General features: G+C 59.3%; 46 protein-coding genes (2 of these 46 only partly in view). 23 read left to right on the top strand and 23 right to left on the bottom strand.

From position 1 onward, the window contains the following. Positions 1 to 1,104, top strand: the 3' portion of a protein-coding gene (locus AC1MEW_RS06330) for a peptidoglycan DD-metalloendopeptidase family protein (RefSeq protein ID WP_201198232.1). 315 nt of this gene lie to the left of the window's left edge; only the last 1,104 of its 1,419 coding nucleotides appear in the window; its start codon lies off the left edge, out of view; the stop codon is at positions 1,102 to 1,104. A gap of 3 nt (positions 1,105 to 1,107) precedes the next feature. Further along, positions 1,108 to 2,199: an anhydro-N-acetylmuramic acid kinase gene (locus AC1MEW_RS06325; protein ID WP_480425723.1), complete on the top strand. Its 1,092-nt coding sequence runs from the start codon at positions 1,108 to 1,110 to the stop codon at positions 2,197 to 2,199. 67 nt (positions 2,200 to 2,266) lie between these two features. On the opposite strand, the gene erpA is transcribed toward AC1MEW_RS06325, so the two are convergent. Continuing rightward, positions 2,267 to 2,617 (bottom strand): iron-sulfur cluster insertion protein ErpA, encoded by a 351-nt coding sequence (gene erpA, locus AC1MEW_RS06320; protein ID WP_007947969.1) that lies wholly within the window; start codon positions 2,615 to 2,617, stop codon positions 2,267 to 2,269. A 168-nt stretch (positions 2,618 to 2,785) separates the two neighbouring features. Further along, on the bottom strand, positions 2,786 to 3,820 hold the full coding sequence (gene argC, locus AC1MEW_RS06315; protein WP_201189644.1) for an N-acetyl-gamma-glutamyl-phosphate reductase: 1,035 nt from the start codon (positions 3,818 to 3,820) through the stop codon (positions 2,786 to 2,788). A gap of 135 nt (positions 3,821 to 3,955) precedes the next feature. Between argC and hemJ the strand changes: the two genes are divergently transcribed. The 6 genes from hemJ (at position 3,956) to coq7 (ending at position 8,565) form a co-directional block, all read left to right on the top strand. Further along, positions 3,956 to 4,384: a protoporphyrinogen oxidase HemJ gene (gene hemJ / locus AC1MEW_RS06310; RefSeq protein ID WP_201189646.1), complete on the top strand. Its 429-nt coding sequence runs from the start codon at positions 3,956 to 3,958 to the stop codon at positions 4,382 to 4,384. A 34-nt stretch (positions 4,385 to 4,418) separates the two neighbouring features. Then, positions 4,419 to 5,387, top strand: coding sequence for an NAD(P)H-dependent flavin oxidoreductase (locus tag AC1MEW_RS06305; RefSeq protein WP_201198234.1), 969 nt, complete (start codon positions 4,419 to 4,421; stop codon positions 5,385 to 5,387). Positions 5,388 to 5,479: 92 nt separating this feature from the next. Beyond that, positions 5,480 to 6,457, top strand: coding sequence for a DUF805 domain-containing protein (locus AC1MEW_RS06300; protein WP_480425720.1), 978 nt, complete (start codon positions 5,480 to 5,482; stop codon positions 6,455 to 6,457). 62 nt (positions 6,458 to 6,519) lie between these two features. Continuing rightward, a complete protein-coding gene (locus AC1MEW_RS06295) occupies positions 6,520 to 7,308 on the top strand; it encodes an SDR family NAD(P)-dependent oxidoreductase (RefSeq protein WP_201198236.1) in 789 nt (262 codons plus the stop codon). 81 nt (positions 7,309 to 7,389) lie between these two features. Then, positions 7,390 to 7,728 (top strand): histidine triad nucleotide-binding protein, encoded by a 339-nt coding sequence (locus AC1MEW_RS06290; RefSeq protein WP_166591544.1) that lies wholly within the window; start codon positions 7,390 to 7,392, stop codon positions 7,726 to 7,728. A gap of 189 nt (positions 7,729 to 7,917) precedes the next feature. Beyond that, positions 7,918 to 8,565 (top strand): 2-polyprenyl-3-methyl-6-methoxy-1,4-benzoquinone monooxygenase, encoded by a 648-nt coding sequence (gene coq7, locus AC1MEW_RS06285; RefSeq protein WP_201198238.1) that lies wholly within the window; start codon positions 7,918 to 7,920, stop codon positions 8,563 to 8,565. A gap of 103 nt (positions 8,566 to 8,668) precedes the next feature. Here the strand turns inward: coq7 and speD are convergent, their stop codons facing one another. Further along, positions 8,669 to 9,463 (bottom strand): adenosylmethionine decarboxylase, encoded by a 795-nt coding sequence (gene speD / locus AC1MEW_RS06280; RefSeq protein WP_201189656.1) that lies wholly within the window; start codon positions 9,461 to 9,463, stop codon positions 8,669 to 8,671. A gap of 239 nt (positions 9,464 to 9,702) precedes the next feature. Then, positions 9,703 to 10,125 carry an OsmC family protein gene (locus AC1MEW_RS06275; protein WP_003176451.1) on the bottom strand — a complete coding sequence of 141 codons (423 nt, stop codon included), beginning with the start codon at positions 10,123 to 10,125 and terminating at the stop codon, positions 9,703 to 9,705. 249 nt (positions 10,126 to 10,374) lie between these two features. On the opposite strand from AC1MEW_RS06275, the gene crp reads away from it, so the two are divergent. After that, positions 10,375 to 11,019, top strand: a complete 645-nt coding sequence (gene crp / locus AC1MEW_RS06270) for a cAMP-activated global transcriptional regulator CRP (RefSeq protein WP_201198239.1) — start codon at positions 10,375 to 10,377, stop codon at positions 11,017 to 11,019. Here crp and AC1MEW_RS06265 read toward each other — a convergent pair. The 4 genes from AC1MEW_RS06265 to AC1MEW_RS06250 form a co-directional block, all read right to left on the bottom strand. Further along, positions 11,016 to 11,717: a lipoate--protein ligase family protein gene (locus tag AC1MEW_RS06265; RefSeq protein ID WP_480425717.1), complete on the bottom strand. Its 702-nt coding sequence runs from the start codon at positions 11,715 to 11,717 to the stop codon at positions 11,016 to 11,018. The genes crp and AC1MEW_RS06265 overlap by 4 nt on opposite strands. A gap of 128 nt (positions 11,718 to 11,845) precedes the next feature. Beyond that, positions 11,846 to 12,682: an indole-3-glycerol phosphate synthase TrpC gene (gene trpC / locus AC1MEW_RS06260; RefSeq protein WP_480425715.1), complete on the bottom strand. Its 837-nt coding sequence runs from the start codon at positions 12,680 to 12,682 to the stop codon at positions 11,846 to 11,848. Further along, positions 12,679 to 13,728, bottom strand: coding sequence for an anthranilate phosphoribosyltransferase (gene trpD / locus AC1MEW_RS06255; RefSeq protein WP_201198242.1), 1,050 nt, complete (start codon positions 13,726 to 13,728; stop codon positions 12,679 to 12,681). Before trpD ends, trpC begins: the two co-directional genes overlap by 4 nt. Positions 13,729 to 13,737: 9 nt before the next feature. Continuing rightward, on the bottom strand, positions 13,738 to 14,331 hold the full coding sequence (locus AC1MEW_RS06250; RefSeq protein ID WP_157713839.1) for an aminodeoxychorismate/anthranilate synthase component II: 594 nt from the start codon (positions 14,329 to 14,331) through the stop codon (positions 13,738 to 13,740). A 408-nt stretch (positions 14,332 to 14,739) separates the two neighbouring features. Between AC1MEW_RS06250 and estP the strand changes: the two genes are divergently transcribed. Next, entirely contained in the window at positions 14,740 to 16,653 is a 1,914-nt protein-coding gene (gene estP, locus AC1MEW_RS06245; RefSeq protein ID WP_201256349.1) for an esterase EstP, read from the top strand. A 212-nt stretch (positions 16,654 to 16,865) separates the two neighbouring features. Here estP and trpE read toward each other — a convergent pair whose 3' ends face one another. From trpE to AC1MEW_RS06195, 10 genes are all read right to left on the bottom strand, one after another. Continuing rightward, positions 16,866 to 18,347, bottom strand: coding sequence for an anthranilate synthase component I (trpE, locus tag AC1MEW_RS06240; protein WP_201256350.1), 1,482 nt, complete (start codon positions 18,345 to 18,347; stop codon positions 16,866 to 16,868). A gap of 71 nt (positions 18,348 to 18,418) precedes the next feature. Then, a complete protein-coding gene (locus AC1MEW_RS06235; RefSeq protein ID WP_201198245.1) occupies positions 18,419 to 19,237 on the bottom strand; it encodes a phosphoglycolate phosphatase in 819 nt (272 codons plus the stop codon). After that, complete coding sequence (gene rpe / locus AC1MEW_RS06230; RefSeq protein ID WP_123410522.1) at positions 19,234 to 19,908, bottom strand: ribulose-phosphate 3-epimerase; 675 nt, start codon at positions 19,906 to 19,908, stop codon at positions 19,234 to 19,236. Before rpe ends, AC1MEW_RS06235 begins: the two co-directional genes overlap by 4 nt. Positions 19,909 to 20,023: 115 nt before the next feature. Further along, on the bottom strand, positions 20,024 to 21,172 hold the full coding sequence (locus AC1MEW_RS06225) for an iron-containing alcohol dehydrogenase (protein ID WP_201198246.1): 1,149 nt from the start codon (positions 21,170 to 21,172) through the stop codon (positions 20,024 to 20,026). Between the two features lie 221 nt (positions 21,173 to 21,393). Beyond that, entirely contained in the window at positions 21,394 to 22,218 is an 825-nt protein-coding gene (locus AC1MEW_RS06220) for an ABC transporter permease (protein ID WP_201198247.1), read from the bottom strand. A 12-nt stretch (positions 22,219 to 22,230) separates the two neighbouring features. After that, the gene (locus AC1MEW_RS06215; protein WP_201198248.1) at positions 22,231 to 23,478 is read right to left on the bottom strand and encodes an ABC transporter permease; all 1,248 of its coding nucleotides are present in this window, start codon (positions 23,476 to 23,478) and stop codon (positions 22,231 to 22,233) included. Between the two features lie 196 nt (positions 23,479 to 23,674). After that, a complete protein-coding gene (locus AC1MEW_RS06210) occupies positions 23,675 to 24,718 on the bottom strand; it encodes an ABC transporter substrate-binding protein (RefSeq protein ID WP_201198249.1) in 1,044 nt (347 codons plus the stop codon). Positions 24,719 to 24,767: 49 nt separating this feature from the next. After that, positions 24,768 to 25,892 carry an ABC transporter ATP-binding protein gene (locus AC1MEW_RS06205; protein WP_201256351.1) on the bottom strand — a complete coding sequence of 375 codons (1,125 nt, stop codon included), beginning with the start codon at positions 25,890 to 25,892 and terminating at the stop codon, positions 24,768 to 24,770. A 343-nt stretch (positions 25,893 to 26,235) separates the two neighbouring features. After that, entirely contained in the window at positions 26,236 to 26,877 is a 642-nt protein-coding gene (locus AC1MEW_RS06200) for a response regulator (protein WP_175479186.1), read from the bottom strand. A gap of 144 nt (positions 26,878 to 27,021) precedes the next feature. Beyond that, positions 27,022 to 29,418, bottom strand: coding sequence for a PAS domain-containing sensor histidine kinase (locus AC1MEW_RS06195; RefSeq protein WP_201198250.1), 2,397 nt, complete (start codon positions 29,416 to 29,418; stop codon positions 27,022 to 27,024). A 73-nt stretch (positions 29,419 to 29,491) separates the two neighbouring features. Between AC1MEW_RS06195 and AC1MEW_RS06190 the strand changes: the two genes are divergently transcribed. Further along, positions 29,492 to 30,484 (top strand): alpha/beta hydrolase family protein, encoded by a 993-nt coding sequence (locus AC1MEW_RS06190; RefSeq protein ID WP_201198251.1) that lies wholly within the window; start codon positions 29,492 to 29,494, stop codon positions 30,482 to 30,484. A gap of 131 nt (positions 30,485 to 30,615) precedes the next feature. Here AC1MEW_RS06190 and AC1MEW_RS06185 read toward each other — a convergent pair whose 3' ends face one another. From AC1MEW_RS06185 to AC1MEW_RS06175, 3 genes are read right to left on the bottom strand one after another with little or no spacing between them, the layout of a single operon-like run. Continuing rightward, a complete protein-coding gene (locus AC1MEW_RS06185) occupies positions 30,616 to 31,380 on the bottom strand; it encodes a TerB family tellurite resistance protein (protein WP_201198252.1) in 765 nt (254 codons plus the stop codon). 1 nt (position 31,381) lies between these two features. After that, positions 31,382 to 32,053 carry an N-acetylmuramate alpha-1-phosphate uridylyltransferase MurU gene (gene murU / locus AC1MEW_RS06180; RefSeq protein ID WP_480425709.1) on the bottom strand — a complete coding sequence of 224 codons (672 nt, stop codon included), beginning with the start codon at positions 32,051 to 32,053 and terminating at the stop codon, positions 31,382 to 31,384. Further along, complete coding sequence (locus AC1MEW_RS06175; protein ID WP_201198254.1) at positions 32,050 to 33,069, bottom strand: aminoglycoside phosphotransferase family protein; 1,020 nt, start codon at positions 33,067 to 33,069, stop codon at positions 32,050 to 32,052. Before AC1MEW_RS06175 ends, murU begins: the two co-directional genes overlap by 4 nt. Before the next feature lie 130 nt (positions 33,070 to 33,199). Between AC1MEW_RS06175 and AC1MEW_RS06170 the strand changes: the two genes are divergently transcribed. The 11 genes from AC1MEW_RS06170 (at position 33,200) to AC1MEW_RS06120 (ending at position 47,413) form a co-directional block, all read left to right on the top strand. Continuing rightward, positions 33,200 to 36,022 carry an LPS-assembly protein LptD gene (locus tag AC1MEW_RS06170; RefSeq protein WP_480425707.1) on the top strand — a complete coding sequence of 941 codons (2,823 nt, stop codon included), beginning with the start codon at positions 33,200 to 33,202 and terminating at the stop codon, positions 36,020 to 36,022. After that, positions 35,997 to 37,319, top strand: a complete 1,323-nt coding sequence (gene surA, locus AC1MEW_RS06165) for a peptidylprolyl isomerase SurA (RefSeq protein ID WP_201198256.1) — start codon at positions 35,997 to 35,999, stop codon at positions 37,317 to 37,319. The genes AC1MEW_RS06170 and surA overlap by 26 nt, the downstream gene beginning before the upstream one ends. Further along, entirely contained in the window at positions 37,316 to 38,305 is a 990-nt protein-coding gene (pdxA, locus tag AC1MEW_RS06160) for a 4-hydroxythreonine-4-phosphate dehydrogenase PdxA (protein ID WP_201198257.1), read from the top strand. The genes surA and pdxA overlap by 4 nt, the downstream gene beginning before the upstream one ends. Then, a complete protein-coding gene (rsmA, locus tag AC1MEW_RS06155) occupies positions 38,302 to 39,120 on the top strand; it encodes a 16S rRNA (adenine(1518)-N(6)/adenine(1519)-N(6))-dimethyltransferase RsmA (protein WP_480425705.1) in 819 nt (272 codons plus the stop codon). The genes pdxA and rsmA overlap by 4 nt, the downstream gene beginning before the upstream one ends. A gap of 123 nt (positions 39,121 to 39,243) precedes the next feature. Continuing rightward, positions 39,244 to 39,624, top strand: a complete 381-nt coding sequence (gene apaG, locus AC1MEW_RS06150; protein WP_201189707.1) for a Co2+/Mg2+ efflux protein ApaG — start codon at positions 39,244 to 39,246, stop codon at positions 39,622 to 39,624. Next, positions 39,624 to 40,505 (top strand): symmetrical bis(5'-nucleosyl)-tetraphosphatase, encoded by an 882-nt coding sequence (locus AC1MEW_RS06145; protein ID WP_480425703.1) that lies wholly within the window; start codon positions 39,624 to 39,626, stop codon positions 40,503 to 40,505. The genes apaG and AC1MEW_RS06145 overlap by 1 nt, the downstream gene beginning before the upstream one ends. A gap of 33 nt (positions 40,506 to 40,538) precedes the next feature. Further along, the gene (glpE, locus tag AC1MEW_RS06140; protein ID WP_323570272.1) at positions 40,539 to 40,868 is read left to right on the top strand and encodes a thiosulfate sulfurtransferase GlpE; all 330 of its coding nucleotides are present in this window, start codon (positions 40,539 to 40,541) and stop codon (positions 40,866 to 40,868) included. 296 nt (positions 40,869 to 41,164) lie between these two features. Next, positions 41,165 to 43,087 (top strand): PrkA family serine protein kinase, encoded by a 1,923-nt coding sequence (locus tag AC1MEW_RS06135; protein ID WP_201198261.1) that lies wholly within the window; start codon positions 41,165 to 41,167, stop codon positions 43,085 to 43,087. Between the two features lie 202 nt (positions 43,088 to 43,289). Next, positions 43,290 to 44,561 (top strand): YeaH/YhbH family protein, encoded by a 1,272-nt coding sequence (locus tag AC1MEW_RS06130; protein ID WP_480425701.1) that lies wholly within the window; start codon positions 43,290 to 43,292, stop codon positions 44,559 to 44,561. After that, positions 44,558 to 46,120, top strand: a complete 1,563-nt coding sequence (locus AC1MEW_RS06125) for a SpoVR family protein (RefSeq protein ID WP_201198263.1) — start codon at positions 44,558 to 44,560, stop codon at positions 46,118 to 46,120. The genes AC1MEW_RS06130 and AC1MEW_RS06125 overlap by 4 nt, the downstream gene beginning before the upstream one ends. Before the next feature lie 63 nt (positions 46,121 to 46,183). Beyond that, on the top strand, positions 46,184 to 47,413 hold the full coding sequence (locus AC1MEW_RS06120; RefSeq protein ID WP_322269810.1) for a multifunctional CCA addition/repair protein: 1,230 nt from the start codon (positions 46,184 to 46,186) through the stop codon (positions 47,411 to 47,413). Positions 47,414 to 47,451: 38 nt separating this feature from the next. On the opposite strand, the gene folK is transcribed toward AC1MEW_RS06120, so the two are convergent. Together folK and folB are read right to left on the bottom strand one after the other, a co-directional pair. Further along, positions 47,452 to 47,970 (bottom strand): 2-amino-4-hydroxy-6-hydroxymethyldihydropteridine diphosphokinase, encoded by a 519-nt coding sequence (gene folK / locus AC1MEW_RS06115; RefSeq protein ID WP_201198265.1) that lies wholly within the window; start codon positions 47,968 to 47,970, stop codon positions 47,452 to 47,454. Next, the gene (folB, locus tag AC1MEW_RS06110) at positions 47,961 to 48,317 is read right to left on the bottom strand and encodes a dihydroneopterin aldolase (protein WP_008051601.1); all 357 of its coding nucleotides are present in this window, start codon (positions 48,315 to 48,317) and stop codon (positions 47,961 to 47,963) included. The genes folK and folB overlap by 10 nt, the downstream gene beginning before the upstream one ends. A 74-nt stretch (positions 48,318 to 48,391) precedes the next feature. On the opposite strand from folB, the gene plsY reads away from it, so the two are divergent. Next, positions 48,392 to 48,504: the 5' end (the start) of a glycerol-3-phosphate 1-O-acyltransferase PlsY gene (gene plsY, locus AC1MEW_RS06105; protein ID WP_480425697.1), read on the top strand. It continues 457 nt past the right edge of the window; only the first 113 of its 570 coding nucleotides appear in the window; its start codon is at positions 48,392 to 48,394; its stop codon lies beyond the right edge, outside the window.

Here is a 48,504-nt window from a genome sequence, read left to right as displayed (position 1 = left end):
CCCAGCCACAAAGAAGTGATTGTTGGCAAAGGTGACACCCTTTCGACTCTGTTTGCAAAGGTCGGCCTTCCAGCCGCTTCAGTGCATGACGTGCTGGCCAGTGACAAGCAGGCCAAGCAATTCAGCCAACTAAAGCATGGCCAGAAACTTGAATTCGAACTGGGTCCCGATGGCCAGCTGACTAACCTGCACAGCAAAGTCAGCGACCTCGAAAGCATCACCCTGACCAAGAATGACAAGGGTTATGTGTTCAACCGCATTACCGCCAAACCGACCGTGCGCTCCGCCTATGTTCATGGCGTGATCAACAGTTCTCTGTCGCAGTCCGCCGCTCGCGCCGGTCTGTCCCACAGCCAGACCATGGACATGGCCAGCGTGTTTGGCTACGACGTCGACTTCGCCCAGGATATTCGCCAGGGTGACGAGTTCGACGTGATCTATGAGCAGAAAGTGGTCAACGGCAAGGCTGTCGGCAATGGTCCGATCCTCTCCGCACGCTTCACCAACCGGGGCAAGACCTACACCGCCGTGCGTTACACCAACAAACAAGGCAACAGCAGCTATTACACAGCTGATGGCAACAGCATGCGCAAGGCATTCATCCGCACCCCGGTAGATTTCGCCCGCATCAGCTCGAAATTCTCCATGGGCCGCAAACACCCGATTCTGAACAAGATCCGCGCCCACAAAGGCGTTGATTACGCCGCACCACGCGGTACACCGATCAAAGCGACCGGTGACGGCAAAGTGCTTTTGGCCGGTCGTCGTGGCGGCTACGGCAACACGATCATCATCCAGCACGGCAACACCTACCGTACGCTGTACGGCCACATGCAGGGCTTCGCCAAAGGTGTGCAAACTGGCGGCAACGTCAAGCAAGGCCAGGTGATTGGTTACATTGGCACCACTGGCCTGTCCACTGGCCCGCACTTGCACTATGAGTTTCAGGTCAACGGCGTGCATGTCGACCCACTGGGCCAGAAGCTACCAATGGCTGATCCGATTGCCAAAGCCGAGCGCGCACGTTTCCTGGCACAAAGTCAGCCGTTGATGGCGCGGATGGAACAAGAGAAGGCCACCTTGCTGGCCTCGAGCAAGCGCTAAGCCATGGCGCTCTATATAGGTGTGATGTCCGGGACCAGCCTCGATGGCCTGGACATTGCGCTGATCGAGCAAGCCCCGGCGATCAAGCTGATCGCCACGCACTACATTCCCATGCCTGAATCCCTGCGCGCCGAGCTGCTTGGCTTGTGCGCCAGCGGTCCGGACGAGATTGCCCGCTCCGCCATCGCCCAGCAGAACTGGGTGAAACTGGCCGCACAGGGTATCCACACGCTCCTTGATCAGCAGCAACTCAAACCCCACGACATTCGGGCGATTGGCAGCCACGGCCAGACCATTCGCCACGAGCCTGCACGCGGGTTTACCGTACAAATCGGCAACCCGGCGCTGCTGACCGAGCTGACCGGCATCACCGTGGTCAGCGATTTCCGCAGCCGCGACGTTGCCGCCGGCGGCCAGGGCGCGCCACTGGTTCCCGCCTTCCACGAAGCCTTGTTTGAGACTCAACCAGGCAACCGTGCAGTACTGAACGTCGGTGGCTTCAGCAACCTCAGCCTGATTGAACCTGGCAAACCTGTCGCCGGTTTCGATTGCGGCCCGGGGAATGTCCTGCTGGACGCCTGGATTCACCAACAACGGGGCGATAATTTCGATCGCGACGGCCAATGGGCGGCCAGCGGCAAGGTTGAGCCGACTCTGCTGAACGAGCTACTCAGCGATCCATTCTTCGTGACCAAGGGCCCCAAGAGCACCGGCCGCGAAGTGTTTAACCTGCCTTGGCTGACGCAGCACCTGTCGCACTTGCCCACCTTCGCTGCCGAAGATGTGCAGGCGACCCTGCTCGAACTGACAGCTTTGACCATCACCGAGTCGCTGCAAAGTGCTCAAACGGACACCCAGGAACTGCTGATCTGCGGAGGCGGCGCGCACAACGCCACGCTGATGGCCCGCTTGGCGAGTCTGCTACCGAGCGCCAAAGTCAGCAGCACCGCCGCTTACGGTGTCGACCCGGACTGGGTTGAAGCCATGGCCTTTGCCTGGATGGCCCATTGCTGCCTTGAAGGCATCGCCGCCAACCGCCCAAGCGTCACCGGTGCCCGCGGGTTGCGCATACTCGGCGCCATCTACCCAGCTTAAAGACCAGACAGCAAAACGCCGCAGGACTGTGAAGCCCTGCGGCGCTTTGTAATACGGTGAAGCGCGATCAGATCGAGAACGAAGAACCGCAGCCACAGGTCGTGCTGGCGTTCGGATTCTTGATCACGAAACGCGAACCTTCCAGACCTTCCTGATAATCCACCTCGGCACCTGCCAAGTATTGGAAGCTCATCGGATCGACGACCAGACTCACACCTTCGCGCTCAACGATGGTGTCGTCATCGGCCACTTCTTCATCGAAGGTGAAGCCGTACTGAAAACCTGAACAACCACCGCCCGTAACGAATACGCGCAGCTTCAAGCGATCATTCCCCTCTTCATCGACCAGGCTCTTCACCTTGTGCGCGGCACCGTGGGTGAATTGCAAAGCCGTGGGGGTGAAGGATTCGACGCTCATGCTGACTATCTCCCGGCGTTACGCCGCCATAATGCGTGATGACGGGCATTATCCGCTTCTCCTAGAAAATTGGTCAACTATTGTTACGGTATATCAATAAACCCGATCGCCAGTCCGAAATGCAAAAAGGCCCGCTTAACGGGCCTTTTTGCTGGGCGGGATAAGGCCCTACGGCAGCATGCCCGCGTGGGACAGTCCCAAGCGTTCATCCAGCCCGAACAGAATGTTCAGGTTCTGCACAGCCTGGCCCGACGCCCCCTTGACCAGGTTATCGATCACCGACAACACCACCACCAGGTCACCGTCCTGTGGACGATGCACGGCGATACGGCAAACGTTGGCACCGCGCACGCTACGGGTTTCCGGGTGGCTGCCAGCCGGCATCACATCGACGAACGGTTCGTTGGCGTAACGCTTTTCAAACAGCGCCTGCAGATCCACCGAACGATCCACGACGTTCGCGTACAGCGTCGAGTGAATGCCGCGAATCATCGGGATCAGGTGCGGAACGAAGGTCAGACCAACGTCCTTGCCCGATGCGCGACGCAGGCCCTGGCGAATTTCCGGCAGGTGACGGTGACCTTTGACGGCATAAGCCTTCATGCTTTCCGACGTCTCGGAGTACAGCGAACCTACCGCCGCGCCACGACCGGCACCGCTGACACCGGATTTGCAGTCAGCGATCAGACGGGAAGTATCCGCCAGACCTGCTTCGAGCAACGGCAGGAAACCCAGTTGCGTGGCGGTTGGGTAGCAACCCGGCACAGCGATCAGGCGCGCTTGCTTGATCTGCTCGCGATTGACTTCCGGCAGACCGTAAACCGCTTCTTCCAGCAACTCTGGCGCACCGTGCGGCTGGCCATACCATTTGGCCCACTCATCAGCGTCTTGCAGACGGAAGTCCGCCGACAGGTCGATGACCTTGGTCCCGGCCGCCAGCAGTTCACCGGCCAAAGCATGGGCAACCCCGTGGGGCGTAGCAAAGAACACCACGTCGCAGGCGCCCAGGGTCTTGATGTCCGGAACGCTGAACGCCAGGCCGTCGTAGTGGCCTCGCAGGTTCGGATACATATCAGCCACGGCCAGACCGGCCTCGGATCGGGAAGTGATGACAACCACTTCAGCCTGCGGATGCTGTGCCAACAAACGCAGCAGTTCGACACCGGTGTAACCCGTGCCGCCGACGATACCGACCTTGACCATAAACCTGCCCTCAACGAACCCACTGGAAAGCCGTCGATAATAGGGGCCGCGCGGCCCTGCGACAACCGTCAAGGTGACGTGCGGCGGCACAAGCCTCTACTATTCGGGCTACCGTGAACCTGGGAATAACTAAAAATGCTTTATCTGTGGCTCAAAGCGCTTCACATCGTCAGCATGGTCTGCTGGTTTGCCGGCCTGTTCTACCTGCCGCGACTGTTCGTCTATCACGCGCAAAGCGAAGACACCGTCAGCAAGGAACGCTTCAGCGTCATGGAGCGCAAGCTGTACCGCGGCATCATGGGCCCGGCGATGATCGCCACCCTGGTCTTCGGCATCGCGCTGATCGCCCTAAACCCAAGCATATTCAGCCAAGGCGCGTGGATTCACGCCAAGTTGACGCTGGTGGTGATCCTGATCGGCTACCACCACATGTGTGGCGCACAGGTAAAACGTTTTGCCCGTGGCGAAAACACCCGCAGCCATGTCTTTTATCGCTGGTTCAATGAAGTGCCGGTTCTGATATTGCTGGCTATCGTAATTCTGGTCGTCGTTCGGCCGTTCTAAATCCAATAAGTCACCATTTACCGGGGTACTTCCAATGTCGCTGCCCGCTCTGCTCGAACAACGTTTGCGTCTGCCCGTGGTGGCAGCGCCGATGTTTCTGATTTCCAATCCCCAGTTGGTGCTGGCCTGCTGCCGAAACGGCGTAGTGGGCAGCTTCCCGGCTCTGAACCAACGCGAGAGCAGCGGCTTCAAGGCCTGGCTGGAAGAGATCGAAGCAGGCTTGGCGACACTGGAGAACCCGGCGCCTTACGCGGTGAACCTGATCGTCCACAACAGCAATCCACGGCTGCAAGCGGATCTGGAGATCTGCATCGAGCACAAAGTGCCGATCGTGATCACCAGCCTCGGCGCCGTGAAAGAGCTGGTGGACGCGGTCCACAGCTATGGCGGCCTGGTATTTCACGACGTGACGACTCGTCGCCACGCAGAAAAAGCCGCTGAGGCCGGCGTCGATGGTTTGATCGCCGTGGCCGCCGGCGCGGGTGGCCACGCCGGGACCTGGAGCCCGTTTTCGTTAATCGCCGAGATCCGTCAGTTCTTCGACAAGACCCTGCTGTTGGCGGGTTGCCTGAACCACGGTCACGAGATTCTCGCCGCGCAATTGCTCGGTGCGGATTTAGCCTACTTCGGTACGCGATTTATCGGCACCACTGAAAGTCATGCACCTGACGCCTACAAGCAGATGTTGCTGACATCCAGAGCGGCGGACATCGTCCATACTCCAGCGGTGTCGGGGGTTCCGGCAAGCTTCATGCGCCAGAGCCTTGAAGCTGCCGGTTTCGACACGGCAGCCCTGCAAGGCAAGGGAGAAGTAAACTTCGGCTCCAAGCTCAAGCCTATAAGTGATGAAGCCAAAGCCTGGAAAACCGTGTGGTCTGCCGGTCAGGGCGTTGGGGAAATCGATGACTTGCCGAGTGTCGATGAATTGGTCGCACGGCTGGATGCGGAATACCGCAAGGCGCTGGAACTGGCGGCACAGCTGCCGAAACGCTGGCCGCGCTGAGCTGAAAATTTAGCCAGCCCCACCCGGCTGGCTTTACACTCGATACCTGCAATATTTACTAACTCAAATCCTCGCGACAAGGATGCCTCGCAATGAGCGACAACCGTTTCAAGATCGTTTTCGACGGCGCTCTGCTGCCTGGTGTTGATGTCACCACCGCCAAGCTCAATCTCGCCGAGCTATATAAAAGTGAAGTGGCTGCCGTCGAACGGCTGTTCACCGGCAAAACGGTCACGCTTAAACAAGGCTTGTCGCAAATTGACGCGCAAACCTACCTTCAGGCGCTGACTAAAACCGGCATCGATGCCCGGATCGAAAGCGAATCGTCCATAGAACTGAATCTGGCCGATGCTCACGAACATGCTCCTGCCAGCAGCCAATCTGTATTCGCCGATCCAGCCTCCCCTTACGCACCGCCCCGAGCCGCTGTCGGCGAAAGTCTGCCGGCGTTTGCCACGCTCAAGCCGTTCAGCGTCGAAGGCCGCATCGGCCGCTTGCGCTATCTCGCCTGGACGATGGCCCTGACGCTGGTCATGCTGGCCGTAGGTTCGGTTGCGGCCATACTGGCCATCGCGATCATCAGTGCCGATTCGACCGCAGGCTTGATTATTGGTGGTCTGGCAGCGGTCATCCTGTGCATTGTCATCGGGGTCGTCAGCATCCAGTTCAGTGTCCAGCGCCTGCACGACATCGGCTGGTCCGGCTGGCTCTGGCTGTTGAACCTTGTTCCGTTCCTGGGCAGCTTCTTCCCGTTCGTGATCATGGCTGTGCCGGGAACCAAAATAGCCAACCAATACGGCGCGCCACCTCCGCCAAACAGCTCGGCGGTCAAGGTGCTGGCGTCGCTCTGGGTAGCGGTTATCGCGATCGTCTTCATCGGCGCACTGGCCGGGGGCATTACTGCCATCCAGCAAGAGTACGAAAGCGCTGCCGAAACCAGCTATGACAGTGGCTCGGTGACCACCGACGAAGTTGACGCGGAACCGGCCACCGAGGCCGAGCAAGCACCCAAATCCGCAGACGATGAAGCCGAAGAAGCCCCGGCCCCTGTAGACTCTGCGAAAGAATGAACAGCGCTCCCCGCCCGTGACACCTGCGTCGCCGGCGCGGAGCTGTTGCGATGGAGAACTGCATGACCCGTTACGCTCTGATCACCGGCGCATCCAGCGGCATCGGCCTGGCGATGGCCGAAGCGCTGGCCCGCCGTGGCCGCAGCCTGATTCTGGTGGCCCGACAGCGTGATCAGCTGGAAAGCATTGCGATTGAACTGACCCAACGTTTTGGCGTTGAGGTGTTATTCCGTGCCTGTGATCTGGGTGAGCCGTTAAGGCTGTCCGGGTTTCTACTGGAACTGGAAGAAGGCGACCGCCAGATAGACTTGTTGGTCAACTGCGCCGGCATCGGCACGTGCGGCCCCTTCCTGGCCCAGGACTGGATGACCGAGCAAGACTTGATCGAGGTAAACATCCTGGCGCTCACTCGCTTGTGCCACGCCATCGGAAACAGCATGGCCTTGCAGGGCGGCGGGCAGATTTTGAATGTGGCCTCGGTGGCGGCGTTCCATCCCGGCCCCTGGATGAGCACTTATTACGCGAGCAAGGCTTATGTCCTGCATTTTTCCGAAGGCTTACGCGTTGAACTGAAGAAATGCGCAGTCAAGGTTTCAGTGCTCTGCCCTGGCCCGACCCGCACCGCGTTCTTCCACACCGCGCAACTGGACACCGGAAAACTGGCGCAAAGCAAACTGCTCATGAGCCCCGAGGAAGTCGCGCTGTACACCGTGCGAGCCCTGGAAAAGAATCGCGCCATCATTATTCCGGGTCGAATTAATCGCTGGTTTGCTTTCCTGCCGCGATTAGGCTCGCGATGGCTGACCCGGACCATCGCCGGCATGGTCAACAAGGCCTATTGCCCGCGCTGAATCCCCTTAAAGGTAAATGGCTGGGCTCCGGTCTACCCCATGGGTACACTCAGGCCAGCCCAAACAACGGAGAAAACAGCTGTGGATACTCTGTTCACCAAGATCATCAACCGGGAAATCCCGGCGAAGATCATCTACGAGGACGACCAGGTACTGGCCTTCCACGATATCGCCCCACAGGCCCCGGTGCATTTTCTGGTCATCCCGAAGAAGCCGGTGCGCACCCTCAACGACTTGACCGAGGACGACAAGGCGCTGGCCGGGCATATTCTGTTCACCGCCCAACGCCTGGCGCTGGAACTGGGCTGCGAAGAAGGGTTCCGCGTGGTCATGAACTGCAATGAACAGGGTGGGCAGACCGTCTATCACATTCATATGCATGTACTGGGTCAGCGCCAGATGCACTGGCCGCCGGGTTGATTCACCACTCGCCTCTGTAGGAGCGAGGCTTGCCCGCGAAAAGGGCGACGCGGTTCATTCAGACAGACCGCGTTATCGTTCTTCGCGGGCAAGCCTTGCTCCTACAGGATTGGTTGCAAATGACCCAGCGCAAACCTTCCCCGGCCGATTCGGTTAAACTGGCCGCCGAGATTCTTCCCGGAGGTCAGCATGACTACCCAACGTCACTACTCGCCAATCGACCGTCTTCTGCTGCAAGCCGATGCCGCGATGCGTACCCTGCTGCCTTTCAGTGGCCAGCCGTACCGTCCGTCGCCGGCTATCGTGCAGCCTGAAGCGCAAATGAGCGATGAAGACACCCGGCATGTCGCCGGTCTGATGCGCATCAACCATACCGGCGAAGTCTGCGCCCAGGCGCTGTATCAGGGTCAGGCACTGACCGCCAAGCTGCCGAAAGTGCGCGCCGCCATGGAACATGCCGCCGAAGAAGAAATCGATCACCTGGTCTGGTGCGAACAACGCATTCATCAGTTGGGTAGTCACACCAGCATTCTGAACCCACTGTTTTATGGCATGTCGTTCGGGATTGGCGCCGTCGCCGGGTTGATCAGCGACAAGGTCAGTCTGGGATTTGTTGCCGCTACGGAACATCAGGTGTGTAAACACTTGAACGAGCATCTTGAGCAACTGCCGGCCGAAGACGAAAAGTCTCGAGCGATTCTTGAGCAAATGCGGATTGATGAAGAACATCACGCCGAAAGCGCGCTGGAGGCTGGTGGTTTTCGATTCCCGGCGCCGGTGAAGTTCGGGATGAGTCTTTTGGCCAAGGTGATGACCAAGAGTACTTATCGGATCTGATAGCTCGGTTGCCTGATAGGACCTCTTCGCACGGTTTATCGAGCAGACCGCAATAAAAAAGGCGACTACCGCTAAGTAGTCGCCTTTTTTGTACCCGAAAATCTTAGCTCGGCATGTTGCGCGCGTAAAAGATTTCCAGCATTTCGTGTTTCACACGATCAGTCACCTGGGCACGTTGCTCAGAGGACAGACTGTTGGTCGCGTCGCCGAACAGGTAGTTATCCAGTTCGAAGTTCTTCAACAGCATTTTGGTGTGGAACAGGTTTTCCTGATACACGTTCACGTCAGTCATCTGGTAACTGTCGCGGGTGTCTTCGGAGAGGTAATTCTGGATCGAGTTGATTTCGTGGTCGATGAAGTGCTTTTTGCCTTCAACGTCACGAGTGAACCCGCGCACGCGATAATCCACGGTCACGATGTCCGAATCGAACTGGTGAATCAGGAAGTTGAGCGCTTTAAGCGGTGAAATGACGCCACAGGTCGACACGTCAATGTCCACACGGAAGGTTGCAATACCGTCCACCGGATGGATTTCCGGGTAGGTGTGCACCGTGATGTGGCTCTTGTCGAGGTGGGCCAGGATAATCTCGGGCAACGGGCCCGGGGACTCTTCGATCTGGCTGTCGGTCGGGGTTACCGGCTCTTCAGAGATCAGAATCGTGACGCTGGCGCCCTGTGGGTCGTAGTCCTGACTGGCGATGTTCAGGATGTTGGCACCAATGATATCGACAACTTCTGTGAGGATCTGCGTCAGGCGCTTCGCGTTGTACTCTTCATTGATGTACTCGACGTAAGCCTGTTGGTCTTGCGGGGTTTCCGCGTAGCAGATGTCATAGATGTTGAAGCTCAAGGTCTTTGTCAGGTTATTGAACCCGTGGAGCTTGAGTTTGCTTTTCACCGTTAAAAACTCTCTATGTATTGCGGCCCAGGCCGCGTGATCAAGCATGCCCGTCAAATGCGAACAACGCACCTGCGTAGGACGGTTAACACCTCTTCGCGATGGCGATTTTGGTTGTCTGTTCGGGTGTGCGGCCTGTCGGGTGACGGGCCACGACCCTGAAAAAAGTGGCGCATTATGCAGACGTCAGCTATGGATCGCCAGAGTCTGCACCGCTTTTATGATAGTTGAATGTCGAATCAACCGAGTTCGATGATTTCGTAATCGTGGGTAATGGCCACGCCAGCCGCGCCGAGCATGATCGAAGCCGAGCAATACTTCTCGGCAGACAGTTCGATGGCGCGTTTAACCTGGGCTTCTTTCAAGCCTCGGCCCTTGACCACAAAGTGCATATGGATCTTGGTGAAGACCTTCGGATCCTCAGTCGCGCGCTCGGCTTCAAGGAACGCTTCGCAGCTCTCGACGGCCTGGCGGGACTTCTTGAGGATGCTGACCACATCGAAATTGCTGCAACCGCCGACGCCCAGCAGGAGCATTTCCATTGGGCGTACACCCAGGTTACGGCCGCCGGCTTCCGGCGGACCGTCCATGACCACGACATGACCGCTGCCGGATTCACCGAGGAACATGGCTTCGCCAGCCCATTGGATGCGTGCCTTCATCGCCAAGACTCCACTGTCTAAAAAAGGGTCGCCAGCTTAGCACAGGGGCCTGGAATGACAGCGTTTCGCGGTCCTAGGACGCGTGTACCAACTGCGTAGGTAAATTCTCAAATCTTGAGGGAATGTGTCTGTTAAGCTGGCGCCAATTCGCTGGCGCATGGCCAGCTATAAAGCGAATGAAAAAATCGCAGGCTTTACTCGCTCCTACAAAAAAACCAAGACACCGTGCAGTCTTTTCGGGATACAACCATGGTTGCTATTACCCCCACACCCAAGATCAAGAACCTCGACAAGCTGTTGATGCATTGCCAGCGCCGTCGTTATGCGGCCAAGAGCAATATCATCTGTGCCGGCGATCGTTCTGAAACACTGTTCTTCATCATCAAGGGCTCGGTCACGATCCTGATCGAGGACGACGACGGCCGCGAGATGATCATCTCCTACCTGAACGCCGGGGACTTCTTCGGCGAGCTGGGGTTGTTCGAACAGGCCGGCCTGGAACAGGAACGCAGTGCCTGGGTACGCGCCAAAATCGAATGCGAAGTCGCGGAAATCAGCTACGCGAAATTCCGCGAGTTATCCCAACAAGATCCAGACATTCTTTACGTGCTCAGCGGACAAATCGCACAGCGCCTGCGCAATACCACGCGCAAAGTCGGCGACCTGGCCTTCTTTGATGTGACCGGTCGCGTCGCCCGCTGCTTGCTGGAACTGTGCAAGCAGCCGGATGCCATGACCCACCCGGACGGAATGCAGATCAAAGTAACCCGTCAGGAAATCGGGCGGATTGTCGGGTGTTCCCGAGAGATGGTTGGCCGCGTGCTCAAGGATCTTGAGGAACGCAACCTGGTGGATGTCAAAGGCAAGACCATGGTGGTCTTCGGCACGCGTTAAGCCTCGAACATCCCGGCCAGCATTTGGCGGTAGAGCGTGTCGAGGCGTTCCAGTGCATTCGGCGCGGCAAACTTTTCATGCAAGGCGATGTGGCTTTCGGCGCGAACCCGCTGCTCGAGGCCGCACGCCTCATTGAAGCGGTTGACCGCCGCGACCATCGAGTCCCGTTCGTTATCCAGCAGCAACGCCCCGTGCACCAACCCTACCGGACGCTGGCCACCCTTGCTCTGGCGCCAACGCTGGGCGGTGCCAACCATCTTGCGACCGTCGAGGTTGACGTTGAAACGGCCATCGCAGAATGCGCCTTCGACTTCGCCCAACGACGATACGCCGCCCAGCTCATCCAGCAACTGGCAAATCGGATCGCAGAGTCGGCGATAGGCGGTTTCGATTCGGCTCTGGTCGCCCTCACTTCGGGGGGGGGCATAGACCAGTGCGATGTTGATGGTTGAGGCCGACTGCGGGACCGGTTCACCGCCGGTTTCGCGCAGCAGGACGGGCCAGCCGGCAGCGGCCGATACTTCACAGGCAGCTTCAAATCCTGGCAGGCGATTCAAACGCCGCGGCATGACGAGAGCACGGTCACTGGGTTGCCAGAACAGCAGACCGAATTCCGAATCACCGGTGCAGACATGGGCCAGCAGATCCTGCTCGGCGAGCAGGCCGGCTTCGGTCGTCAGGGAGGTAATCAGGGTCATAAGGAATTCCGTAGGACGTTAAGTCTGTGGTGAGTCTTATGCCGCCATCGCGAGCAAGTCCGCTCCCACAGTGGATCTCCAGTGCTGGCAGATTTCCTGTGGGAGCGAGCTTGCTCGCGATGCTTTTTTCAGTCGAGAGTCGAACCGCTCACCGCAGAACCACGTTCAGGGAAGAACAAACGCTGCAGTTCGGTGCCAGGGCTTTCGGCGCGCATGAAGGCTTCACCAACCAGGAACGCGTACACATCGCTGATTTCCATCAGCTCGACATCGGCCCGGTTGAAAATGCCGCTCTCGGTAATCACCAGGCGATCACGCGGAATGCGCGGCAACAGGTCGAGGGTGTTTTCCAGGCTGACTTCAAAGGTATGCAGGTTACGGTTGTTCACGCCCACCAGCGGCGTGTCGAGGGTTTTCAAGGCCCGCTCCAGCTCGTCGCCATCGTGAACTTCAACCAGCACATCGAGGCCAACGCTTTTGGCCACGGCCGCCAGCTCGGCCATTTTCACGTCGTCCAGAGCGGAGACGATCAACAGCACGCAGTCCGCGCCCAAGGCACGGGCTTCAACGATCTGGTACGGATCGATCATGAAGTCCTTGCGGATCACCGGCAGCTTGCACGCGGCGCGAGCCTGTTGCAGATACGCATCGGCGCCCTGGAAGAAATCGATATCGGTGAGCACCGATAGGCATGTGGCGCCGCCCTTCTCGTAGCTCTTGGCGATGTCGGCGGGAACGAAGTTCTCGCGAATCACGCCTTTGCTCGGCGATGCTTTCTTGATTTCAGCAATCACCGCCGGCTGCTTGAGCTTGGCCTGGGCGATCAGCGCCTTGGCAAAACCACGGGGTGCATCAGCGGCCTTGGCCAGGTTTTCCAACTCGACCAGGCTGACACGGGCGCTACGCTCGGCAACTTCCTGGACTTTGCGGGCCAGAATGTTCTCCAGAACCGTCGGTACACTCATCCCTCATTCTCCACTCGAAATACCGCGGTAAACGCACCCAACTCCTCGAGTTTCTCCCGAGCAAGGCCGGTGTGCAGCGCGTCGTGCGCCAGGGCAACGCCCTCTTTCAAACTTGTTGCATGGTCTGCGGCATACAGCGCGGCACCAGCATTGAGCACAATCATTTCGGCGGCTTTTTGGCCGTTCTCGGTCTTGCGTTTGCCCAAGGCATCGCGAATCAGTTCCAGCGAAGCCGCCGGGCTGTCGACCGACAGACCGTGCAGGCTCTGGCTCTTCATGCCCAAATCTTCCGGCTCGACCCAATACTCGGTGATCTGGTCGTTCTTCAGCTCCGCCACAAAGGTCGGCGCCGCGAGGCTGAATTCGTCCAGGCCATCTTTGGAGTGCACGACCAACACGTGCTTGCTGCCCAGACGTTGCAAAACTTCAGCCAATGGCCGGCACAACGCCTGGTTGAACACCCCCACCACCTGATGTTTCACGCCGGCCGGATTCGTAAGCGGGCCGAGCATGTTGAACAGAGTACGCAGGCCAAGATCCTTGCGCGGGCCGGCGGCATACTTCATGGCACTGTGGTGGGTCTGGGCAAACATGAAACCGATGCCGACGTTATCGATGCAGCGCGCGACCTGGACCGGCGTCAGGTTCAGGTAGATCCCGGCCGCCTCCAGCAGATCGGCGCTGCCGCTCTTGCCCGAGACCGCACGGTTACCGTGCTTGGCAACGGTACAACCGGCCGCCGCGACCACGAAGGAAGACGCGGTCGAGACGTTGAAGATATTCGCACCGTCACCGCCGGTGCCGACCACATCGACGACGCCGTCGAGGGTCTTGAGTTCGACCTTGTCTGCCAGCTCACGCATGACGGACACCGCGCCGACGATCTCGTCGATGCTTTCGCTCTTCATGCGCATGGCCATCATGAACGCGCCGATCTGCGCATCCGTGCATTGCCCGGTCATGATTTCGCGCATCACATCGCGCATTTCATCGGTGCTGAGGTCGAGGTGATCGACGATACGGCTCAGGGCTGTCTTGATATTCATGAAAAGTCCTTAGCGCGTGCCGCCGGTTTGTTTGAGAAAGTTGGCGAATAGCTCGTGGCCCTGCTCGGTGAGGATCGACTCAGGGTGAAATTGCACCCCCTCGATGTTCAGCGTCTTGTGGCGCAGGCCCATGATCTCGTCGACCGAGCCGTCTTCAAGCTGGGTCCAGGCGGTCAATTCGAGACAATCGGGCAGAGTTTCGCGTTTAACAATCAACGAGTGGTAGCGCGTCACCGTCAGGGGATGATTCAGACCTTCGAATACGCCCTTGTCCTCGTGGAATACCGGGCTAGTCTTACCGTGCATCACTTGACGGGCGCGCACCACATCACCGCCAAAGGCTTGACCGATGGATTGGTGGCCGAGGCAAACGCCGAGGATTGGCAGCTTGCCGGCGAAGTGTTTGATCGCTTCGATGGAAATGCCGGCCTCGGTCGGGGTGCAAGGACCGGGGGACACGACGATGCGCTCTGGGTTGAGGGCTTCGATTTCGGCAATGGTGAGTTCATCGTTGCGCACGACTTTGACCTGGGAGCCGAGCTCACCAAGGTACTGCACAACGTTGTAGGTAAAAGAGTCGTAGTTATCGATCATCAGCAACATGACGTGGGGAACCTCTTGAATTCACTGACTTTTAAGACAGCCTTCGAATGATTACCCGCAGTGTGCTGCGCTTTGTCAGGTGCTGGAGTGGCGCCAGCAAAGCGGCATTTCATACAGGTAAAGAAGGCGAAGCGGTACAGGTCCGGCAGGGCCGGCAAAAGAATTCAGGCGCGCCAACGCCAGCGGGCGTGTGCCTTGATGACTTGATCCAGGAGTTTGCTGATGATCAACACGGGAGAGGTCTCATTCATACGTCTTGGCACAGTAACTTAGCTGGGCAGAGCGTGCAATATGGCGCACGCCAAGGCTTGTAAAACAATCGAAGGGGTCGCGACGGATGGCAAAAGGCCGGGAGTTTTTGGTACTGTCGTTTCGTTCTCTACAACAATAAATAAAACGGACTTGCTCATGATCAAACAGACGTTGTTTGTACCGCTCACCAGTTGCCTGCTCGCCCTGGCCTGCGCCCAGGCTAACGCGGCACCGACCCCTTACTCGAATTTCATCGTCTTTGGCGACAGCCTCAACGATGCCGGGACCTTTGCCGACACTGGCGGGCCTGCCGGGGCCACCGAGCGCTTCACTAACCGCACTGGCCCGATCTACACCGACGGTAGCGGCGAAGTCCGCTCGTTCAACGCCACGCAGATCCTGGGCGGCAAGCTTGGGTTCACACCGGACCAGACAGCGTCCTCTTCCTCGGCAGTACGCGCCGGTGAAGGCCTGCCCGATGGCAACAACTGGGCTGTGGGCGGCTACCGAACCGACCAGATTCTCGATTCGATCACGAGTACCTCCGCCACCGGCGAACGTACCCGCGCGGGCTATCTGCCGTCGAACAACTTCCGCGCCGACCCGAATGCGCTGTATTACCTCTCGGGCGGTGGTAATGACTTCCTTCAGGGGCGCGTGACCAGCCTGCCCCAGGCCAGCGCCGCCGCCGATCGCCTGGTCAGCAGCGTGCAAACCCTGCAACAGGCCGGCGCCCGCTACATCATGGTCTGGTTGCTGCCGGATATCGGCTTTACCCCGGCTTTCAACGGTTCGCCACTGCAAGCGTTCACGTCCCAGCTCAGCGCCCAGTTCAACACTGAACTGGTGAGCCAACTGCAGACGGTCAATGCCAACATCATCCCGCTGAACATTCCGGTCCTGCTCAAAGAGACGTTTGCCAATCCGGCGCAATTCGGCCTGGCCACCGACCAGAACCTGAGCGCCACTTGCTTCAGCGGCGACGGTTGCACTGCGAATGCCCGATACGGCATCAACAGTGCGACCCCAGACCCGACCAAGCTGATCTACAACGACTCGGTTCACCCAACCGAAGCCGGGCAGCGCCTGATTGCCGATTACGCCTACTCCCTGCTGTCCGCACCTTGGGAAGCAAGTCTGCTGCCGGAAATGGCCCAAGGCACCCTGCGCGCGCATCAGGATGAATTGCGCAACCAATGGCTGGCCGACTGGGAGAACTGGCAAGACGTTGGCCAATGGCGGGCGATTGTCTCTGCCGGCGGACAACATCAAGACTTCGACAGCCAGCGCAGCGGCGGCGCCAGTGCTGACGGCAATGGTTACAACCTGAACGTCGGTGGCAGCTACCGGCTCAACGAAGCGTGGCGAGTTGGCCTCGCGGCCGGTTTCTACAATCAGAAACTCGAAGCAGGCAGTAACGACTCGGACTACAAGCTGAACACTTATATGGGTACGGCGTTTGCCCAGTATCAGCAGAATCGCTGGTGGGGTGACGTAGCCATGACTGCCGGGCATCTGGACTACGACAGCCTCAAACGCAAATTCCAGTTGGGGGTCAACGAACGCGGGGAGAAAGGCGATACCGACGGTTATGTACTTGGTATCAGCGGTCGCCTGGGTTACGACATCGCGCCAGAAGCCACCAGCCCGTGGCATTTGTCGCCGTTCGTGAGCGCCGACTTCTCCAAGGTAGAGGTCAACGGTTACTCGGAAAATGGCGCCGACTCCACCGCGCTGACGTTCGATGACCAGTCGCGCAACTCCCGGCGTCTTGGTCTGGGTATCCAGGGCAAGTATCAGATCACGCCGCAAACCCAGGTGTTTGGCGAACTGGCCCACGAGCGCGAGTACAACGACGATGCTCAGGACGTGACCATGAATCTCAACAGCCTGCCGAACAACCAATACACCTTGGCCGGCTACACCCCGCAGACCAACCTGAACCGCCTGAACCTGGGCGTGAGCCACAACCTCACCAAGGAACTGGCACTGCGTGCCAGCTACAACATCCGCAGGGATGATGACTTTACCCAGCAGGGCGTCAACTTAGGGGTCAGCCTGGACTTCTAAACCTCAGGCATAAAAAACGCGGAGCCCTCACAGGCGCCGCGTTTTTTTTGCTGAACACTTATTGTGGCGAGGGGGCTTGCCCCCATTCGGCTGCGCAGCAGTCGCAAATCCAGGCGACTCGGTAGGCCTGAAAGAGCTTGGGGCCGCTCCGCGCCCCAACGGGGGCAAGCCCCTCGCCACAACAGCTCGTTCACACAGGATTACCGGTGGAATCAGCTTTCCGGAGTTTGCTCGGCCAACGCCACGGCGCGGAACATCGCGCGGCGCTTGTTCAGGGTTTCTTCCCATTCCAGCGCCGGCACCGAGTCGGCAACGATGCCGCCACCGGCCTGCACGTGCAGCTCGCCGTCCTTGATCACCGCGGTACGGATCGCAATCGCGGTGTCCATGTTGCCGTTCCAGGCGAAGTAACCGACCGCACCGCCGTAGACGCCACGCTTGACCGGTTCCAGTTCGTCGATGATTTCCATCGCACGGATCTTAGGAGCCCCAGACAAAGTGCCCGCCGGCAGAATCGCCCGCAGAGCATCCATCGCCGTCAGCCCGGCCTTCAATTGCCCGGTGACGTTGGACACGATGTGCATCACGTTGGAATAACGCTCGATGACCATCTTCTCGGTGAGTTTCACCGATCCGATTTCCGAGACCCGACCGGTGTCGTTGCGGCCAAGGTCGATCAGCATCAAGTGCTCGGCGATTTCCTTGTCATCCGACAGCAGGTCTTTTTCCAGCGCCAGATCCGCCTCTTCGTTGGCCCCGCGTGGGCGGGTGCCGGCAATCGGGCGCACGGTGATCAGGTTGTCTTCGACCCGCACCAGCACTTCCGGCGAACTGCCGACGACATGGAAGTCGCCGAAGTTGAAGAAGTACATATAAGGCGTCGGGTTGAAGCAACGCAGCGCCCGATACAAATCGATCGGCGCAGCCTTGAAGTCGATGGACATGCGCTGGGACGGCACGACCTGCATGCAGTCACCGGCCAGGATGTATTCCTTGATGGTATCGACGGCTTTTTCGTAATCGTCCTGGGTGAAACTCGAACGGAACACTGGGTCAGCCGATTGCTGCTTGCTGAAATCCAGGCCACGGCGCGGGGTGATCGGCTGGCGGAGTTTTTCCAGCAACGCTTCCAGACGCACATGACCTTGTTCGAAGGCATCCTCTTGCGACGGATCGGCCAGAACGATTGCGTGCATCTTGCCGGCGAGGTTGTCGAACACCACCACCGCGTCGGAAACCATCAGCAGAATGTCCGGCACGCCCAGCGGATCCGGGTTCGGGCATTTGCCCAGACGCTTCTCCACATAGCGCACGCAGTCATAACCGAAGTAACCCACCAAACCGCCATTAAAGCGCGGCAAGCCAGGGATGGTCGGCACGTTGTAGCGGGCTTTGAATTCTTCGACGAAGGCCAATGGATCTTCGGCTTCGTGACTTTCGATCTCGACGCCGTCGTGGGTCACGCTGATGTGGTGATCGTGAACCCGCAACACGGTGCGGCACGGCAGGCCGATGATCGAGTAACGGCCCCACTTCTCGCCGCCCTGCACCGATTCCAGCAGGTAGGAGTTCGGCTCGTCGGCCAGTTTCAGGTAGATCGACAGCGGCGTGTCGAAGTCGGCCAGGGTTTCGCAGGCCATCGGGATACGGTTGTAGCCGGCAGCGGCCAAACGCAGGAATTCTTCGCGGATCATGGGGTAGCCTCGTGGCTTGAGGGTCTAACAGTCAGGTATGCAAACGCGCCGGTATGCCGGCCAGGAACAAGTCAGGCGCGCCAACGCCAGCGGGCCAGGGCCTTGATGACTTTCATCCAGAGTTTGCGAGTGACCACCACGATGGCGTTTCCAGAAGGGGGTTGAACAGCGTCGGGCAACGTTATCTCAGCCGCCAGATCCAGGCAACCGGGAATTAGCTTGCGCAGATCGTCGATCACCAGCGCCGGCGACTCTTCGGCAATCGGCCGGCCATGGTTGTAGCCATAACTCAGCGCCACGCACTTGACCCCGGCCGCTTTCGCCGCCAGCACATCGCTACGCGAATCGCCGACAAACAACGACTGCGACGCCGGGATGTTGGCCATTTTCATCACGAAAAACAGCGCAGCCGGATCGGGCTTCTTCTGCGGCAGGGTATCGCCGCCGATGATCCACTTGAAGTAGCGGCCGATCTTCATCTGATCCAGCAGCGGCGCGACAAAGCGCTCCGGCTTGTTGGTAATCAGCGCCATCTCGACGCCCTGCTTGTGCAGCCACTTCAGGGTGTCGCGCACGCCGGGATAAACCACGGTCAGTTCATGGCTCTCGCTATAAGCCTCCATGAAAATCGCCAGCGCGCCCTCAGCCTCACCGTCATCGACCGTCGAATGGTCGATGCCACCGGCCAGCGCGCGGCGCACCAGCACCGGCGCGCCGTTGCCGACCCACTCGCGCACCGACTCGAGGCCGGCGGGTTGGCGACCCATTTTGAGCAGCATGTTATCCACGGCAACCGCGAGGTCGGGGACCGAATCGATCAGCGTGCCATCCAGATCGAACATCACCAGCCGCGGCAGACGCCCCGGGAACAGCTGCTCAAAGCCACTCATGGGCGAGCCAGCGCCAGTTCGGCGCGCATCTTCTCGATCACTTCCTGGTAGTTCGGCGCATTGAAGATCGCCGAGCCGGCCACGAAGGTGTCGGCGCCAGCGGCGGCGATTTCGCGAATATTGTTCACGTTCACCCCACCGTCGATTTCCAGGCGAATGTCACGGCCGGACGCATCGATCAGCGCACGGGCCTGACGAAGTTTGTCGAGGGTGCCGGGAATAAACTTCTGCCCACCGAAGCCTGGGTTGACGCTCATCAGCAAGATCATGTCGACCTTGTCCATCACGTACTCAAGCACGCTTAGCGGGGTTGCCGGGTTGAACACCAGGCCGGCCTTGCAGCCGCCCTCGCGGATCAGTTGCAGCGAACGGTCAACGTGTTGCGTGGCTTCCGGGTGGAAGGTGATGTAGGTCGCGCCGGCCTCGATGAAGTCGCCAACGATGCGATCCACCGGGCTGACCATCAAATGTGCGTCGATCGGCGCGGTCACGCCGTACTTGCGCAATGCCGCGCAGACCATCGGGCCGATGGTCAGGTTGGGCACGTAATGGTTGTCCATGACATCGAAGTGCACGAAGTCGGCGCCAGCGGCCAGGACGTTGTCCACTTCTTCACCCAGGCGGGCGAAGTCGGCGGAGAGAATCGACGGAGCAATTACGAAGGGCTGCATGACGCACCTTATCTGAGCAGAATCACGATGGCGCGCATTGTATACCTCATGCTTTGACGCGCGCACTGTGACCGCGATGATTGGGCCTGCCTTCAATCGGCATTGTCCGCAGGCTCTAATACGCCGCCCGGTAGATCTTTTCGATATCGACGGCGCTCAATTTACGCGGATTGTTGCGCATCAGGCGCTCGATTCCCGCCGCTTCCACGGCCATCGCCGGGATCGCATCCTCGGGCACGCCGAAGCTGCGCAGGCCCCGTGGGATCTCTACCGCCGCACACAATGCAGTCATCGCTTCCACAGCTTTATCCGCCGCATCGGTGGCACTCAGGTGAGCGGTCTTGACCCCCATGGCCTCGGCAATATCCTGCATGCGCTCGACACAGGCCATTTTGTTCCAGGTCATGACGTACGGCAGCAGTAAGGCGTTGCTGACGCCGTGGGCAATGTTGTAGCGCCCGCCCAGCGGATACGCCAACGCATGCACCGCACCGACCCCGGCATTGCCGAACGCCATGCCGGCCATCAGGCTGGCGGTGGCCATGTCTTCGCGGGCTTGCAGGTTGGCCGGGTTGGCATAGGCCTTGGGCAACGCCTGGGTAATCAGCTTGATGGCACCAATCGCCAGCGCGTCGGTGATCGCCGAGGCATTGAGCGACAGATAGGATTCGATAGCGTGCACCAGCGCATCGACGCCACTGGCGGCGGTGACACTGCGCGGGCAGGTCAGGGTCATTTGCGGGCTGACCAATGCCACGTCCGGCAATAGATAGTCGCTGACGATGCCTTTCTTCAACTGCGCGACCTTGTCGGAAAGGATCGCCACGTTGGTGACTTCGGAGCCGGTGCCGGCGGTGGTCGGAATGGCGATCAGCGGCGGGCCTTTGCGCGGCACCTGGTCGACGCCGAACAGATCTTCCAGCGCGCCGTGGTAACCGGCGTAGGCCGCCACGCTTTTGGCAATGTCGATGGCACTGCCGCCGCCCAGGCCGATCAGCCCGTCATGCCCGCCTTCGCGGTAGACACGCATGCAGTCTTCGACGATGGCGATTTCCGGGTCGGGCAGTACGCGGTCGAAAATCTCGTAGGTCCGGTCGCCGAGATGCGCCAACGCCAGCTCTACCGTACCGGACTTGACCAGGGCGGCGTCGGTGACGATCAGTGGGTTGTCGACATCAAGGCGTGTCAGCTCGGCCGCCAGTTGCTCGATGGCACCGGCGCCGGTGATCAGTTTGTGGGCAATTTTGAAAGAGGAAAGACTCATGTGCGCAGCCTCTTATCGCTAGGGGAGCTGGGCACAATAGTAGCTGGGGATTGGGGTTTGTCTGTTATTCAGGCAATGAATGACCAGAGATCTCGAACACCGCACAAAACCAATGTGGGAGCGAGCTTGCTCGCGATGACTGACTGACATTCAACATTGATGTCGACTGACAGTCCGCTATCGCGAGCAAGCTCGCTCCCACAGTTAATCGGTGTGTTGCTTCAGACCTGCGCAGTACGCAGCTTCTCGCTACGGCCACGCAACCATTCCAGGGTCAGCAGCAGGATCACCGAGAAGGCAATCAGCAGCGTCGCAGCGGCAGCAATCGTCGGGCTGAGGTTTTCGCGGATGCCGCTGAACATCTGCCGTGGCAAGGTCGCTTGTTCAGGACCGGCGAGGAACAGCGTCACCACCACTTCATCGAACGAGGTGGCGAAGGCGAACAACGCCCCGGAGATCACACCTGGCGCAATCAACGGCAAGGTCACCCGACGGAATGCCGTCAGCGGCGAAGCACCGAGGCTCGCAGCGGCCCGCACCAGGTTGTGGTTAAACCCCTGCAAGGTCGCCGATACCGTGATGATCACAAACGGCACGCCCAACACCGCGTGCACCACTATCAGCGAGGTATAGCTGTTGCCAAATCCCAGCGGCGCAAAGAACAGATAGCTGGCCACACCAATGATCACCACCGGCACCACCATCGGCGAAATCACCAGCGCCATCACCAGCGCCTTGCCCGGGAAGTTACCGCGGGTCAGGCCAATCGCCGCCAACGTACCGAAGACCATCGCCAGCACCGTGGCCGCCGGGGCGACGATGATGCTGTTCTTCAGCGAGCGCATCCATTCCGCCGAGGCGAAGAAGTCCTGATACCAGTGCAGCGAGAAACCCTGCAACGGGTACACCAGGAAACTGCCCGAGTTGAACGACAGCGGAATGATCACCAGCACCGGCAGGATCAGGAACAGCAGGATCAGCCCGCAAAGCGTGCGCAAGCTGTAGAACCACACCCGTTCAATGGGCGACATATAAGGACTCAGCATTTCGTTCTCCCCTTAGCTCAAGCGCAGGCGACTGGCGCCCACCAGCCAGTTGTAAATCAGATACAGCACCACGGTCGCCAACAGCAGCAGCCCACCGAGCGCGGTCGCCATGCCCCAGTTGATGCTGGTGTTGGTGTAGAAGGCGACGAAGTAACTGACCATCTGATCGTTCGGGCTGCCCAGCAAGGCCGGGGTGATGTAGTAGCCGATGGCGAGGATGAACACCAACAGGCAACCGGCGCCGACACCGGCATAAGTCTGCGGGAAGTACACCCGCCAGAAACTGGCGAACGGGTGGCAACCGAGGGAAATCGCGGCTCGCATGTAGGTCGGCGAAATGCCTTTCATCACGCTGTAGATCGGCAGAATCATGAACGGCAGCAGGATGTGCACCATCGAGATGTAAACCCCGGTGCGGTTGAACACCAGCTCCAGCGGCTTATCGATAATGCCCATGGCCATCAGGCCGCTATTGATCAGCCCGCCCGATTGCAGCAACACGATCCACGCGGCAACGCGCACCAGGATCGAGGTCCAGAACGGCAGCAACACCAGAATCATCAGCAGGTTGCTTTGGCGCGATGGCAGGTTCGCCAACAGATACGCCAACGGATACGCCAGGAACAGGCAGATCACGGTAATGACCAGGCCCATCCAGAACGTGCGGGCGAAGATGTCGAGATAGATCGCCTGATCCGGGGTGGCCGGGGCCACTTCGCCGAGGTCGTCGATACGGTGATCGACCGCCGCCAGCAAGTAATACGGCGTGATGCTGCTGGTGTTGCGACGCACAGCCTGCCAATAGGCCGGGTCACCCCAGCGTTCGTCGAGGGCTTCCAGCGCTTCTTTATAAGAAGCCGGCTCAGTGGCGAACGGCAAGGCGCGAGCGGTTTTGGTCAACAGGCTGCGGTAGCCGGCCAACTCCATGTTCAAGCGCTTGGACAGGTCGCCCAAGGTCTGATTCTTGCGGGCTTCAGCGAGGTCTTCGCTGGCAGCCTTGTAAACCGGTTCAGCGGGTAGGCCACGACCATCCCAACCGGCGATAGCCGTCACGGTGCGCGGCATGCCGCCGACTACTTCCGGGTTACCGACGCTTTTGTAGAGCAGCGCCACGATCGGCACCAGGAATACCAGCAACAGAAACAGCACCAACGGCGCAATCAAGGCCTGGGCCTTCCAGCGATTGATCCGCTCGGCGTGCTTGAGCCGCTGCTTCAAGGTGGGGTCAGTGCCCGCGTTCAGGGGAACGGCGATAGCCATGGCGTACTCCGGAAATCTTTGATCAATCGATAATGTGGGAGTGAGCTTTTGTGGCGAGCGAGCTTGCTCGCGCCGGGCTGCGAAGCGGCCCCAAAATTCCGTTAACAACTTCCAATTTTGTGAGTGCTGCGCACTCAAGCGGGAGCAAGCTCCCTCGCCACAAAAGCTCGCCCTCACAGGAGGGCGAGCCCTCTAGTTACTTCGCAGCCCAGGAATTGAAGCGCTGTTCCAGTTGCTCGCCGTTGTCAGCCCAGAAGCTGACGTCGATCTGCACCTGGTTGGCGATGTTTTCCGGGGTGGTCGGCATGTCTTTCAACACGTCCTTGTCCAGCAACGGTACGGCCTGGATGTTGGCCGGGCCGTAGGCGATGTTTGACGAGTAGATCTTCTGCTGCTGCGGCATGACCGAGTAAGCGATGAATTTCTTCGCCGCTTCGGCACGGGCTTTATCCAGGCCTTTTGGAATGGCCCATGCATCGAAGTCGTAGATGCCACCGTTCCACACGACTTTCAGGTTGCTTTCTTTCTGTACCGCAGCGATCCGGCCGTTGTAAGCCGAGCTCATGACCACGTCACCGGAAGCGAGGTATTGCGGCGGCTGTGCGCCGGCTTCCCACCACTGAATGCTTGGCTTGAGCTCATCGAGTTTCTTGAACGCGCGGTCCTGGCCGTCTTTGCTGGCCAGCACTTTGTAGACGTCTTTCGGCGCAACGCCGTCGGCCATCAGAGCGAATTCCAGGGTGTACTTGGCGCCTTTACGCAGGCCGCGCTTGCCAGGGAATTTCTTGGTATCCCAGAAATCCGCCCAACTGGTCGGCGCCGAGCTCAGCTTGTCGGCGTTGTAGGCCAACACAGTTGACCAGACGAAGAAGCCCACGCCGCAAGGCTGAATAGCGCCTTTGACGTAGTCTTCGGTTTTGCCGAACAGCTTCGGATCCAGCGGTTCGAACATGTCTTCGTCGCAACCACGGGACAGTTCCGGCGACTCAACTTCTACCAAGTCCCAGGACACACTCTTGGTGTCGACCATGGCTTTGACCTTAGCCATTTCGCCGTTGTACTCACCCGCGACGATCTTGCCGTTACCGGCCGCTTCCCACGGTGCATAGAAGGCTTTGACCTGCGCAGCCTTGTTCGCCCCGCCAAAGGACACCACGGTCAGGTCCGGACCCGCGGCCATCGCGTGTGCCGCACCCATCATGCCCACGACCAGGGCGGTGAATTTCAGGGATCTCAACATTTATTGTTCTCTCCACGTGCAGGGTTGGTGTTGGTATTGCGGGGGGCGATCAGTTCGCCTCTAAAAGCGGGTCGAGCGCGCGAACGTGTTCGACCTGCCAGCCAAGCGGAACCACGTCGCCGACCGCGAGCGCAGGATCGAGCTCGGCAATCGGTTGTTTCACGAAGAAGTCGGTCTTGCCGCAGACTTCCAGGCGAACCCGGACGTGGTCGCCCAGATAGATGAATTCCGCCACCCGCCCTGAGAAGCGGTTGACGCAGGACTCGCTCGAACCGTTGAGGCTCACGCGTTCCGGGCGAATCGACAGCGTGACGGGTTCGCCGGTCTTGCCGACGTTGACCGCCAGGGCTTCAACCTTTTCACCGCGCCCGAGTTCGACAATGCAGCGGTCGCCGGTCTGGCTGTGCAAGCGGCCGTTGAGGCGGTTGTTCTCGCCGATGAAGTTGGCGACGAAGGTGTTCTTCGGCTCTTCGTAGAGCGTGCGCGGCGGGGCGATCTGCTGGATTTCGCCCTGGTGGAACACCGCCACACGGTCGGACATGGTCAGGGCTTCGCCCTGGTCGTGGGTCACGTAGACCACGGTCACGCCGAGGCGCTGGTGCAGGTGTTTGATTTCCATCTGCATGTGTTCACGCAGTTGTTTATCCAGCGCACCGAGAGGTTCGTCCATCAGCACCAGTTGCGGCTCGAACACCAAGGCGCGGGCCAGGGCCACACGCTGTTGCTGACCACCGGACAGTTGCGCCGGGTAACGCTGGGCGAAGGCGTCGAGCTGAACCATGCTCAGGACTTTTTTTACCTTGTCGCTGACGTCGCTTTTGTTCAAGCCGCGCACGGTCAGCGGGAATGCGAGGTTCTCGGACACCGTCATGTGTGGGAACAAGGCGTAGTTCTGGAACACCATGCCGATGTCGCGTTTGTGCGGCGGCACGTTGTTGATGGAGCGCCCGGCCAGCAGGATTTCACCGGCAGTCGGGGTTTCGAAACCGGCGAGCATCATCAGACTGGTGGTTTTGCCGGAGCCGGACGGCCCGAGCAACGTGAGGAATTCGCCTTTGCGAATATCCAGGTTGAGGTCTTTGACGATCAGGTTCTCGCCGTCGTAGCTCTTCTGCACTCCACGAAAGCTGACCAGAATGTCATTGGCCCCTGCACTTGAATCGACCTGGCTCATACCCACACCTTTGTTGTTGATGACTGCTTGTGGGCTAAGCCTAGTGGACGCTGGGGACCACGCAAATCGGGGCGCAGGAGAGAATCGCCTCAGCCGGATGGAAGGTTGGGGGTAGGGATTGCCCTACACGGATGGCGGGATTGGATAGAGCAGCGGCGAGTTTCAAGCGGCAAGCCGCAAGAACAGGCAAAAACAGGTTTTCAGGATGTCGCAAATGGACATGTCACCACGATTCCTGTGGGAGCGGGCTTGCTCGCGAAAGCGGTGTATCAGGCAATATTGATGTCGACTGACACGGCCCCTTCGCGAGCAAGCCCGCTCCCACATAGGACTGCGGTGAAGCTCAGAGGAGTTTGTGTTCCATCGCGTACTTCACCAGTTCCGCCAGGGAGGTGATGTTGAGTTTCTGCATCAGCCGCGCCTTGTGGGTGCTGATGGTTTTGCTGCTCAGGGCCAGTTGCTGGGCGATGTCGTTGACGTTCGCGCCCTGGGCCAGACGCTCGAACACCGAAAACTCGCGCTCCGACAATAAGGAGTGCAACGGCCGTGAATCGGTCAGGCCGACTTCGAAAACCATTCGGTCTGCCAGGTCCGGGTCGATGTAACGCCCGCCCGCCGCCACTTTGCGGATTGCCGTCAACAGCAGTGCCGGATCGCTGTCCTTGGTCGCATAGCCGGCAGCGCCGACCTTCAATGCACGGGCGGCCATTTGCGCTTCATCGTGCATCGACAACACCAAAATCGCCGGCGGATTGTTCAGCGCGCGAATCCGTGGAATAGCCTCCAGGCCATTGACCCCGGGCATGGAGATGTCCAGCAACACCACTTCGCAGGGCACATGACGCAAGGTCTCGAGCAGTTGCTCGCCATTACTCGCCTCCCCCACCACCAGCAAGTCCTTGGCCAGGCCGATCAATTGCTTGATGCCTTCGCGGACGATGGTGTGGTCTTCGGCTACCAGTACACGGATCACAAGCTTCTCCATTCTTTTTATTTCAGAGCCAAGATCATTCGCGAGCAAGCCCGCTCCCACAGTGAGCTGGGGGGGTTCAGCTATCTGTGCAACAACACAAATCCCTGTGGGAGCGGGCTTGCTCGCGAAAGCGTCAGCCCAAACACCACAAAACCATCAGGCCTCAGCCACCGGCACACGCACACTCAGTGTCGTGCCCTCCCCCGGCTCACTTTCAAGCGACAACTGCCCGCCCATGATCAACACCCGCTCACGCATACCCACCACGCCAAAGGATGTCGGCCGACCTGTAGCGGGAACAAATCCTACGCCATCATCGCTGACGGTCAGGCACAACTGGTTGCCGTCCAATGCCAATGTCAGTTCGACAGTATGCGCCTGGGCATGGCGCATGACATTGGTCAGTGCTTCCTGAAGAATCCGGAACAAGCCAATCGCCTTGGCATCGCTGAGCACCGGCAGATTCTCCGGCACCTGCACCAGGCACGGGATCTGGGTGCGAGCCTCAAAACGCCGGGCCTGCCATTCAATGGCCGAGGCGATCCCTGCATCGAGAATCGGTGGCCGCAGCGCCGTGGCCACATCACGCACCAGTTGAAACAACTGAGCGATCAGCCGCTTCATGCTGTTCAAGCGTTCGTTCAGCCCCGGATCGAGCTGGGCGTAGGCCAGTTCGCACATGGAGGTTTCCAGTTTCAACACGGTCAACATCTGGCCCAGTTCGTCGTGAACTTCCCGAGCGATGCGGGCCTTTTCCTCTTCCCGCACGCTCTCCAGATGCGCCGACAACTCACGCAGTTGCCCACGGGAGCTGGCCAGTTCCAGTTCAATGCGCTTGCTTTCGCTGATGTCCCAGACGATCCCGTCCCAGACATACGCCCCGCCCTCCAGCCGCCGGGTGATCGCTTTGATCTCGGCCCAGCGCTGTTCACCTGAGCGGGTAAGAATCCGTCCCTGCCAGGACCAGTCGCTGTCGGTGTCCAGCGCGTGATCCTGAGTCCGGTGATAACTGGCCTTGTCGTCCGGGTGCACCAGGCTGCGCAGGCCTTTATCCCGATGGGCCAGGGTCGCTGGCGAGTAGCCGACCAGGCTCTCGCTGCCTTCACTGATGTAGGCAAAGTCGATTTGCCCGGTCACCGGCGCCCGCTCCAGACGAAAGACCAATCCGGGAACGTTGGCGGCGATCCCTTGCAACCGCGCCTCGCTTTCCTGCAACGCGGCCAGCGCCCGACGGCGCTCGGTGACGTCATTGAGGTAGACCACCAAGTACTCGCCGTCGCGAAAACGCAAGAAACTCAGCGAAACGTCCGCCGGCAAAATGCGGCCGTCGGCCCTTACACAATTGGTTTCGAAACTTTGTGGTGCTTCCTCACTGGCCCGCGCGCTTTTCCACAGGTTCAGCCAGCGGTCCATGTGCAGGCCGGGTTCGAAGTCGATCAAGGGACGGTCGATGATCCCGCCCGCCGGATAGCCGAGCATCGATTCGGCGGCGCGATTGGCGTAACGCACGTGGCTGTCCCAGTTGACCCACAGAATGCCGACCGTACTTTGATCAATCGAAAACTGGGTCAACCGAAGGGCTTCTTCACTGGCTTCGCGCAAAGCGATGTCTTCCCGCGCCGCCAGCAGCCGTTGCTCCAGGCTATGTTGCTGACGTCGCTGCCAAAACACGATGGCCATGCTGCTCAGCAGCAACACCGTCAGCAGCAGACAAAGGTTTTGCCAGAACCCCGGGGACTCGGACAACCGCGGGTACTTCGGTTGCAGCCATTGGTTGTGCAGTTGCTCCAGATCCTTGGCCGGAATCGCCCGCAGCGCGTTTTCGACGATACCGGCCAGCTCCGGCCAGTCCCGGCGCGTGGCCACCCGCAGCAGTTGCGGCAAGCCAATGTCGCCCACCACCACCAACCCGGCAAATTCGGGCTCGGCCGACAAGCGCCCCAGTTGCGCCTCATCAATCACCGCGTAAACGGCCTGCTGACTCAACAGCAACTGCAACGCCTGGCGCTCGATCGGTACGCCTTGGAGGTTCAGATGCGGATAATTGCCGCGCAGATAATCGGCCGTGGCACTGGGCATGCGCACGGCGACGCGGGTCTGGCTGTCGAGTTTTTCCAGCTCCACCACGCCGGTGCTCTTCTGGTCACTGACCACCAGTTGCGGCACGCGCATGTACGGATCGGAAAACTGCCAAAGCCGAAGCCCGCTGGGGGTTTGGGTCAGCCCCGGGGCGATATCGACTTCACCGTCGCGCACCGCCGCTTCCAACTGCTCGACGTCGGGGAAGTTGCGCCAGCTGAGTTCGACCTTGAGCGACTTGGCCAGCCATTTCATCAATTCGACGTTAACCCCGGACAAACGCTGCAAGCGCCGATCGTATTGCGCATACGGCGCCTGCAACACCAGCCCGACCCTCAATTCGTTGTGCTGCGCCAACCATTGCTGCTGGGCCGATGACAACTGGGCAACGTGCGCCGGGGACGTGGGCGCCGCCCAACTCATCAAGGGAAACCACAAACAGCCGATAACCCACAGGCAGCGAAAACGCATCATTGAAGTCCCACACACTGACAAATACTGATCAACCCATTAGGCTGCCGGAATAACTTCTGGCCTGGAATATCCGATGCCCCCTGTCTACCGCCTGGCACTGCCAGCATTGTGCCTGTCGCTGATCCTGCCTTGCGCCTTTTCCGTCGAGGCCGCCGACCCTGCACCTGCCGCTGCGGGAAAACCCGCCGAAGCAAAACCGGTCGAGCGTCAGCCGCTGCTTGAGCGTAGTCAGGAAGAAGCGACGGCACTTGAGCGACAACTCCCCGCCCAGGAACAGCAACAACTTCAGGCCGGGGCCGACTCCTTTCTCGCCTTGTGGAAGCCGGCCAATACCGCCGAGCCCAAAGGCGCGGTGATTATCATCCCCGGCGCTGGCGAAACCGTTGACTGGCCGCAAGTCATTAGCCCTTTGCGTAACAAATTGCCGGACGTCGAGTGGAGCAGCCTGAGTATCACCTTGCCCGACCTGCAAAGCGATGCCATTGCGCCACGTATCGTCTCAGCAGCGCCCGCGCCCAAAACGGCTGAAGCCGCCAGCAAAGACTCGACCACCGCCCCGCCTATCGAACAGGCAACCGGTGGCGAAGCGGAGGTTGCAGACAAAGTCATCGCCGAGACCACCGAAGAACAGAGCAAAGCCGACGCCGAGCGAATCTTCGCCCGCATCGACGCTGCCATCGCTTTCGCAGAACAGCAAAGCGCTCGCCGCATTGTGGTGCTGGGGCACGGCACTGGGGCATATTGGGCTGCGCGTTACCTGAGTGAGAAGCAGACGGCACAAGTGGAGAAGTTTGTGATGATTGCGGCGCAGACGCCGGTAACAGGCAAGCCTCCACTGGCCGAGGTGACGCCGACCTTGAAGCTGCCGACCGCCGACCTCTTCTATATGGATAAGCCGCTGGATCGTAGTGCGGCGCTGGAACGCTTGCAGGCCAGCAAACGTTTGAAGACTTCAGCGTTCAGCCAGGTCTCGCTCAAGGCGTTGCCGGGCAACACCAAGGCTGAGCAAGAACAGCTGTTTCGCCGGGTTCGCGGTTGGTTGAATCCACAGCCTTTGGCGAACTGATAGACCGCGTCGCCCCATTCGCGAGCAAGCCCGCTCCCACTCTAGACCGCGTTCATACAAACAACGCCGATCAAATGTGGGAGCGGGCTTGCTCGCGAAGGCGGCATCACTGACAACACAAATATGTGCTGCTAGCGAAAATCCCGCCGCTCCTTGATCAACGTATAGGCATTGTGCAATTCGCGCGTCTTGTCCGTTGCCTCGCGCACCTGCAACGCCGTCGCCCCGGTTCCGGCAATCTTGTCCGGATGATGACGACTGAGCAGACGCCGATAAGCCCGCTTGATCTGCGCCGGCTCACTGGTCGCCGAAACCCCCAGTAGCCGTAAAGCCTCCTGATAAGTCACAGCGTTGCTGAGCTGGCGTTTCTGCGGCTCATAGTCATGGGCCAATGCCAGTACTTGCTGCGGCGTCCAGCCCAACCATTTGCCCCACTGCGCAAGCAACTCTCGCTCACTGGTACCCGCACGACCATCGGCCCAAACCATCCGCCAACAGGCGCGCAAAACGCCTTCAGCGGCATGGGGCTGGGCACTCAAGCGCCGCAAATACCCCCGCAACCGGTCATGCCCCGATTTACCGCGATTGAACGCGGCAATCGCACGGCGTTGCGCCGATTCAGTCATGTCCAGCGAGCGCATCTCCTGACGCGCCTGCTGGATGTGGCCGTCGACCACGCGCCCGTCGATCTTGGCCAACCGACCGAGCAACACAAACAGCAGTTCATCGTTGCGCAACACCGGACGACCGCCGAGTTTTTCCCGCAAATGCCCCCAGCTCTGCAAGTGCATGCGCCGGTCCAGCGCCTGTCCCAACAAGGCGCCGAGCATGGCCCCCGGAATGCTGGCTATGGCAAAGCCCGCTCCGGCTCCGATCAGAGTCCCTGGCCACAACATGTCAGCGTCTCGCTTCTATCAGAGTTTCGGCCTCGGCCAGGCGTTCGTACGTACCGACATCTACCCAATGTCCGTTCAAACGCTCACCCGAGACTTTTCCGGCGGCCATGGCCGTGCGAAACAGTGGCGCCAGCTTGAATGCGCCGGCAGTGCAGCCATCGAACAAGTCGGGGTGCAGCACCGCGATGCCGCTGTAGGTCAGCGTCTTGGCATCCGGCTGGCCATCGCGAACCTGGCCGTCGACCAGCAGGAAGTCCCCGGCCGGGTGATGCGCCGGGTTATCCGCCAGCACCAAGTGAGCCAGCCCGGCAATGGGTTGGCGCAGCGCGTTGAAGTCGTAATCGGTCCAGATATCACCGTTCACCACCACAAACGCCTCGTCACCCAGCAACGGCAACGCGCGGAAAATCCCGCCACCGGTTTCCAGTGGTTCGCCTTCGGGCGAGTACTGAATGCTCAGGCCATAGCGCGAACCATCACCCAGGTAGTCTTCGATCTGCTGACCGAGCCAGGCGTGGTTGATCACGATCTCGGTAAACCCTGCAGCCGCCAGGGCGCGCAGGTGATACTCGATCAACGGCACGCCGCCGGCACGCACCAGCGGTTTTGGCGTGGTCAGGGTCAGCGGGCGCATGCGTTCGCCTTTACCCGCAGCCAGAATCATTGCCTTCATGCAGTGGCTCCGGAACGCAAACTGGCCAGCAACACATCCAACTCCACCAACTCAGGGCGGCGGGCAATCACAGCTTCTATATAAGCAAAGAAGCGTGGCACGTCGGCGAGGTAGCGCGGCTTGCCGTCGCGGTGGCAGATGCGGGCGAAGATGCCGATCACTTTCAGGTGACGTTGCACGCCCATCAGGTCGCTGGCACGCCGAAACTCTTCAAAGTCAGGCTGGACCGGGATGCCCAGCGCGCCGGCCTGTTGCCAGTAATCTTGCTGCCAGGCGAGCACGCGCTCTTCGGGCCAACTGAGGAACGCGTCCTTGAACAAGCAGGTTATGTCGTAGGTGACCGGGCCATAAACCGCGTCCTGAAAGTCCAGCACGCCGGGATTCGGCACGCTGAGCATCAGGTTGCGCGGCATGAAGTCGCGGTGCACCAACACTTTTGGCTGGGCCAGGGCACTGTCAATCAGCAGATCGCTGACTTGCTGCCAGAGCATTTGCTGCGCGGCGTCAAACTCGATGCCCAGCTCTTGTTTCACGTACCACTCGGGGAACAGTTCCAACTCGCGACGCAGCAACGCCACGTCATAACTTGGCAGCGGTGCCACCATCGGCAACTGCTGATAAGCCAGCAACGCCTGCAGGGCATCCTTGAACAAATCGTCGGCGTTTTCGCTGTCGATCACGTCCAGATAAGTCTTATTGCCCAGGTCATTGAGCAAAAGAAAACCGCGCTCGAGGTCCTCGGCATAAATTTTCGGCACATTTATTCCGGATTTCGCCAGCAGAAAAGCAATATCCACGAAGGGTTTGCAGTTTTCCTGGGGGGGCGGAGCGTCCATCACGACGAAACTTCTGCCCTCGCCTTCCCAGCGGAAATAGCGCCGGAAACTCGCGTCGCTACTGGCCGCAGTCAACGTGGCCGGGGGCACGGTGCCCCAACCTTGCGCTGCAAAGAGGGTCGCCAGTTGTTCATCAAGCCAAACTTTCAGGTGTTGCAAGCGTACATCTTGGTCAGGCATTACAAGGGTCTCCGACGGCGCTAGCCGTCAAGCGGGTCATGCTTTATTATCCAGCATCTTTTTCAGACCATCGAGAGGCGTGCGGCCCACACCGCGGGCAGATGGCACGCAGGAAGCCCGGACTAATAAGATGGCATTGAAATCCCCCGCGTTTCGTAAAAAATTTCCGTTGTTGGTTACCGGCAGTTTGCTGGCCCTGCAACCCCTAGCCACTTCCTACGTGGTCGCCGCGGAACAGTATGACTGCTCAGTCTCTGCTTCGGGTGCCTGGAACTGTGCGCCAAAGTCGCCGGTAGCAGCATTGCCGCCGCGGCCCGTCCATGACGGCAGCGCAGTCACCGCCACGGGCGAAGCCCCGGCTGAGACCAGTTCCGGCAACGTCGCCCAAGACACCGGCACCAAGCCGATGCTGGTGACCGAAGCCAAGGGCCGTGGCCTGAAGTCCCGTAGCGCAGACTACAGTCACCTCGACTGGGTTCCGCGTGAGAACCTCACTGCTGCGCAGTTGGCCGAAACCGGTCCTTACTGCTCTGGTTCCTATATCGAACCAATTCGTCCTGGCATGAATGACAAGACGAATAAAAGTGACGCACCGACCTTTATCGGCGCCAAGGCTTCTCGCTATAACACCGAAAGTCAGGTCGGTACGCTGGCCGGTGACGTGGTATTGCGTCAGGGCAGCATGCAGGCCGAAGCCGACGAAGCCAGCCTGTACCAGGCCGAGAGTCGTGGCGAACTGAACGGCAACGTCCGCGTTCGCGACAACGGCGCACTGATCGTGGGCGACCACGCCGAAGTTCAACTCGACACCGGTGAAGCCAAGGTCGATAACGCCGAATACGTGATGCACAAATCCCGTATCCGCGGTAACGCGCTTTACGCCAAACGTGCCGAGAACGCGATCATCCGCCTCAAGGATGGTACGTACACCACGTGCGAGCCGAACAGCAACGCCTGGCAGCTCAAGGGCAACAACGTCACCTTGAACCCGGCCACCGGTTTCGGTACCGCGACCAACGTGACGCTGCGGGTCAAGGACATTCCTGTCCTGTACACGCCGTACATTTACTTCCCGATCGACAATCGTCGCCAGTCAGGTTTCCTGCCGCCGACCATCGGCACCGGCAGCGACACTGGCTTCATGTTGGTCACCCCGTACTACTTCAACCTGGCACCGAACTACGATGCCACGTTGTACCCGCGCTACATGAGCAAGCGCGGCATGTTGATGGAAGGCGAGTTCCGTTACCTGACCAAGTCCAGCGAAGGTCAGTTCGGCGCCGCGTACCTCAACGACGAAGACACCGAGCGCAGCAAGCAGTCCGATTACGAAAAAACCCGCTACATGTACAACTGGCAGCACAAGGGTGGTCTCGACTCGCGCACTTATACGCAGGTCGACTACACCAAGATCAGCGATCCGTATTACTTCCAGGATCTGCAGACTGACCAGATTGGCGTGAAAAGCGCGGATTACGTGAATCAGCAGGCTTCCATTTCGTACCGTGGCGACAACTACACGGCACGTTTGAATGCTCAGGCTTATCAGCTGGCGACCGTTTCGAACATCACGCCGTATGATCGTTTGCCACAGATCACCTTCGACGGTGCGCTGCCTTATCACCCAGAAGGTTTGAATTTCTCGTATAACACCGAACTCGTGCGGTTCGACCGTGATCTGCAAAACGGCAACTTCTCCGATGAAAACGGGAACATTACTCCACGCCTGGATAACAACGTTCAAGGGCTGGCTCGCGCCACCGGCGATCGTCTAAACCTGGCACCAGCCGTTAGCCTGCCGCTGAACTGGACTTATGGCTTCCTGAAGCCAACGCTCAAGTATCAATACACTCAGTACCAGCTGGATCTGGACGGTACAGGTAAAGACCAGATCGTCGCTCAACAGGCAGCAGCCGCAACGGCCGGAACCGAGTACATCGGCGGTAAGTTCGGCAGCAACCAGAACCGTGGGGTGCCAATTGCGAGCATCGACAGCGGCCTGTACTTCGATCGTAATACCCAGTGGTTCGGCAAGAACTATCGCCAGACCCTCGAACCGCGCCTGTACTACCTCTATGTTCCTGAGGTCAATCAGGAAGACATCCCGGTATTCGACACCAGCGAAAACACCTTCAACTACGCGTCGCTGTTCCGCGACAACCGTTTCTCCGGCTCCGACCGTGTTGGCGACGAGAACAAACTGTCGCTGGGCGTGACCAACCGCTGGATCGAAGACAACGGTTTTGAGCGTCAACGCGTCAGCGTTGGTCAAGCCGTCTACTTCAAGGACCGCGAAGTCCAGTTACCGGGTATCGACCCGAAAACCCGTCAGGACGCGCACTCCAACGTTTCGCCTTATGCGCTGGAATACGAATATCGCTGGAACCGCGATTGGCGCACCACGGCCGATTACAACTGGGACCCGGACAGCCGCAGTCCTCGTTCGGGCAGTGCGATGTTCCACTACCAGCCTGAAGACAACCCGAACAAGATCATCAACGCTGGTTATCGCTATCGCAATGACCAGGTCCGTTTCGACCAGACTACCGGTAAATGGACAGTGGGCGGCGGTGACTACGGCACTCCAGGCCAACCTGGCTACGTGAAGGACTACTACAAGATCAAACAGCACGACTTCTCGGTGATGTGGCCGATCGTGCCGCAATGGAACGCCATCAGCCGTTGGCAGTACGACTACAACCGCAACCGTACCCTGGAAGCCTTCGGTGGTTTCGAGTACGACAACTGCTGCTGGAAACTGCGCCTGATCAACCGTTACTGGGTTTCCTATGACGAGTTCAGTCAAGAAGCCCCGCAAAACGAAAAAGGCGACCATGGCGTCTTCCTCCAAATTGTTCTGAAGGGACTCGGCGGCCTCACCGGCGCCAAAGTAGAGAGCTTCCTCGACAAAGGCATTCAAGGTTATCGTGAACGTGAAGACCAAGCTTTCTGATTGTCTGCGCCCGCTGATGCTGGGCGCGCTGTTCCTGGGTACCGCAGCTAACGCTGCGGTGCAGTCCATCGATAAAGTGGTGGCCATCGTCGACAACGACGTGGTCATGCAGAGCCAACTGGACCAACGCGTCCACGAAGTTCAGCAAACCATCGCCAAACGCGGCGCTGCCGTACCGCCGACCAGCGTGCTGGACCAGCAGGTACTGGAGCGCCTGATCGTCGAAAACCTGCAATTGCAGATCGGCGACCGTTCCGGTATCCGCATTACCGATGAAGAACTGAACCAGGCCGTCGGCACTATTGCCCAGCGCAATAACATGTCGCTCGAGCAATTCCGCGCTGCTCTGGCTCACGACGGTCTGTCTTATGACGACGCCCGTGACCAGATTCGCCGTGAAATGATCATCAGCCGTGTGCGCCAGCGTCGTGTGGCCGAGCGCATCCAGGTGTCCGAGCAGGAAGTGAAGAACTTCCTCGCCTCCGACCTGGGCAAAATGCAGCTGTCCGAAGAGTTCCACCTGGCCAACATCCTGATTCCTACGCCGGAAAGCGCCAACTCCGACGCCATTCAGAATGCTGCCAAACAAGCGGACGCGGTTTACCAGCAACTCAAGCAAGGCGCTGACTTCGGTCAGTTGGCTATCGCCAAATCCGCCAGCGAAACCGCACTGGAAGGCGGCGACATGGGCTGGCGTAAAGCCGCTCAATTGCCACCTCCGTTCGATCGCATGCTGAGCACCATGGCCATCGGCGACGTGACCCAGCCAATGCGTACTCCCGGCGGCTTCATTATTTTGAAGATCCTCGAGAAACGTGGCGGCGAGACCCAGATGCGCGACGAAGTGCATGTGCGTCACATCCTGGTCAAACCGAGCCCGATTCGCGACGAAGAAAAAACCAAGGCGCTGGTTCAGTCGCTCTACACCCGTATCGAAGCGGGCGAAGACTTTGCCGAACTGGCGAAAAGCTACTCGGAAGATCCGGGTTCCGCCCTCAACGGCGGCGACATGAACTGGATCGACCCGAACGCCGTGGTTCCTGAATTCCGCGAAGTGATGGCCAAGTCCCCGCAAGGTCAGCTGTCCAAGCCGTTCAAGACTCAATATGGCTGGCACATTCTGGAAGTCCTTGGCCGTCGCGCCACAGACAGCACTGCCCAGGCCCGCGAACAGCAAGCAATGACCGTACTGCGTAACCGCAAATACGACGAAGAGCTGCAAACCTGGCTGCGTCAGATCCGTGACGAAGCGTACGTAGAGATCAAACTCCCTGGTGCAGACCAGGCAGCGCAGTGAAACCCAAGCGTTTCGCGCTGACCCCCGGCGAGCCGGCCGGCATAGGTCCTGACCTGTGCCTGCTGCTTGCCTCGCAAGCCCAGCCACACCCCCTGATTGCCATTACCAGCCGCGACCTGCTCATCGAGCGGGCCGCGCAGCTGGGCGTGGCCGTCGACCTGCTGCCGGTCACACCGGATAACTGGCCGGACGTTCCTGCTCCGGCCAACAGCTTGTATGTCTGGGATACACCGCTCAACGCCAAGGTCACCGCCGGGCAACTGGACAAAGCCAATGCCGCTTTCGTCCTGGAAACCCTGACGCGCGCAGGCCAAGGCTGCATGGACGGGCATTTCGCCGGGATGATCACCGCGCCAGTGCACAAGGGCGTGATCAATGAATCCGGGATCGCCTTTTCCGGGCATACGGAATTTCTCGCCGACCTGACCCATACCGCACAAGTGGTGATGATGCTCGCTACACGCGGATTGCGCGTGGCGCTGGTCACCACTCACCTGCCGCTTCGCGAGATTGCCGACGCAATCACCCCGGAGCGCCTGGAGCGGGTTACGCGGATTCTGCACGCCGACCTGCAAGAAAAATTCGGCATCGCCCAGCCACGTATCCTGGTGTGTGGGCTCAACCCCCACGCCGGTGAAGGCGGACACCTGGGCCATGAAGAAATCGACATCATCGAACCCACATTAGAGCGCCTGCGCGGCGAGGGCATGGACCTTCGCGGCCCCTTGCCCGCCGACACTCTGTTTACCCCCAAATATCTGGAGCACTGCGACGCAGTGCTGGCGATGTACCACGACCAGGGCCTGCCGGTGCTGAAGTACAAAGGCTTCGGCGCGGCAGTCAACGTGACCCTCGGCTTGCCGATCATCCGCACATCGGTGGACCACGGCACTGCCCTGGACCTGGCCGGTAGCGGAAAAATCGACACCGGCAGCCTGCAAGTCGCCCTGGAAACCGCCTACCAGATGGCCGAGACCCGTTTATGACCGAGCACTACCAACACAAGGCGCGCAAACGCTTTGGCCAGAACTTCCTGCACGATGCCGGCGTTATCGATCGCATCCTGCGCGCCATCCGCGCCAAGCCTGAAGACCACCTGCTGGAAATTGGCCCGGGCCAAGGCGCACTGACACAAGGCCTGCTCAACAGCGGCGCACAGTTGGACGTGGTGGAGTTGGACAAGGACCTGATCCCGATCCTCAACCAGCAATTCGCTGGCATGAGCAACTTCAACCTGCACCAGGGCGACGCGCTGAAGTTCGACTTCAACAGCCTGAACGCCGCGCCGAACAGCCTGCGTGTGGTCGGCAACCTGCCGTACAACATCTCTACGCCGCTGATTTTTCACCTGCTGAACAACGCCGGCATCATTCGCGACATGCACTTCATGCTGCAAAAGGAAGTGGTCGAGCGTCTGGCAGCAGGCCCTGGCGGTGGTGACTGGGGTCGCCTGTCGATCATGGTTCAGTACCACTGCCGGGTTGAGCATCTGTTCAACGTTGGCCCGGGTGCGTTCAATCCGCCGCCGAAAGTCGACTCGGCCATCGTACGCCTGGTGCCTCACGCGGTACTGCCGCACCCGGCCAAGGATCACAAGCTGCTGGAGCGCGTCGTGCGCGAAGCCTTCAACCAGCGCCGCAAGACCCTGCGCAACACCCTCAAGTTGCTGCTGAGCAATGACGAGATCGAAGCCGCCGGTGTCGATGGCAGCCTGCGTCCCGAGCAACTCGACCTGGCCGCCTTCGTGCGCCTGGCCGACAAGCTCAGCGAACAAGTCCTACAGGCGCCCGCCGCCGACTGACAGGCGATGAGCGTTATCGGGTAGGACGCCAGACGCGATGTCTGGTTTACTACCCGGTACTTGGCCTAGACTGAATCCCATCAGCTACGCCCCGCGTCCCGCTTCGTTTTTAAGGCCTCTTGCATGTCCGATCCTCGTTATCAGGTCAACGTCAGCGTCGTCACTCGCTATCTGGCAGAACAATCGCAACCCGAGCACGAACGCTTTGCCTTCGCCTACACCATCACTGTGCAGAACAATGGCGAGCTCGCGGCCAAGCTGCTGTCGCGGCACTGGGTCATTACCGATGGCGACGGGCATGTCGAAGAAGTTCGCGGTGCAGGCGTTGTAGGCCAGCAGCCGTTGATCGGTCCGGGCAACAGCCACACTTACAGCAGCGGCACCGTCATGACCTCCAAGGTCGGCACCATGCAAGGCACCTACCAGATGCTCGCCGACGACGGTAAGCACTTCGATGCCGTGATCGCGCCGTTCCGCCTCGCGGTGCCCGGAGCCCTGCACTGATGGCAACGTACGCCGTCGGTGACCTGCAAGGCTGCCTCGAACCGCTGCAATGCCTGCTCAAGCAAGTAGCCTTCGACCCTGCCAAGGACCGTCTGTGGCTGGTGGGTGACCTGGTCAACCGTGGCCCGCAGTCACTGGAAACCTTGCGTTTCCTCTATAGCATCCGCGATTCCTTGGTGTGCGTACTCGGCAACCATGATCTGCACTTGCTGGCCGCCGGGCATAACATCGAACGTCTGAAGAAAAATGACACCCTGCGCGAGATCCTTGAAGCACCTGACCGGGCGGAACTGCTCGAGTGGCTGCGCCAGCAAAAACTCATGCACTACGACGAGCAGCGCGACATCGCCCTGGTCCATGCCGGCATACCACCACAATGGTCGCTGCGCAAAGCCCTGAAGTGCGCTGCCGAAGTCGAATCCGCCCTGCGTGACGACAACCTCTTCGCTCCCTATCTGGATGGCATGTACGGCAACGAGCCAACCAAGTGGAACAGTGACCTCACCGGCGTTGATCGCCTGCGAGTCATCACCAACTATTTCACCCGCATGCGCTTCTGCACCAGCGAAGGCAAGCTCGACCTCAAGGGCAAGGAAGGCGCCGACACCGCGCCGCCAGGTTACGCGCCGTGGTTCAAGTACAAGGAGCGCAAGACCAAAGGCCTGAAGATCATCTTTGGTCATTGGGCCGCCCTTGAAGGCAAGTGCGATGAACCCGGCATCTTTGCCCTCGACACCGGTTGCGTCTGGGGCGGCGCCATGACCCTGATGAACGTCGATACCCTGGAGCGCCTGAGCTGCAAATGCGACGAGCAGGGCCACACCAAACCGCCAGTCGCCTCCCCTATTCCCGAACAAACGTCAGCCAGCGCCCAGCGCTAGACTGCGCTTTCAGCCGAGCCACAGGAGCCCGCCATGAGCGAATTCAAACGTATCCCCCCAGAACAGGCCCAGGCCCTGCGCGAACAAGGCGCAGTGGTGGTCGATGTCCGCGATCCGGCAACGTTTGCCGCGCTGCATATCAGTGGTTCGAAGCATCTGGACAACGTTTCCATCTCGGATTTCATCCGCGCCGCCGACCTTGATGCACCGACCGTGGTGGTCTGCTATCACGGCAATTCCAGCCAGAGCGCAGCGGCGTACCTGATTAGCCAAGGCTTCTCCGACGTCTACAGCATGGATGGCGGTTTCGAGTTGTGGCGCACGACTTATCCAGCGGAAACCGCACAAGGCACCGCCGAATAATTTTTTTGTAACGCGCAAGCCCCGGCCCCCGTGGGCTCGCGCAGTGGCAGACGAACGGTCTGCCACAACTAATTACGTATCTCGCCTTTACCTCCCGAATTCCCAACTATCCTTAAGCGCAGGCCATCCAAAACAGGGGAGAGCCGGTACACCGGCGCGCGGGTCATCGGGAGTAGCTTTCGGGGCAGTCAGCTGCGAAAGAGTTCTGGGGGGTAAACAGCAACTGCCTGTTCGGTTGCTGCCAGCAGCGACTGAGTGATCCGGCGTCGGCTCCACGTATCGAGCGAGGTGACGTCATGAGTATCTTTAGCCACTTCCAACAACGCTTCGAGTCCACACGCCAGGAAGAACTCTCGCTGCAAGAGTATCTTGAGCTGTGCAAAAAGGACCGCAGCGCCTACGCCTCCGCCGCCGAGCGTCTGCTGCTGGCCATCGGTGAACCGGAGCTGCTCGACACCTCGGCTAACTCGAGACTGTCGCGAATCTTTTCCAACAAGGTGATTCGCCGCTATCCGGCCTTTGAAGACTTCCACGGGATGGAAGAATGCATTGACCAGATCGTGTCGTATTTCCGCCATGCCGCTCAGGGCCTCGAGGAGAAGAAACAGATCCTCTACCTGCTCGGCCCCGTCGGTGGCGGTAAATCGTCCCTCGCCGAGAAGCTCAAACAGCTGATCGAGAAAGTGCCCTTCTACGCCATCAAGGGCTCACCGGTATTCGAGTCGCCCCTGGGTCTGTTCAACGCCACTGAAGATGGCGCGATCCTCGAGGAAGACTTCGGCATCCCGCGCCGCTACCTCAATACCATCATGTCGCCATGGGCCACCAAGCGCCTGGCCGAATTTGGCGGCGACATCAGCCAGTTCCGCGTGGTGAAACTCTATCCGTCGATCCTCAACCAGATCGCCGTGGCCAAAACCGAACCGGGTGATGAAAACAACCAGGACATCTCGGCGCTGGTGGGCAAGGTCGATATCCGCAAACTGGAAGAATTCCCACAGAACGACGCCGACGCTTACAGCTACTCGGGCGCGCTGTGCCGGGCCAACCAGGGCCTGATGGAATTCGTCGAAATGTTCAAGGCGCCGATCAAGGTGCTGCACCCATTGCTGACGGCGACCCAGGAAGGCAACTACAACAGTACCGAAGGCCTGGGCGCGATTCCGTTCACCGGGATCCTGCTGGCTCACTCCAACGAATCGGAGTGGCACACCTTCCGCAACAACAAGAACAACGAAGCGTTCATCGACCGGATCTACATCGTCAAAGTCCCGTACTGCCTACGGGTCAGCGACGAAGTGAAGATCTACGACAAACTGCTGTTCAACAGTTCGCTGGCCAAGGCCCATTGCGCGCCCGACACCCTGAAAATGCTCGCCCAGTTCACCGTGCTCTCGCGCCTCAAAGAGCCGGAAAACTCGAACATCTACTCCAAGATGCGCGTGTATGACGGCGAGAACCTCAAGGACACCGACCCGAAAGCCAAGTCGATCCAGGAATACCGCGACAATGCGGGTGTCGATGAAGGCATGAACGGCCTGTCGACCCGGTTCGCGTTCAAGATCCTGTCGAAAGTCTTCAACTTCGATCCGCACGAAATCGCCGCCAACCCGGTGCACCTGCTCTACGTGCTGGAACAACAGATCGAACAGGAACAATTCCAGGCCGAAACCCGCGAGCGTTACCTGCGGTTCCTGAAAGAATACCTGGCACCGCGCTACATCGAGTTCATCGGCAAGGAGATCCAGACCGCCTACCTCGAGTCTTACAGCGAGTACGGGCAGAACATCTTCGATCGTTACGTGCTGTACGCCGACTTCTGGATCCAGGACCAGGAATACCGCGACCCGGAAACCGGCGAGATCCTCAATCGCGTAGCGCTCAACGAAGAACTGGAAAAAATCGAAAAACCGGCCGGCATCAGCAATCCGAAGGATTTCCGCAACGAAATCGTCAACTTCGTACTGCGCGCCCGGGCCAACAACAACGGCAAGAACCCGACCTGGCTCAGCTACGAAAAACTGCGAGTGGTCATCGAGAAGAAAATGTTCTCCAACACCGAGGACCTGCTGCCGGTCATCAGCTTCAATGCCAAGGCCAGCAAAGAGGACCAGCAGAAGCACAACGACTTCGTCACAAGGATGGTCGAGCGCGGCTACACCGACAAACAGGTACGACTGCTGTCCGAGTGGTACCTGCGGGTCAGAAAATCACAGTAACCCGCTGCCGGTAAGACCGGTTGTCGTCAGCCAGAGGCCTGTGTGCGCATTTTCTGTTACACAGACCTCTGAAGGTGTTCGAAAGTCGCTAGCGAGGTTCAGGCAGCATCCAAAGCGCTTGGGGGAGCGTGAACATCCCTTGGCACCGGTCCGATGCTGCATAACCGCTCGCCCCTTTCAGGACAGCTTCTAAGGAGCAGTCATGAGCTATGTGATCGACCGACGTCTCAATGGCAAGAACAAGAGCACGGTGAACCGCCAGCGGTTCCTGCGGCGTTACCGTGATCACATCAAAAAGGCCGTCGAAGAGGCGGTCAGCCGGCGTTCCATTACCGATATGGAACATGGCGAACAGATCAGCATTCCCGGTCGCGACATCGACGAACCGGTGCTTCACCATGGTCGCGGTGGCAAGCAGACCGTCGTACACCCCGGCAACAAGGAATTCACCAGCGGCGAGCACATTGCCCGACCACCTGGAGGTAGCGGTGGCAGAGGCCCCGGCAAGGCCGGCAATTCGGGTGAAGGGATGGATGAGTTCGTCTTCCAGATCACCCAGGAGGAGTTCCTCGAATTCATGTTCGAGGACCTCGAGCTGCCGAACCTGGTCAAGCGCAACCTGACCGGGACCGACACCTTCAAAACCGTTCGTGCGGGCATCAGCAACGAGGGCAATCCGTCGCGGATAAACATTGTCCGCACCCTGCGCTCGGCCCATGCCCGGCGTATCGCCCTGTCCGGCAGCAGCCGGGCAAAATTGCGCGAAGCCAAAGAGGAGTTGCTGCGACTCAAACGGGAAGAACCGGACAACTTTGGCGACATCCAGGAAATCGAAGCCGAAATCGAGAAACTCAGCGCGCGCATTCACCGGGTGCCGTTCCTCGATACGTTCGACCTCAAGTACAACTTGCTCATCAAGCAGCCGAACCCCAGCTCTAAAGCGGTGATGTTCTGCCTGATGGACGTCTCCGGCTCGATGACCCAAGCGACCAAGGACATCGCCAAGCGCTTCTTCATCCTGCTGTACCTGTTTCTCAAGCGTAACTACGACAAGATCGACGTCGTGTTCATCCGCCACCACACCAGTGCGCGGGAAGTGGACGAAGAAGAGTTTTTCTATTCCCGGGAAACCGGCGGCACGATCGTCTCCAGCGCCCTGAAATTGATGCAGGAGATCATGGCCGAGCGTTATCCGAGCAACGAGTGGAACATCTATGCCGCCCAGGCTTCCGACGGCGACAACTGGAACGATGACTCACCGATCTGCCGCGACATCCTGATCAATCAGATCATGCCGTTTGTGCAGTACTACACTTATGTTGAGATAACCCCTCGCGAACACCAGGCCCTGTGGTTCGAGTACGAACGCATCGCCGAAGCCTTCTCTGACACGTTTGCCCAACAGCAACTGGTCTCGGCCGGGGATATCTATCCGGTCTTCCGTGAACTCTTCCAGCGCAGGTTAGTGACATGACCGCCAAAGAGCAGAAGCGCCACCCCATTTCCACCGGCTCCGAATGGACGTTCGAGCTGATCCAGGCGTACGACAAAGAAATCAGTCGTCTGGCGGCTCGCTATGCCCTGGATACCTACCCTAACCAGATCGAAGTGATCACCGCCGAGCAGATGATGGACGCCTACGCCTCCGTCGGCATGCCGCTGGGTTATCACCATTGGTCCTACGGCAAACACTTCCTCAGCACCGAGAAATCCTACAGCCGCGGCCAGATGGGGCTGGCCTACGAGATCGTGATCAACTCCGACCCGTGCATTGCCTATCTGATGGAAGAAAACACCATCTGCATGCAGGCGCTGGTGGTGGCTCACGCCTGCTACGGCCATAACAGTTTCTTCAAGGGTAATTACCTGTTCCGCACCTGGACTGACGCCAGTTCGATCATCGATTACCTAGTGTTCGCCAAGCAGTACATCATGCAATGCGAGGAGCGCCATGGCATCGACGCGGTGGAAGACCTGCTCGATTCCTGCCACGCCTTGATGAACTACGGCGTTGACCGTTACAAACGTCCGTATCCGATTTCTGCCGAAGAAGAACGGCGTCGCCAGAAGGATCGTGAAGAGCATCTGCAGAAACAGATCAACGACTTGTGGCGCACCATTCCAAAAGGTGCCGACAAGTACAGCGACAAGGACAACGCACGCTTCCCCGCCGAACCCCAGGAAAACATCCTGTACTTCATCGAAAAGCACGCGCCGCTGCTGGAGCCCTGGCAACGGGAAATCGTGCGGATCGTGCGCAAGATCGCCCAGTATTTTTATCCACAGCGCCAGACCCAGGTGATGAACGAAGGCTGGGCGACTTTCTGGCACTACACCTTGATGAACGACCTTTACGACGAAGGCCTGGTCACCGACGGCTTCATGATGGAGTTCCTGACGTCCCATACCAGCGTGGTGATGCAACCCGGTTTTGACAGCCCCTATTACAGCGGCATCAACCCCTATGCGCTGGGTTTTGCCATGTACCGGGACATCCGGCGCATGTGTGAACACCCGACCGAAGAAGACTATCGCTGGTTCCCGGACATCGCCGGCACCGATTGGCTGTCGAGCATCAAGTTCGCCATGAGCAGCTTCAAGGATGAGAGTTTCATCCTGCAGTACCTGTCACCCCAGGTGATACGTGATCTGAAGCTGTTCAGCATTCTCGATGACGACCAGAAGGACGATCTGCTGGTCCCCGCCATTCACGATGAGCCCGGCTACCGGACCATTCGAGAAACCCTGGCGGCCCAATACAACCTTGGCAATCGCGAGCCCAATATCCAGATCTACAGCATCGACCGGCGCGGCGATCGCTCCCTGACCCTGCGCCACCAGCAACATGACCGCAAACCGCTGGGCGAGTCCACCGACGAAGTGCTCAGGCACCTGCATCGGCTCTGGGGCTTCGATATCCACCTGGAAACCCTGCAAGGCGACCAAGTGATGAAAGTCCTTCATGTTCCACCCAAAGGCGAGCACAGCGAGGGGGAATACGGCCGGCTCGACCTGGCTGTCATTCATCTTTGATACGGTTTGTGCCTCCGCGAGTTCGACGCAACGGTTATTCTGTCGAGCTAACGGAGGTTTTTTATGCAGATTTATAAAGTCGGCGGTGCAGTTCGCGATCGCCTGCTCGGCAAGCCTGTCACCGATATCGACTGGGTCGTGGTAGGTGCCACCACCGAAGAAATGCTCGCCAAGGGCTTTCGCCCGGTAGGCGCGGACTTCCCGGTGTTCCTTCACCCAAAAACCGGTGAGGAATACGCCCTCGCCCGGACCGAACGCAAAAGCGGGCGCGGCTATGGTGGTTTCACCTTCCACGCCAGCCCCGAAGTCACCCTCGAAGAAGACCTGATTCGTCGCGACCTGACAATCAACGCCATGGCCGAAGATGATCAGCAAAACCTGACCGATCCTTACGATGGCCAACGGGATCTTGAAGCCCGTCTTCTTCGCCACGTTTCCCCCGCGTTTGCCGAAGATCCGCTCCGAGTCCTGCGCGTTGCCCGCTTCGCGGCTCGCTATGCTGCAATGGGTTTCAGCGTCGCACCGCAGACGCTTGAACTGATGCGCGAGCTCAGCGATTCAGGTGAGCTTGAAGCGCTGACCGCAGAACGCAGCTGGAAAGAAATCTCCCGCGCCTTGATGGAAGATCAGCCTCAGGTATTTATCGAAGTGCTGCGCGCGTGCGATGCACTGAAGGTGCTGATGCCGGAAGTCGACGCGCTGTTCGGCGTACCGCAACCGGAAGCCCATCACCCGGAAATCGATACAGGCGTGCACACCTTGAGCGTGCTGGAGCAATCGGCGCTGCACAAACAGCCACTGACAGTACGCTGGGCTTGCCTGCTGCATGATTTGGGCAAAGGACTGACGCCCGAGGCAGATTGGCCGCGGCATATTGCCCACGAGCACACGGGCCTGAAGTTGATCAAAGCGGTCAACGAGCGGTTTAAGGCACCAAGGGACTGTCAGGAATTGGCGTTGTTGGTGGGTCAGTATCACACCCACGGGCATCGAGCTTTGGAGCTCAAGCCGTCGACTTTGCTGGAGCTGCTGCAGAGTTTTGACGTGTACCGTCGTCCGCAACGATTTGAGGAGTTTATTGCAGCGTGCGAGATGGACGCCCGCGGGCGCAAAGGCCTGGAGCAGAGAAGTTATCCACAGGCGGATTATTTGCGCGGGGCGGCTTCAGCGGCACGGGGTGTCGCGGTGCAGCCGTTGCTGGAGAAGGGATTCAAGGGGCCGGAGTTGGGTGAGGCTATCAAGCGTGAGCGGCTCAAGGCGTTGAAAACCTACAAGGAAGCGGCGTCTACCTGAACAGCATCGCGAGCTTGCTCGCGATGGCGTCCTCCGACTTACAACAAATCCGAAGGGGTCAACGGCTCGCCGCGCCACTCAAACGCCACCGGCGCCAACACCTGATCAATCTGCGCTTCGCCCCACAATGCCGCAAAGCTTTTGCCTACACCCGGATGCACTCTGTCCGGCGCTATCAGCGACAACGGCCACAGCACGAAGGCATTTTTCAGAATTTCTGCCCGAGGCAAGATCAAGCCATCGAAGTTACCCACCAGATCGCCGAACAACAACACGTCGATATCCAGCGGCAAACCCTTGCGATCCGGCGCGTAGCGACCGTTGTCCGCCTCGATGAATTTCAGTCGGCGATCCAGCTCCATCAACGGCAGGTCGGTGTACGCCGACACCACGAAGTTGAAGAACGGCCCGCTCTTGATCCCCACCGGTTGGCTTTCGAAGACCGCCGAACAGCGGATATCCACCAGAAAACCTGAAAGGGCTTCCAGGCCAGCCTGCAAATGGGTTTCGCGCTCGATATTGCTACCGAGCCCGAGGTACACCTGAGTCAGCGACATCCGCGCTCGATCTCCACGCCCACACCACCAGTGGCCGCCGGCACAGCGCCCGGCTTGGTCAGTTTGAGGCGCATCCAGGTGATCTTGAATTCGCTCATCAGCACTTCAACCAGACGCTCGGCGAAAGTCTCGACCAATTGGAACTGTGCCTGCTCGGCAAACGCCTGAATTCGCGACGAGACACTCGCGTAGTCGAGCGCCAGGGTCAGGTCGTCACCGGCCGCTGCCGGGCGGTTGTCCCAGGCGAAGCTCAGATCAAGTCGCAGGCATTGTCGGATGCCGCGCTCCCAGTCGTAGGCACCAATGACAGTGTCGACTTCCAGGCCCTCGATAAACACTCTGTCCAAGCACTTCTCTCCGCTGCACGACAAGGGCGCAATGCGCCGTTAGAATCAGGGCGTCCTCGCCCGGAATAGTTAGCATGTTTTGGTTATTGGCGACCTTCGCCTACCTGCTCGGCTCTCTGTCCTTCGCCATTTTGCTCAGCCGCCTGACCGGTAACACCGATCCGCGAATGGGTGGCTCGGGCAATGC

It is taken from the genome of Pseudomonas sp. ASL4 (genome assembly GCF_056680395.1).
This window is presented reverse-complemented; position numbering and strand designations above follow the sequence as displayed.

What these genes read in the sequence shown, in the direction of transcription:
- AC1MEW_RS06195 (WP_201198250.1), bottom strand. Translation starts at nt 29,418, where the DNA reads ATGATGCGTTTTCGCTGCCTGTGGGTTATCGGCTGTTTGTGGTTTCCC.
- apaG (WP_201189707.1), top strand. Translation starts at nt 39,244, where the DNA reads ATGTCCGATCCTCGTTATCAGGTCAACGTCAGCGTCGTCACTCGCTAT.
- rsmA (WP_480425705.1), top strand. Translation starts at nt 38,302, where the DNA reads ATGACCGAGCACTACCAACACAAGGCGCGCAAACGCTTTGGCCAGAAC.
- coq7 (WP_201198238.1), top strand. Translation starts at nt 7,918, where the DNA reads ATGACTACCCAACGTCACTACTCGCCAATCGACCGTCTTCTGCTGCAA.
- AC1MEW_RS06120 (WP_322269810.1), top strand. Translation starts at nt 46,184, where the DNA reads ATGCAGATTTATAAAGTCGGCGGTGCAGTTCGCGATCGCCTGCTCGGC.
- glpE (WP_323570272.1), top strand. Translation starts at nt 40,539, where the DNA reads ATGAGCGAATTCAAACGTATCCCCCCAGAACAGGCCCAGGCCCTGCGC.
- AC1MEW_RS06185 (WP_201198252.1), bottom strand. Translation starts at nt 31,380, where the DNA reads ATGTTGTGGCCAGGGACTCTGATCGGAGCCGGAGCGGGCTTTGCCATA.
- AC1MEW_RS06215 (WP_201198248.1), bottom strand. Translation starts at nt 23,478, where the DNA reads ATGGCTATCGCCGTTCCCCTGAACGCGGGCACTGACCCCACCTTGAAG.
- AC1MEW_RS06250 (WP_157713839.1), bottom strand. Translation starts at nt 14,331, where the DNA reads ATGTTGCTGATGATCGATAACTACGACTCTTTTACCTACAACGTTGTG.
- AC1MEW_RS06205 (WP_201256351.1), bottom strand. Translation starts at nt 25,892, where the DNA reads ATGAGCCAGGTCGATTCAAGTGCAGGGGCCAATGACATTCTGGTCAGC.
- AC1MEW_RS06225 (WP_201198246.1), bottom strand. Translation starts at nt 21,172, where the DNA reads ATGAGTCTTTCCTCTTTCAAAATTGCCCACAAACTGATCACCGGCGCC.
- AC1MEW_RS06265 (WP_480425717.1), bottom strand. Translation starts at nt 11,717, where the DNA reads ATGACCCTGATTACCTCCCTGACGACCGAAGCCGGCCTGCTCGCCGAG.
- AC1MEW_RS06275 (WP_003176451.1), bottom strand. Translation starts at nt 10,125, where the DNA reads ATGAAGGCACGCATCCAATGGGCTGGCGAAGCCATGTTCCTCGGTGAA.
- estP (WP_201256349.1), top strand. Translation starts at nt 14,740, where the DNA reads ATGATCAAACAGACGTTGTTTGTACCGCTCACCAGTTGCCTGCTCGCC.
- AC1MEW_RS06125 (WP_201198263.1), top strand. Translation starts at nt 44,558, where the DNA reads ATGACCGCCAAAGAGCAGAAGCGCCACCCCATTTCCACCGGCTCCGAA.
- AC1MEW_RS06200 (WP_175479186.1), bottom strand. Translation starts at nt 26,877, where the DNA reads ATGGAGAAGCTTGTGATCCGTGTACTGGTAGCCGAAGACCACACCATC.
- trpE (WP_201256350.1), bottom strand. Translation starts at nt 18,347, where the DNA reads ATGATCCGCGAAGAATTCCTGCGTTTGGCCGCTGCCGGCTACAACCGT.
- trpD (WP_201198242.1), bottom strand. Translation starts at nt 13,728, where the DNA reads ATGAATATCAAGACAGCCCTGAGCCGTATCGTCGATCACCTCGACCTC.
- AC1MEW_RS06170 (WP_480425707.1), top strand. Translation starts at nt 33,200, where the DNA reads ATGGCATTGAAATCCCCCGCGTTTCGTAAAAAATTTCCGTTGTTGGTT.
- AC1MEW_RS06145 (WP_480425703.1), top strand. Translation starts at nt 39,624, where the DNA reads ATGGCAACGTACGCCGTCGGTGACCTGCAAGGCTGCCTCGAACCGCTG.
- folK (WP_201198265.1), bottom strand. Translation starts at nt 47,970, where the DNA reads ATGTCGCTGACTCAGGTGTACCTCGGGCTCGGTAGCAATATCGAGCGC.
- AC1MEW_RS06135 (WP_201198261.1), top strand. Translation starts at nt 41,165, where the DNA reads ATGAGTATCTTTAGCCACTTCCAACAACGCTTCGAGTCCACACGCCAG.
- AC1MEW_RS06300 (WP_480425720.1), top strand. Translation starts at nt 5,480, where the DNA reads ATGAGCGACAACCGTTTCAAGATCGTTTTCGACGGCGCTCTGCTGCCT.
- AC1MEW_RS06190 (WP_201198251.1), top strand. Translation starts at nt 29,492, where the DNA reads ATGCCCCCTGTCTACCGCCTGGCACTGCCAGCATTGTGCCTGTCGCTG.
- AC1MEW_RS06305 (WP_201198234.1), top strand. Translation starts at nt 4,419, where the DNA reads ATGTCGCTGCCCGCTCTGCTCGAACAACGTTTGCGTCTGCCCGTGGTG.
- AC1MEW_RS06175 (WP_201198254.1), bottom strand. Translation starts at nt 33,069, where the DNA reads ATGCCTGACCAAGATGTACGCTTGCAACACCTGAAAGTTTGGCTTGAT.
- AC1MEW_RS06210 (WP_201198249.1), bottom strand. Translation starts at nt 24,718, where the DNA reads ATGTTGAGATCCCTGAAATTCACCGCCCTGGTCGTGGGCATGATGGGT.
- AC1MEW_RS06235 (WP_201198245.1), bottom strand. Translation starts at nt 19,237, where the DNA reads ATGAGTGGCTTTGAGCAGCTGTTCCCGGGGCGTCTGCCGCGGCTGGTG.
- AC1MEW_RS06130 (WP_480425701.1), top strand. Translation starts at nt 43,290, where the DNA reads ATGAGCTATGTGATCGACCGACGTCTCAATGGCAAGAACAAGAGCACG.
- crp (WP_201198239.1), top strand. Translation starts at nt 10,375, where the DNA reads ATGGTTGCTATTACCCCCACACCCAAGATCAAGAACCTCGACAAGCTG.
- murU (WP_480425709.1), bottom strand. Translation starts at nt 32,053, where the DNA reads ATGAAGGCAATGATTCTGGCTGCGGGTAAAGGCGAACGCATGCGCCCG.
- trpC (WP_480425715.1), bottom strand. Translation starts at nt 12,682, where the DNA reads ATGAGTGTACCGACGGTTCTGGAGAACATTCTGGCCCGCAAAGTCCAG.
- erpA (WP_007947969.1), bottom strand. Translation starts at nt 2,617, where the DNA reads ATGAGCGTCGAATCCTTCACCCCCACGGCTTTGCAATTCACCCACGGT.
- AC1MEW_RS06325 (WP_480425723.1), top strand. Translation starts at nt 1,108, where the DNA reads ATGGCGCTCTATATAGGTGTGATGTCCGGGACCAGCCTCGATGGCCTG.
- rpe (WP_123410522.1), bottom strand. Translation starts at nt 19,908, where the DNA reads ATGCAGCCCTTCGTAATTGCTCCGTCGATTCTCTCCGCCGACTTCGCC.
- hemJ (WP_201189646.1), top strand. Translation starts at nt 3,956, where the DNA reads ATGCTTTATCTGTGGCTCAAAGCGCTTCACATCGTCAGCATGGTCTGC.
- AC1MEW_RS06220 (WP_201198247.1), bottom strand. Translation starts at nt 22,218, where the DNA reads ATGCTGAGTCCTTATATGTCGCCCATTGAACGGGTGTGGTTCTACAGC.
- argC (WP_201189644.1), bottom strand. Translation starts at nt 3,820, where the DNA reads ATGGTCAAGGTCGGTATCGTCGGCGGCACGGGTTACACCGGTGTCGAA.
- AC1MEW_RS06295 (WP_201198236.1), top strand. Translation starts at nt 6,520, where the DNA reads ATGACCCGTTACGCTCTGATCACCGGCGCATCCAGCGGCATCGGCCTG.